Raw genomic sequence first — 57,671 nt, 5'->3', positions numbered from 1 at the left:
TGGACTTTCTTCTGAGATAAGAAATATCAGCCGGCTTGCCCGGAGCTTCTTCCGCCGCCACCTCCCTGTCTTCCCGCGCTGTTCTGGCCATTGTTGTTCCTGCGTTGATGCTGGGGCTGGAAGCGTTTTCCATTGCTTTTGCCACCACCACCCTGCCTATGGCCGCCACCACCGCCGCCGCCTGTGCGACGGGACTTTCGGGGATTATATTCGGGGGTAGGTCCAAACTGTTCGGGCACTTCGGCCTTCGGAACGGGTGATCCCAGGAGCTGCTCGATCGTATTGAATTTATTCTGCTCTTTTTCGCTGACGAAAGTATAGGCAACGCCGTCCGTTTCGGCACGGGCGGTACGGCCGATGCGATGGACGTAATCTTCGCCGTCGTTGGGCACGTCGTAGTTGACCACCAGGTCGATGTTATCGATGTCGATACCACGGCTAAGGATATCCGTTGCGACGAGGATCTGCAGGCGCCTGCTGCGGAATTCCAGCAATACTTCTTCCCGTTCCGCCTGTTCCAGGTCGGAGTGGATCTCTTTCACATTGAAGCGGGCCCGCTTCAGGTCCATGGTCAGCTGTTTCACATTATGCTTCTTGGAGCAGAAGATGAGGATGCTTTTGAAGTTGGTGGATTTCAGCAGATCCTTTACCAGGGGGATCTTCTGCGCATCGTATACGATGAAGGCCCGCTGTACAATTTTCGCGGGAGGCTTAGAGATGGCGATATTGATCTCCTCGGGCTCATGGAGGATCTTTTTGGCCAGATCGCGGATCTTGACGGGCATGGTGGCCGAGAAGAGCAGGTTTTGTCTTTTAGGGGGCAGAAAGGAGATGATCTTCATGATGTCATCGTAGAAGCCCATGTCCAGCATTCTGTCGGCTTCGTCCAGTACAAGGTATTGGAGGCCCTGCAGCCTGACATAGCCCATGTTCAGGTGGGCGATCATGCGTCCGGGGGTACAGATGACGATGTCGGCGCCACGGGAAAGCGCCTGTTTTTCATTGGTGAAGTTGCTGCCGTCTCCGCCGCCGTAGACGGCGATGGAGCTGATCTCCGTAAAGTAGGCCAGCCCTTCCAGGTTTTGTGCGATCTGTACGGCCAGTTCCCGGGTGGGAACGATGACGAGGGCATTGACCTGGTCGTCTATGCGGGAGGCGAGCAACTTATTGATGATGGGAAGCAAAAAAGCGGCGGTCTTGCCGGTGCCGGTCTGGGCGGAAGCAATGATGTCCTTACCAGCGAGGATCAGCGGGATCACCTGCTCCTGTACCGGAGTGGCATTTTCGTATCCAGAGGCATCGATGCCTTCCAGCAGGCTCTCATTCAGTCCGAATTCTTTAAAAGTCAAATTATAGAGTTAAAATGGGCAAAAATATAATAAAAGTGTGGAGCAGCCTGTTTCTAGGGAAGCAGCATTACCACAAGTAAAGTTAGCGAAAGGGAGAATGCCGGGCAAACATTTAATATTTCCGGCACGAACTTAGTAACTTGACGGCTGAATGACGATTGCCGTGGCCAGATGCTTGCCGCAAATGGACTCCATTGGAAAAGTCCACTGTGCGGCAATTTTAGTAACCACGAGTGAACCCTTTTAACATGACGGCAGAACATCAACGACTGGCGGTTAACGCCGCCAAAAAAATACCTTTGGAGCAATGGGGACCTTATTTGAGCGAAAGACAATGGGGAACGGTGAGAGAGGATTACAGCGCCTATGGCGATGCCTGGCATTATTTCCCTTATGACCAGTCGCATTTCCGCACCTACTATTGGGGAGAAGATGGATTGGCGGGGATCTCCGACTTTTTTCAAAATCTCTGTTTTGCGGTGGCTTTGTGGAATGGGAAGGACCCGGTCCTGAAGGAGCGGCTGTTCGGCCTGGGCAATAAGGAAGGTAATCACGGGGAAGATGTGAAAGAGCTGTATTATTATCTCGATAATACGCCTACGCATTATTACATGGATTACCTGTATAAATATCCACAACAGGAATTCCCTTATAAGCAGCTGCTGGAGGAGAACCGGAAGCGCTCGAAAGAGGAGCCGGAATATGAGCTCCTGGACACGGGTGTTTTTGACAAGGACGAGTATTTCGATGTCAACATCACGTATGCCAAGCAGAATGCCAGGGACATTTTCATCCGCATCCATTTACACAACAGGGGGCCGAAAGCGGCAGAGATCACGGTGTTGCCGACCTTGTGGTTCTATAACCGCTGGAATTATGACGGGCTGGAAAAAAAGCCTGTGATCACGGCAAGGGACAGGAATTCGGTCAAGGCCTCGCATAGCCGGCTGGGACCTTACTATCTGTATTTTCAGCAGCCGCAGTACTGCCTGTTCACGGAGAACGAGACCAATACGGAAAAAATGTCGGGGACGCCGAATAAGACGCCCTTTGTGAAGGATGCGTTCCATGAAGCCATCATTCATAAGAAGGACCTGGAGGCGCTGCAACAGAAACGGTCAGGAACCAAATTTGCGCCCGTGTATCATTATGAGATCGAGGCCGGGGGCTCGCGCACCATTACGCTGCGTCTCAGCAATAAGATCATTGAAAGTCCTTTTTCCAGCGGGACGACGGGCATATTTGCAGCCCGTAAGGAAGAGGCGGACGCTTTTTACGCATCCATCCTTCCGCCCAGGATCACACCGGAGATGGCGAATGTCCAGCGGCAGGCGCTGGCGGGACTGCTCTGGAGCAAACAATATTATCACTATGATGTGGAGCGGTGGTTGACGTCGAGCGATGGGATCACGCCGGTGAATGCCGGCAAGCTGCATGGCCGCAACCATGAATGGAAGCACCTGAAGAACCAGGATATCATCGCCATGCCGGACAAATGGGAATATCCGTGGTATGCCGCCTGGGACCTGGCTTTTCAAAGCATTTCCATGGCACTCGTGGATCCCGTATTTGCCAAGCACCAGCTCCTGCTGATCATGCGGGAGTGGTATATGAAGCCGGACGGCCAGATCCCGGCCTATGAATGGAATTTCAGCGATGTGAATCCGCCGGTGCAGGCCTGGGCGGCGCTGGAAGTTTACCGGATAGAAAAAGAGCGGACGGGAAAGGGAGATATCGGGTTTTTGAAGCGCATCTTCCAGAAGCTGCTCATCAATTTTACGTGGTGGATCAACCGAAAAGATGCCAACGGCAATAATATGTTCGAAGGCGGCTTTTTGGGGCTGGATAATATCGGGGTCTTCGACCGCAGTCACCACCTGGGTGGGGATATGCAGCTGGAGCAGGCGGATGGCACCAGCTGGATGGGCATGTATGCCCTGAACATGATGGACATGGCGCTGGAGATCGCGATGAAGGATGAGTCTTTCGAGGACACGGCGACCAAGTTCTTCGAGCAGTTTGTGCTGATCGCGGAGGCGTTGAACGAGCAGGGCATGTGGAATGAGGAGGATAAGTTCTTTTACGACACGCTGTCTATCGCGGGTCATCCGACGCAGCTGCGGATACAATCCATCGTGGGCTTAACCACCTTATTCGCCGTATCGATCATCGAAAAGAAGACGCTGGCGAAGCTGGTGGACTTTAAAAAGCGGATCAACTGGTTTGAAAGCTACCGGCTGAAGAACAAGCGCTACTGGCCCAACGAGGAGCATAGTGACGGCGAGCAGATCCTGCTCTCGCTGGTGCCGCAAAAGCGATTGGTGCACCTGTTGGCGCGACTGCTGAATGAGGCCGAGTTCCTTTCTTCCGGGGGGATCAGGGCGCTGTCCAAGCATCATGAGCAGCATCCCTACACGATCAATATCGGGGGCATCGACTATCATATCAAATATGATCCGGGTGACAGCACCTCGGATTTTTTTGGCGGCAACTCGAACTGGAGAGGACCGGTGTGGATACCTATTAATTACCTCATTATTCAGTCTATCCGGAGATACGGGAAGTTTTACGGCGACAACCTGCTGGTGGAGTACCCGGTGGGATCGGGAAAACAGCTGAACCTGGAGCAGGTGGCCGACGAGCTGACCCGGCGGGTGGTGAGTCTTTTCCATGCGGATGCAGCCGGCAAGCGGCCCCTGCATGGCAAATACAATTGGTTCTACCAGCGGCCGGGCAACCAGCACCTGCTGCTGTTCTATGAATATTTCCATGGCGATACCAACCATGGCCTGGGGGCCAGCCACCAGACCGGCTGGACCTCCCTGGTCGCTGAACTGATCAGTGAAATGGTGAGCCGCAACGGGACGACCTGACTGAACGGGGAAAAATGCCCTTTTTTGGAATTTATTCCTGATACTGGAAAGTTCCCGGGATGGGGAATATGTGTTTTAGTTTGATATACAAGTACTTATAAGAATGGCATTGCCTTGGTAATACTTTACCTGTCTTAAAAGTACTCGTATGAAAACAAAATATTACCTGATCGCCCTTCTTGCCCTTTCTTTCCTCACTACAGGCTCCGTCCTGGGGCAAACGAGCTACCTGATCACCTCCAACAAGAGCTGGTCGGCTGTGCTGCCCAATACATGCGCCAATTGTTCCATTGTCATCTCTTCCGGCGTGACGCTGACCATCGATCAGTCCGTCACTTGTCAGAACTGTACTTTCGAAGGCGGAAATCTTTCCATGACGGACAAGACCCTGAACATCCAGTATGCGGGTAGCGTCGTCACCACCCTCTTTAAAAATATTGCTTTTCAGATCTATGGCAACGACGGCAAAGTGATCGTCAATGCGCCTTTGTCCCTGGATGGGGCCACTTTCACTTTCAACAACGGATCTTATTTCAACACCAGCTACCAGGTGGACCTGGTAAACAGCAAGGTGAACCTGCTTGATAATGCCACCATGTATTCCACGGGGGGCGCCAGCACGCTGATGAGGTTGTCGAGCGGCAGCAAGATCGTCATTGGTGACGGCAGCCTGGCCAGCACAGCGGCTTTCACTGTCAGCGGCCCTTCGCTGAGCCTTTATGGCGCCTCTACGGTGGTGGTGGGCAATACCAATAATGCTTATTACAACTGGTCGAGCTATAGTGCGTCGCCCGCCAATAGCGTCAATGCAGCGACTCCCAAGGCATATTCCACCTCCAGCAGCACGATGAATTGCGGCGGCCCCGGGCAGCACGCCTGTTCCAGCCCGGCGCTTTACGGACCCGCCACCCTTGCAAACGGAGGTACACTGCCGGGCAATACATTGCCTGTGACCCTCACGGGATTTACTGCCCGGAGCAATGGGGACGGCACTGCCCAGCTGACGTGGGAAACGGCGATGGAACAGAACGCCAGCCGATTTGAGATCGAACGCAGCGCGGATGGTAGCAGCTGGAGCAAGATCGGCTCGGTGAACGCCAAGGGGAATAGCGCATCGGTTTCCGGCTATGGTTTCACGGATATGAGCCTTCTTTCCGGGACGAGCTACTACCGGCTGAAGATGGTGGACCTGGATGGGAGCGCCGTTTACAGTGAAGTAAAGGCCATACAGGGAACGGCGGTAAGCCATATCAGCTTTTTCCCCAACCCGGCGAAGGATTACGTGAATGTTACGCTGGGCGGCACGAGCACGGCGACTGTCAATGTCCGTCTTGTAAGCCAGACAGGTGCTGTGTTACAGGAAAAGAGCGTGGCGGGCGGTGCAGGTACAATCGTGACCTTTCCCCTGCAGCAGGTGGCATCGGGTCTGTATGTGCTGTATGTGTCTGCCGCGGATGGCACGCATGAGAGCAGCAAACTTTTAATTAATCGACAATAGGTCTCGTTTTTTATAGGATTTGTGGTTACATAATGTGTTAATAGTAGTTAATAGTTACGCGGGCCCCCATTTCTATGGGGGCTGTTTTTTTTCAGGAGATCCCGTGGAAATATGCTGTAACATGATAGACAATCATGTCAATAAACTACTCAATACAGTAAGTAATTGAAAAATTATTCCGATCGCAGGCTGTTTACGGGATTGGTCAATGCCGCCTTAATGCTTTGGTAGCTTACAGTCAGGAGGGTGATCAGCAGTGCCCCAGCGCCGGCGGACGCGAAAACCCACCAGGGCATACCGGAACGGTAAGCATAGTGCTGCAGCCACTTGTCCATGCAATAATAGGCGATGGGGATCGCTATCAAAAGGGAGATGCCGACCAGGGTGATGAAGTCTTTGCTCAGGAGACCCCACAGATTGAATACGGTTGCTCCCAGGACCTTGCGGACGCCGATCTCCTTAATGCGTTGCTCTGCCATGAAGGTGGCCATGCCAAACAAGCCGAGGCAGCTGATGAAGACGGCCAGTGATGCAAAGATGCCGGCCAGTTGGCCAATGCGCTCTTCGGTCCTGAATTTCCGGGCATATTCTTCGTCTGCAAATTTGTAGGAGAAGGGGACGGACGGGGAATAAGTTTTACAGACTGCTGCGATCTTTTGCAGCGCCTCGCGGGTGCTGACGTTCGGATTGATCCGGATGTTGACGTATGCGAATCCGCTTTCTGAGATGTAAAAGATCGTCGGCTTTACCTGCTGGAACGGGGACTCCATCACCATGTCTTTTACTACGCCGATGACATGGAAATCTTTTTTCCCGATGCCGCGGATGGTCTCCCCTATGGGGTTTTGCAGATGCATGTATCTTACGGCGGCTTCATTCAATACCAGGGCGAATGAATCGGTGAGATACTGGCTGGAGAAATCCCTTCCCGCGACGAACTGCCAGCCGACGGTGGTTCCATATCCCGTTGTCACGCGGATGTTCCCGAAATGATCCGTCATTGCCGGGTCTTTGCCTTTCCATATCAGGCCGCTGCGCCCATTTTCCACCCCTGTGGTGGGGCTGGATGATTCTGCGGCTTCTGTGACGGCGCCGGTGGACAGCAGGCCGGTGCGTACTGCATTGAACCGATCGTGCAGTTCATCATTCGACTCTTCGATAACGATCAACCCGTCCCGGCTGTACCCTACCGGCCTGTTCCGTGCAAATTGCACCTGTTTGAAAACGATGATCGTTCCGATGATCAGGACGACGGAGACGGTGAATTGGAGAACGACCAGGGCTTTGCGTGGACTGGTAGCGAGCCAGCCGGCCTTGAAAGTTCCTTTTAATACTTTCACCGCCTTGAAAGAGGACAGGTATAAGGCCGGATAGCTGCCCGCGATCGATCCTGTAAATAAAGTGAACCCAGCACAGGCCAGCCAGAAGGCGGGGCTGCCCCAAAGGATGGTCATCTTTTTGTCCGCAATTTCATTGAAGAACGGCACTACCAGCGCTGCCAATAGCAGCGAAAAGGCGAATGCCAGTATCGCCATCAGCATGGACTCGCAAAAGAACTGGCTGATCAATTGTGCTCTGAGGGAGCCCAGGGACTTCCGTATGCCTACTTCCTTCGCTCTTTTTTCACTGCGCGCTGTGCTGAGGTTCATGAAATTGATACACGCCAGCAGGAGCACGAACATCCCGATGATGCCGAATAGCCAGACATACTGGATCGCGCCACCCGTGTTGATCCCATTCCTGAAATCCGAATATAAATGCCATTTGCTCATGGGTTGCAGGATGATCGTGGGCCGGAACCTGGCCTTTTCACGGTCCACGTTATGGAGCTTACAATCCTTTATTTTTTCCGAGACCCTGGCCATGTCCTCATTACCGGCTATCTGCGCGAACATCTGGAAAGAATCATCATTCCAATCGGTGGCGGCTTTTTTGACCCAGCCTGTCGAACTAACGAAGTAATCCCAGGGGGCCATAAAGGCGAGATTGTGAAAAGTGGTGTTGAGGGGAAGATCTTCGTATACCCCCGCCACCGTAAAAGCGGCGTTGTTATCCAGCTTGATGAGCTGGCCCATGGGATCGGCCTCGCCAAACAAGGCGGTGGCAACTGACCGGGAGATCAGTATGGAAGAAGGGCCTTTGAGGCCGTTGCGGGTACCCCTGATCATATGGAGCGTTAGCATTTCAGGGCCTTCCGAGCTTATAAAATTGCCGGAAAAGGTGACCTCTTTGTCGGCCGTGATCAGCACATGGTTACTGGTCCAGGCAGTCATCACGATGTGCCGGAAATCCCGGCCATAATTCTTTCTTATTTCGGCCTCCAGTGGCAGGGGGATGGCTTCTCCCGTGCTTACATAGCCATTATAGGTCTCCTGCTGCATAACCCTCGCAATGCGGGCGTAGTTCTGATGGTATTTGTCAAAAGAGAACTCATCCCAGATCCAAAGCCCTATCAGCAGGGCTACGGTCATGCCTATTGACAGACCGGCGATGTTGATAAAGGACAAAGTTTTGTTCTTTTGCAGGTTGCGCAGGGCAGTCTTGAAATAGCTTCTGAACATGCGTTGTGTTTTGGAGTATAGCTGAATGACAGCCAGAAGGGTGCCGGGTTGTTTACGAACTACGAATCAATCAATTGAGGTTTGCTGGCTATAATAAACTGTCCGGATTCGCACACGCAGTGTTCCATATAAGAAAGGGCGGATCGTATGATCCGCCCTTTGCGTCCTGTGGTATGTGCCCTTAGTGATTCACCAGCAGCTTCAGTTGTTGCGGCTTCAGCCCGTCGAACCATTGCAGCAGGTAGATGCCATTGGGTATTGTTCCCAGCTGGTCGAGGAGGATCGCGTTAGCGCCTGCGCTCACCCGGGTTTGTTTTTGCCAGACCTGGCTGCCCTTCAGGTCGAACAGGCGCAGGCTGACGTCGGCATTGGAAGCTGCGACGAAAGTTACGGTGGCGGATGACCTGGCGGGGTTGGGGAAGACCGTCAGGGTGCTGGTCTTTCCGTTCATTTGAAGGGAGACGACCTTGCTGTATTGATTTTCGCCGGAGGCTTCTGTCTGACGAATACGATAGTAGACTGCGCCCGCGCCGGTGATGCCTTCGTTGTCATTGAACGTATATTGCTTGCCGGAAGAGGCGCCGGGCTGATAAGCTACATGTCCAATGTCCCGGAAGCTCCTGCCGTCCGTGCTTTTTTCCACGACATATTCCAGCGTATTGATCTCGTGGCTTACCTGCCAGGTGATGGTGTTGACGTCATTGTTCTGTACAGCGGCGATGTCCAGGAATTCCACGGACAATACTACACAGGAAATGGGGAAAACGGGCGTCTGGGATTGGGTGATGGTCTGGGAAAGCGTGCCGACCCCGCCGGCTGTCGCGCCATAGTTGATGGTGTTGCCATTGGTCGTTCCCGCGCTGCCGCCGGCTACGGAGCTGCTGCCGCCGAGGGTCATATTGGAATAAATGACGCCGCCACCGCCGCCGCCGCCGGGTCCATGGGAAGCGCCGCCGGTCATTTGATTGCTGCCGCCGTTGCCGCCTTTAGCGGTGACCGTGAGTGCCGTCAGGGAACCCGTCTTGCTATAGATGAGGATAGAGCCACCTGCGCCGCCGCCGCCGGAGCCATCATTCTTCACTGATATGTTGGCTGACCCGCCGTTGGCTTTGATGGTCCCCGAGCCTGTGATCGCGTTGGCTGAAAGGATGACGATGCCGCCGCCGGCCGAGCCGCTGCTGGCGAAGCCGCTGCCGGGGCTGCCCGTGCCATTGTTGGTCGTGCCGGCCCCACCGCCGCCGCCCATTATCAGGCGGGAAGGGGAGCCCTGGCCGAAAGTTGCTCCGGGTTTACCGCCCGAGGTGACGCCGGAGTTCCAGGCATTACCTCCGTTGCCGCCGAGGCCTGCGTTGCCGCCGCCTCCGCCGCCCGTGTTCTCATCATTGTTGCTGGCGGGGTTGCCATCGGTACCGCCGCCGCCGGCATTACCGGGAGCGCCTTTGCCGTAGCTGCCATTGGGATAACCTTCAAAGGAAGAGACATCCAAAAAAGTATTGTTGTTATTCAGGTATTTGGGGGTGCCGGCGATGCCTTCTCCTTTACCGCCATTGGCATTGCTGGTTGCCGGCGTGATGAAGTCCGCGTTGGAGCCTGTGCCGGAGCCGCTGAACGCGCGTCCGCCGCCGCCCCTGAAACCGAGGCCGGATGCGTCGATGGTGAAGCCCGCCATGTTGATATTATGGGTGGCATAGAGCGCGATGACGCCGCCGCTGGTACCGTTCCAGCGGGGAGCGGCGATATTGGCGGCGAGGGTTACGTCATAATATAATGGTACCCGGATCACCTGGTACGTATATTGTCCGTCGGTGCCGAAAGCCGTATTCTGAAAGCTGCTGCCAATGGCGGAGACCAGGTTGAGTGTACCGCCGGTGAGGGGTACGCTGTTGGCGGCCACGACAAATTCCATGCGGCCCGCCAGCAGGGCGCTGTTGTTCAGATAACCGCGACCGGACCCGGATCCGTCGCCATAGCTGGACGTATTGGCGGAGTTGATCTGCGACCCCTGCATCTGGATGACCAGCAGGACGTCGCCGGAGCTGATGGGGGTGACGCCATACGTCACCGAACCCAGGCTGATGGAAGTGCTGCCAGCGTTGACGTAAGTTTGATTCGCCGGGTAGAAGGTGTTGGGATAAGTGCTGATGGACTGATTGGTATTCAGCGGACAGCTTTGAGCGTCAGCGGTATTGCTATTTGCGGCAACGAGGGCCACTAGTAAAACGAGTGATGAATAATACCGGAGCTGAAAAGCCGGGTAAAGATGTTTCATCGGGATCAGATTGAAGGGTTGACGGATTCGGATTAGGTCTGCTCCATCAGTATCTAAAGAAGTACCAATTTACACTTAGCTATTAGTCAAGATTATACGTAAAAATTGTAATGGGAAGATTTCTACCAGCCGGAAGGTTTTTCCGGATTTGGGAAATTTGGGGAGTTCTAAAGCAGATGAACGCGTAAGGTCAGGCCGGCATTGTAGGCCAGGCCATATTCGCTGACCCGTCGCTGGTCGGCGGGTTTTATCAACCTTTTGAAATGGCTGGACCGGCCCTGGCTGTTGTCGAAATATCCCAGGCGCCACCGGGAGTTGAAATCGATGTCGGCGCCTGCGCTGGCGAAGAGGCCCAGCTGTACGTTATGGATGGCGACGGGGAACCAGAAAGCGCGGAGGGCCGGCTCGAAGATGAGGCCGCCTCTTCGAAGACCCAAGGGTTTGTGGTAGTGGTCCGCCAGCTGTTGGTATTCAGGGGGCATGCCTCCATTCAGCGCGATGATATCCCTGTGGAAGCCGATGCCGGCGCCTGCCAGCAGGAGAAAGTTATGTTGCTTTACCAGCGCGCCATACAGGCCGGCGAGGAGGTTGAAGGACGTGAGGTTCTTACCGGAATTGATGGTGGATACCCGGATGACATACATCAGCCGGGAGCCTGCGGGCATGGCGCCGATCTCGAAATGGAGACTGGACGGGACGTGGGGTTCCGTGGGATAGCCGTATTTGGCCAGCCAGCGATTGATGTGCGGATCGTTGGCATGGGTGAAGCTGAGGCCGCCGTTGAATAGCAATGAGAAAGTGGAGTCGGCGGGGCCCTGGGAAAAAAGAGGTCCTGTCGCTGTCAGTAAAAGGATGAGGATGCAGGGGATCACCTTCATCCACTAAAATTAGTCAAATTCAGCCGCTGCGCATAGTTTTTAACAAAAGCGGCCGGGTGTCGTGGGCTGTGAGCTACGAGCTACGAGCGGTGAGCTTTGAGGTGTTAGCGTTGGGTTAGGCGCTGTTATTCGTTCAGGGCCAATGCCTTCTTTTCCTTCAGCTCTTTTTTCGTCATATTAAAAAGAATGCTATGCCTGTTATTCACCCGCTGCACCAGATGGACGTGGGCGATAAAGTCCTCTACGATCTGGATCTTATCGCTGGGAGTGACCACCAGCAGCTGCAGGTGCAGCTGTTTGCAAAGTTCCATGAGATAGGTGGCTTTTTCCTCGTCCTGGTTGCTAAAGCTTTCGTCTACGGCGATGAAGCGGAGGCTTTTTGCATTGCGTCCTTCGCGGGTGATGCCGAACTGGTAGGCGATGGCGCTGCAAAGGATGGTGTAGGTGAGCTGGGCTTTTTCTCCGCCTGACAGCTGGCCCATTTGCCGATAGGTTTTCTTCAGCTCGTGCGTCTCCCTGAATTTTTCATCGGCCCAGAATTCGAACCAGTTGCGGACGTCCAGCACCCTGGCGCGGTGGGATTCATTTTCTTCCAGGCTGCTGATGAGCGTTTGTACATTTTGTTTGAAGTGAAGGGCTTTTTCCTCGAAGCTGTTCTGTTGCCAGTCGGCGGCCTGGGGCAGGGCATTCAGGAGTCTGTGCCGGAACTCTTTAATGGCCGTGTCGGTGACGGGGCGGATGCCCAGTTGGATATAGGTGTCCGGGAGCCGGTTGAAATTAATCCCCGACAAAGAGCCATTGAGGGTGAAGATGCTGTTCTTTATTTTTCTTTCCCAACTTTCCAGCTCTTCATTCAGGACGCCCATTTTTATCACGGCGGTGTCATGCAGGAGGCGTTCGAAATCTTTTTTGAAGCGGGGAAGATTTTCCGTCTGCAGCTTGTTCAGCCATTCCAGGTACTCTTCCGCGTATTCCCGTTCCGTGGGCAGCTGTTGGGTATCGCCGATCCAATCGGTGAAGCGCTGCATGATCTCGGGCGCGGGATTTTTTATGCGCATCATGGCGCGGTCCAGTTCGCGGCCTTCGCGCTGAACGCTGTCTTCCAGCTGGCGGGCGCTTCCTTCCGCCTCTGCCGTCAGCTGCCGGCATTTGGTGTCGATGTTGGCCAGCGTGCAGTCCGTCAATGCTCCGGCATGGTGTTGCTGGAACTGTAAGAGAAGATCTTTATCATTGTCTGTCAGCAGATCGAGGAGGGGTTTGCTGGCCAATCGTTCTTTCTCCATTTGGTCCAGGGCGCTACCGCCCAGGTGGAGCCGCCCGACCAGGGCATCTTTTTCCGCTTCGCTGCCGGTGATGGCGGTGCGGATGCTTTCCAGTTGTTTGGTCAATGCCTTGAGCTGATCGCTGCCTTTTTTCAGCTGCGCCATTTGTTCCTCTATGCCATACATATCCCGCTGGATGCGGGCGGTGTTGATGTTCTTAAAGCCGGGATGTTCCAGGATCCGTTTGACGGCAAAGACCTGTTCCTGCAGGCGGCGTCCTTTGTTCTCCGCGCGTTGATGCGCCTCTCCGGCCTGTTCCATGATGGAGACCAGCTGTGCGCGCCGGTGCTGCAGCGCGGCTTTCTTTTTTTCGTTGTTCCATCCCATTACATAGCGGCCGGGGTCATTGCGTTCCGGCCTGTCGTCCTTTTCGTGCCTGTCGCGATTCTTGATGAGGCCGTTCAGCGTGATGGCTTTCTCATAGCGTTCCAGGGCTTTTTCGCTTTCGACGCAGCTGTAATTGTAGAGCTGGATGACCTGCTGGCTTACCCAGGCGCTGAGGGGATGCTCCGGGTGGAACTCCAGCTTATGCCAAACGGTGCCTTCGTCTGCAAACTGCCGCAGGGCGACGTCTTTTACGTGATTGTATACGAGCCGTGCCCGGAGGTTGGTGTTGTTGACGAACTTATTGACCTTCTTATATTGTTTATCGGGGATGAGCAGCCGCAGGGACAAGGGGTTCAACAGTTTTTCCAATGCGGGCTGCCAGTCGGCTTCCGCGGCGGCGACCTGCATCAGCTCGCCTGCAAAAGGGAGCTCATGTTCTTCCAGCTTCAGGGCCTGGCAGATCTCCCTGCGGAGGTGGATGAGATGACCCGGAATATTATTCCTGTTCTCCAGGAGGATGTTGAGCTCGCCTTCGATGCGGGCCTTATCCTCTCCGGACTTTTTCAGCTGGTCCTGGGCGGCGAACAGGTCTTCATTGTTGTTGCGGATGTCGCCGGCCAATCTTTTATCGGCGCGTTCCGCCTCTTTCTTTATACGAAGGTAGGACGGCTCGTCCGCGGGCGTGGATTCGGGCAGATGCAATGCAGTACCCCATTCTGTAAACTGGCGAAGGGAGGACTCGGCCTCCTTATATTCTTTTCCCAGGGCTTCCAGGTCTTTTTCCAGCTGCTGCAGGCGCTGGCCGGCCTTGTTTTGCTCCAGCTGATTGCGTGTCTGCCTTTCTTCTTCCTGGAGACCGGCGATCTTTTGCCGGAGGCTTTCCAGCTCTTCCCGCAGCTGCTGGCTCTCTTTTTCGCTGCCGCGGATGGCTTCGTCCAGGAGATGATATTTTGTATAGCTGTTCCAGACCCTGATGGTTTCCAGCTCCTGCCGGATCTGCCGCAGCTGATCGGAGCTTTCGCGGAAGGCTTTGTAGTGTTTTTCCAGGGGCTGGAGGATGCGGATCTGCTCTTCTGATTTTTCGATGTTGCGCTGGGCGTCGGAGAGGGTGGAGAGATGTTTCTTCAGCTCCTGGAATTCCTGCTCCATATTCTTCGGTTCCAGCATATTGGTGCGGATGAACTCGTTGAGCTCGCCCAGGACCTTGATGCCCATGGTCTGATTGAAGAGGCTGAGCGCCTGCATGCTTTGCATGCCGAGCACTTCCACCAGGCGTTGGGCGTACCGGCTGGCGGCGTCGAACCATTCCACCTGTTTGCGGCTGCCTTTATTGTATTGCTGGTCGATGCGGCGGCGCCAGGCGCCGTTCAGGTCGAAGGGCCGGAAATCGTCCTCGATGTGAAGGGGTTTGTGCGCTACGGCAAAGACGCGTTTCATTTCCGAACCGCTGAACCAGCGGACCTGGAAGAGGGTGACATATTGTTCGGCCTCGTTGGAAAAATGCGCCAGCAGGATGCTGTAGGCCTGTTCTTTATTTTCCCGGAGGTAGAGGGTTTTGCTGGACTGGCCATCGCTGGTGTTGATGTTGCCATAGCCTCCGAGGACATAGGATTCTTCGGTGCGATCGCCTTTCTTTTCACTGCCGGAAGACTGGTTGTAGAAGCGGTGTTTCTTTTCCGGGACGATGAGCGTGAGGAGGGCATCCACGAAAGTGGTCTTGCCGCTGCCGTTGGCGCCAGTGAGGAGAGAGGTCTCACCCTGAGGGGAGATCTTCCATACATGCTCGTCAAAGGTGCCCCAGTTGAAGATCTCCATGTATTGCAATCGGAAGCCTGATTTGGCCTCGTCGGTACTAAATACGCCCAGCTGCATATTGCGTCAATTGGTTTTTAAAGTTTTCAAGGATCTCGTGGTCTACTTTTGCCTTTATGATCTTTTTGATACGGAATTTTTCTTCGTCGGAGAGATCGGCGGGCTCAACTTTTTCGATGAAGTCCAGCTCTTCGACCTTGTCTATGAGCCTGTCCAGGTCGCGGATGAATTTTACGCGGCTGGGGTTTTCCTTGAAGAAGAGCTCTGCATATTCCTTGATCTCCCGTCTTTTTTTGATCAACTCGCGGGCGCCGGCCTCCCCTACTTCGAACTCGGCCATCATGTCCCGGAGCAGGACCAGCAGGATGCTTTCGTCATATCCCAGCTGGATACGGCGGATCCAACCGGCTACGTTGTCCTCTTCGTCCAGGCGCAGCTGTTCCAGGTAGGCATAGCCGTCGTCTTTTTCCAGGACGAGGACCAGGCCCAGCTGCTGGAGGAAGCGGGTGAGCTCCACCTGGTATTGCATAAGCTGTTCCCATGCGGACTTTTCGAGATATTCCACCGGTCCTTTCAATAATTTGATGAGGACGGGGGTGTATGGTAAGATGTTTTGTTTTGCGACGGCCATTTTAAACGCTTTTGGTTACCTGCTGAACAGCAGGTAGGGTACTTCAATAAATTTGGTCTTCTCTTCGTCCAGGGGGATGAGCTCGGTGATCTCCTGCATGGATTGAACGCGGCTGGCTTTTTCGCGGAGGAAGCTGAAGTAGCTTACTACTTCGGCCACGCCGTGCTGGAGGCCGGCGGAGCCGATGATCTCCGAAAGCGTGGCCGTGGTCCTTTTGCGGAGGGCATCCTCCACGTTCTGCCAGAGTTTTTTTCGGTCGATGTGGCTGGTGTTGAGGAGCCGGTTGAACCGGAGCAGGTCTTCCACTTTTTCCCTGGCATTGGACGGTTGCTTTACGGCGCCCGCCGCCTGTTTTTCCGTGAGGTTGAGGCGGCGCTCCATATTCATTTTGATGGGGACGGGCTCGTGCAGCTGTATTCCGCAGGTAGGGGGATTGTCATCCATGAACTGGAAGACCAGCTCTTTGATGCCGCTGATCTGCTGGCGGAGGCGGCGGTGGCGGGCGATCTCTTTTTCCGTGATGATGCGGCTGAGCTTTTCGGCCATTCTATCGTTGGAATCGTAGACGCTGCGGCCTTGCTGCAGCAGGAGGGATTTGATATCCTGGACGAAGTCCGTGTCGCCGGCGATCTCCCTGTCCCGGAGGAGCTGGACGAGCTGGTCTGTCAGCTGGCGCCATTCTTCCTGACCTGCCCGGGAGACGAGGAAATCCCAGAAGGCGTAAAAGCTTTTACCCTGGTCGCTTTTGCGGAGGGCGTCATAGGCTTCGAAGGCATAGCCTACGATGGCGCCTTTATGGATCTCCGCGCGGGTGTGCTGCTCGACGATGTGCCGATGGATATATTTGAAGTTGTCTTCTACTTCCCGGAAGTCGCTCAGCAATTCATGGCTCAGGCGGGTGAACCATTCCAGTCTTTCGCGCAGCTGGGCGTTGGTATAGATCTCGGGTTTGAAACCCATTTCGATCTTTTTGATCTCCTTGTCTATTTCCGCCTTGCGGTTCTTCAGCTCTTCCAGTCTTTTGGCGGCATTGTCTTCCGTGTATTCCACCATTTCGCGGAGGGTCTGGAACAGGAAGCGGAAGCGGCTTTCGGTGCCCACGAACTGTCTTTTCTCCAGGGACTGGAGCCATTGAAAGAGCTTTTCCGTATGGGCGCTGAGCTGGTATTGGGTGACGGCTTCGGCGTCGGGGAAGTCCTGGAGGAGGCGGCGCTGTACCCAGTTGAGCAGGTATTTGCGGGCGCGGCTTTCTTCATCCTCTCCGAATTCGATGCGGGCTTCTTCGAGGTCTTCGGTCCCTTCGGAGTGATTGCGGAGCTCTTCGGCCAGGAGGCTGATGAGGCCGGGTTCCGGAAGGGAGAGCCTGTTCTCCGTCTTGAATGCCTTGAAAAGGAATGGGATCACCCAGTGCGCATTGCGCATACGGACGATCTGCACGGCGGGAGCGGATTCGAATAAATAGGATATGTCCGGTGTCGACATCTATAGCCTTCGTTAATTATTACCTCGTTAAGTGGCGTAAATTATGGATTCCGTCGAACTAATCGGTTAGGAAAAACACGGATGGGGATAAAGGCGGGAAATAGGTGGAAACTATTTTTTGGTGGATGTAGGATTGCTGATCTTGTAAAGGACGTGCTCGCACAGCCAGTTGTCGGCGGGAATGGAAGGATGGAAGAAGGTACCCTGGCGGGTCATGCCGATGCGGATCATTACTTTTTCGGAGGCCAGGTTGTGCATGGAGGTCCAGGAATAAATCTCTTCCAGTCCCCACTTTTGGAAGGCGGTGTCCAGGCAGGCTTTGGCGCCTTCTGTCGCCAGGCCTTGTTTCCAGAAGGGCGTGTCGAGCCGCCACCCTATCTCGGTGCAGGGGGTAAAGTCACTTATGAAGCCTGGAGAGGTCATGCCAATGAAACCAATAAAATCGCCTGTTGCTTTCAGCTCGGCGGCGAACAGACCGTAGCCATTTTCGACGATGCGTTTATCCATGGTAGCGATATGCGCCAGGGATTCTTCCCTGCTGAGCAGGCACGGAAAGTATTTTCTGACCAGCACGTCCTGGTTCATGCGGATAAAGGCTTCGTGGTCAGCCTTTCGCCAACGGCGCAGCAACAGGCGATCTGTCTCTATGAATGTATTTGTCAATGTTAGGATGGGTTTATGGTTAATGGCGCAAGGAACGGATCAATTGGTAACATTATTGGAGCCAGTGATGATGGGAATGGACTTCATGATCTTTTTATGTCCCAGCGGTATCTCCGCATTCAGCGTCACGTGGATGCCGAGAAAATCGGCAATAATGAGCAGGTCATCGAAGGAAGGGGACATGAAACCTTCCATGATCTTTTTCACTTCGGTATAGGATTTATTTGTTTTCCGGACGATGTCCTCGATGGTGACGTTCTTTTCTTTTGCAATGGCGCTCAGGTATTTACAAAACACCATGCGCATTCTTTTTATCCTTTCCATATACTGTAGATTAAGGTGAAAAGATATAATGGCATTAAGACAATTTCCATGCCATAAGAGATTGATATTTTAACGGTTAGTTAACTTATCGGGTGCTGACAAATTGAGGTAGATTAGCGGAACGAAAAATCGATTGCCATGGATCGCAGGTCTTTTCTACAGCAAACGGGACTTATCACAGTGGGGTGGTCACTGGCCGACAAGGCGGCGCTGGCAGCCGCGGCTATTGCTCCTGTTAACAAGCTACCGAAATGGAAAGGGTTCAACTTACTTGATTTTTATATTCCTGATCCCACGCCGTCCCGGCGGCCCACGACGGAGGAGCACTTTTCGTGGATGCGTGACTGGGGGTTTGATTTTATCCGGATACCGATCGCTTATCCGCATTATCTCAAGTTTGACCGGGGAAGGAACATTAGGCCGGAGGAGGTTTACCAGGTGGACCAGCAGAAGGTGGAGGAGATCCAGGCGTTGGTGGCCATGGGACATAAGTATGGCATGCATGTTTGCCTGAACCTGCACAGGGCGCCCGGGTATTGCATCAATGCGGGGTTTCATGAGCCGTATAATTTATGGACGGACCAGGCGGCGCAGGACGCTTTTTGCTGGCACTGGAACATGTGGGCGAAGGCATATAAAAATGTTTCCAGGAAGCAGATCAGCTTCGACCTGTTGAATGAGCCCAGCATGCGGAAGGATATGAATGATCAGCATTCGCCGTCGGGGCCTGTTCCCGGGGAGGTCTACCGGAAAGTGGCGAAGGCAGCGCTGGAGGCAATCCGTAAGGAGAACCCGGACCACCTGGTGATCGCGGACGGCAATAGCGGCGGGAATAGCGTGATACCCGAGCTGATGGAGCTGGATATTGCGCAAAGCTGCAGGGGTTATTATCCGCATGCCATCTCCCATTATAAGGCGCCCTGGGCGAATAAGGACCCCGAGCATTTGCCGGAGCCCCTGTGGCCGGGCCAGGTGGGAAATCAGTACCTGAGCCGGCCAATGCTGGAAGCGTATTACCGGCCCTGGATCGAGCTGATGCAAAAGGGCGTGGGGGTTCACTGCGGAGAGGCGGGCTGTTGGAAAAAAACGCCGCATGGGGTGTTTATCGCCTGGTTCAGCGATGTGCTGGAGATCCTTTCCGCGCACCAGATCGGGTTTGCCACGTGGAATTTCATCGGTGATTTTGGGATATTGGATTCAGGCAGGGAGGATGTAGCTTATGAGGATTGGCATGGGCATAAGCTGGATAGGGAATTGTTGGAGCTGATGAAAAAGTATTGAGTTATTTATGGTATATCGTGTTGGTAAAGGCTTAAAGATCCTCGCCTTTGTGTTTTCATGCCTGGCGTTGGCGCTGGTGTTGGATTTTGTATCCATGGCGCGGCAAAGTACGGCGACATCCGGACAAGTGGGATTGTATTGGTTCCTGGCCGTGTTCTTTATCGTGTTCTCCCTGTTGCTTGTGCTTTCTATCGTCCGGGCCCGGGTGACGATCGACGATCATTCGATCTTGGTGCGGGGTATTTTCCGGACACGGTCCATAGGACTGCGGGATATAGAAGGCTATCGCATTATCGTGGGCAATCGATTGTTGCTTGTGCACAAGACCGGGGGAAGAAGCCTGCAAATGCCATCCAACCTGGAGCGGCAGCGGGAACTGGTGCAATGGGTGAGAGCGAGGTTCGACAATTTGGGTGGGATGGAGCCTTGGCGGGAAAGAAAGGCAATCCTGGCAAACGAGGCATTCGGGGACACGGAGGATGCCCGTTGGATGAGCCTGAAAAGAGCGAAGAGCATCGCTTCGGCCGGGACTGTGAACGCCATCGCGCTGTTGTTGTGGGAGATGGTCTATCCGGAGCCGCGCGAGTGGCTGATGATCGTGCTGCTGGCAGCGCCCTGGGTGGCGGTGTACGCGATCTGGTATTCGAAAGGGTTGATCAGGCTGGCTAGCAGGAAGGACAGCGTTTATCCATCATTGATATTGCTGCTGGTGCTTCCTGTTGTCGGGGTACTGGTGGCTATTCTGCGGGATTATATGGTCTATCAATTTGCTGCAAGGGGGTGGGTGCTGGTAGGAACGGGGGGCCTGATAACTGCGGCGATCTGCATCATTGCGTGCAGGAAGGCCATTGAAAAGGAGAAAGTATTGTCCTTCATTTGCATTCTTGCAATATCCTGTGCTTATAGTTTTGGGCTTATTTTCATCACGAACTGTTATTATGACCGCAGCGTGCCGGCGCATTGGCGGGTAAGGGTATTGAGCAAACGAGTTTCCACCGACAGCAAGTTGCATTACCTGGAACTTTCCGCCTGGGGCCGGTTTGGGGAAGGGAATAGCGAAGAGGTGTCAGAGGTCCTGTACAACGGGATCAATACCGGAGATTCTGTCAATATTGATGTTGGCCAGGGGAAATGGAAGATCCCCTGGTATTGGATCAGGAAGTGAGATCAGGATGCCGGGGCGGAAACCGGGGTACATTCCACCAGATAGTGGTCGAATTTGTCCTTATATAATAACTTAACATTCCATCCTTCTTTTGCGGCAATGCGACCCATGGTGTGGCGGTCGATGAAGAGCCAGTGGAACCAGTCGCTGCGCATGCGACGGTATTCGTATTGATACAGCACTTCTCCATAATAGGGCGATCCTTTTGGGGGCTGGCCGTTGTACAGGTAAGCGACGTCGCAGGAGTCGAAGACCAGGCGGCCGCCCGGGCGGAGGAGGGTGCGTGCTTTTTTCAGGAAGGCGTGGAGGCCTTCGATGGTGCCAGCCAGGCCGATGCCATTCATCAGCAGGAGGAGGGTGTCATATTTTTTACGGGCGTCGATAGCAAAGAAGTCCTGGCAGCGGATGTGCTTCACGCCCCTGGCTTCGATGACCGTCGCGGCTTTGGGGGAGATCTCGAGGGCTGTGGCGTGCAGGCCTGTCTGCTGGAGGAAGAGGGTGTGGCTGCCGGCGCCGGCGCCGATGTCCATGACGCGACCCCGGCAATGCTGGAGGGCGATCCATTCCAGTTCCGGCATGTTGTCTGCGTTGCGGAAATAGGTTTCCACGGGCATGAGCTCTCTGGGTCCATGGTGACTATGCACCCAGAGCTTAGCGCTGGAGGTCATATGATAATAATCCGCGATGGCCTGTCCCAGGACGTCTTGCATATCGTGTATTATTCAGCGGGAGGGACCGGCTTGTCTTTCAGACCGGCGCGGCGTTTTAGTTCATTGATGGGCATGTCGAGCTGGCGCCCGATGGGGCGGCCATCCCTGTAGGTGATCACTTTCAGCATGTCTGCGTCCTTCGGCACTGTCAGGGGGTGGGCGTATTTGGGATAGAAGCTATCGGGGTTCGAGTTATCGAAGCTGTAGTAAATATCCAGGCCCGGTACCTCCGTGGACAGCCCGATGGAGAGGGAGTCGCTGGCGCTGGGGTCTTTTTTTGCCGTGAAAGCTACATCATACAGGGAGCGTGCATACTTTATCTGCTGGATGTCCATACGCTGGAAGGTGGCTTCCGTCCTGCGGACGAAGTCCGTCCAGCTCTTTTTTTCTTTGGGCGACCACAGGCATTCGGCTACGGCCAGGCTGCGGGGCCATATCATGTATTGAAGGTGGCGGGTATTGTACACCTGCTCTGTCCAGAGGTTGGCTTGTCCGCCTTTGATGAGGGAGGGGTCGACGCCGTCGGGGACGGGTTCGAAGGAGTAGGCCGTGTTGAGGCGGAGGGTAGCGTATACCGGCGGTTCGATGATGGCGTCGCCCTGCATGTAATCCAGGTATACGAAGGTGGTGGGGGACATGACTACCTGGTGGCCCTGTTTTGCGGCCTCGATACCGCCTTTGATCCCACGCCAGCTCATGACGGCCGCGTTGGGAGCCAGGCCGCCTTCCAGGATCTCGTCCCAGCCGATGACCTTTTTGCCTTTGGACTCAACGATCTTTTCTACTCTTTTCTCGAAATAGCTTTGGACCTCCTGCATATTTTTCAGGTTCTCTTTCTGCATCAGCTGCCGGATGGCATCGCTTTTTTCCCAGAAGTTCTTGGCGCATTCGTCGCCGCCCACGTGGATATAGCCGAAGGGGAAAAGGGCGGCTACTTCCGTAAACACTTTATCGAGGAAGGGATATACTTTTTCATTGGCCGGGCAGAGGGTGTTGTCGATGATCGCGGAAAAGCCGCCGGGGTACCAGTTCATGAACTTGTCGCCGGAGTTGACGCGGTATTTGTCAGCGCCTTCCGTGCAGGAGAGCTCCGGGTAGGCCGCGATGGCTGCCAGGGAGTGGCCGGGGATGTCTACTTCCGGGAGGATGTCCACGAAGCGGGCCGCGGCGTATTGGACCATCTCCTTTATATCATCCTGGGTGTAGAAGCCGCCGTAGTTGCGGGGTTCGTCGGCGGCGGGTGCGGAGAAGGTGCCGAAGCGGCCTTCGCGTTTGGCGTTCCAGGCGCCTACTTCCGTCAGCTTGGGGAGGGCCTTGATCTCGATGCGCCAGCCCTGGTCGTCCGTAAGGTGCCAGTGGAGGAGATTGTATTTATATTTCACCATTTCGTCGATGAAGTCTTTCACCTCCTGTTTGGTAAAGAAATGGCGGGAGACGTCCAGCATGAGGCCGCGCCAGCCGAAGCGGGGGTAGTCGCGGATCGTCACGAAGGGGACCTGCCAGGCGACGCCTTTGACGACGGTGCGGCTTTCGATCTCTTTCGGGAGCAGCTGCAGGAGGGTCTGTACGCCGTAGAAGAGGCCGGCCGGCTTGTTGGCCTTGATGGTGATGCCGGTGGCGGCGACGGAGAGGTCGTATCCTTCATCGCCCAATGTGGTATTGACAGACTTGTTAAGGGTCAGATGGATGGTAGCCGGCATCCCGGATTTGGCGAGTACGACTTTGTAGCCTGTGGCGGCGGTGAGGTGCGTTTGCAGATCCGTGATGGCCTGGCTCTGCTGAACGCCTGATTCGATGGCGATGGTTTTGGGCAGCGTAAAGCTACCCTGGCCTGGTGTCAGGCTGACGGGGGCGGGGATGATGGATATTCCGTTGGCCGTCGGCTGGGCAAATGCGGCAAGCAGGCCGCAGGCGGTGAAAATCGTCAGGAAAGTCTTTCTCATGAATGGTCGGCTTGATTTGAATAATGGAAAGTAGGACATAATATTATATAGAGATGCGGGGAATGGGTTTGTAATCTGCTGTCGATTATTTTTTTGAAAGATAAGTTTTTATATGGTGATTTCGATGGGCATGGCCTGCTTAGAAAAGATCTTCTATGCGGAGGGTGCGACCGTTGAAGGAGAATTCGTCGCCCGTCTTTTTGTCAAGGAGGGATTTGGCGAGGGGCGCTGCGGGGGAGAGGAAGAGAATGGTCTGGCCGGCGACGGAATGTTTGCCCAGGCCGGCGCAGATGAAAATTCCGGGAAACGGGTATCCGAAAAAATCAACCCGTTTCCCGGAAACCTCTAATAATTGTCCTTCGGACAACGAACCTCCGGTTCGTTCTGAGGACATATCCTGGCATTGGATAAAGGCGCCGGGGACGGGGTGGGTGCAGAGGGCGTCGGCGCGGACGCGGAGCAGGGCGGCATGTTCGCGTTCATGTTCTGCCTGCTGGCGGGCGTGCATTTCTTTCTGGAGCTGGCCCATGGCGCGGCCCGTCTCGTATTTGTCGCCTGCGGAGCTTTTTTCCTCCTGGTTAGCGGCCTCCTGTGCCTGGTCGGCGGCCTGGCGGGCGGCGGCGATGCGTTGGGCGATGAGGTCGAGACCGAACTGCTTGAGTTGGGACTTGAAGGCCAGTTTTTGGGTATTGTCCATATGGAAGGGCGTTGGCTTTATCAGGTGACGCTGATCTTGAGCACGAGCTTTTTCACCAGCTCCGGGGCTTTGTTATATACTTCGGGCTGGTGAATATCCGTAGGAAAGAAGATGATGAACTGACCGGGGCTCAGGCGGATATAGCTCAGGTCTTCTTCAGGGATGGAGTAGAGGGCTACGTCCTTTTCTTCATTGTAGGCGATGGAAGGTTGTTGACCATTGAGGGGGATATAGCCGAACTTTTCCGTGCCCGTGACCATGATCTGGATGTCGGCGTAGTCGCGGTGGCTTTCGGGGTCACATTCCTCGAAGGGTTTGGTCGTGTATTCATTGATGATGGCGAAGACGTTGTCGCCGTCGATGTCGTGTCTGCCCACGGGCAGGGAGGAAAGATCGGTATTCAGGGCAAAGTCGATGGCTTTGGCAAAGTTCGGATTGATGGCCTTGTACCAGAAAAGCTGGTTGTTCGTGGAGGTGATCATAGGGTAAAATTAGGGGAGAAATTGCAAATCCTACCGGGAAGATCGTTTGTGGGAAATATTTCGGGACAGGTAAGCCATTATCAGCTGATCCAGGTCGCAGAGCAAAACAGGTTTGCTGGTGGCCTGTGCGAATTTTACCACCTGCTTTGTGAACCCGGAGGTGGAAACGACGATAACGAAGTAACACGGACGACCCTCGCCGGCACCCAGGCAAGCACGCAGGTCCTTTGTCCCTATGCGCACTTTTTTCCAGCATTTGTTGCAGATGTGGAACGCTTCGCGACCGGGTGAACCGTTTTCGAGGAAAAGCGTGCCCGTGCTGATCAACTGATCGTACACAAATTCTTCCACAATGGCCGAAGGATGGTGCTTGAACATTTTTTTGATAAGGGATGCCTGGGCTTTCGTCATCTTTTTATAAAAACCCTCCAAATCCGAATTCATTTGTAATTCTAATTAATGGTTAAGAAAGTTTAGTTGTTCCGTACGTGCCCAGCATTTGTTATTAAGGTGTATCGTGAAAAAACTTGAAAAACAAATTGAACCATTGAAAACTTAATAAATGATTGCAGGAACGAGGGAAAGATACGGATAAATCGGGAAACTGCGGCCTTTTTAGACCACAAAATTTTTTATGCTAATGTGATTTAATGTAATCTCATTGAAAGAAGGAAATCAATGTTTTCTGTTAGATTTTTGGGGAAAATATCCGACGAGTGAGTAAACCCTTCAAAACCAGGCCTAAGGATAACGCAAAGCAAATAGCCAAGGAAGCTAAGCGCAGGATCAGGCTCAATTCCATCAAGAATGAATTAGAATCCGACAAGATCAGTGGCTTTAATCAAATCTTTGCCATCATCAGCGAGACACAAATGTCTATTGAACTGGAAATCTCCTTTTATGCATTCAGAAAGAAAGTGGAGGACCCGGGAGAATTTACTGTCAACGAGATGATGCGCTTTGCTTCTCTCATTGGCGTCAAGTACGATGTGATCGCTACGTTTATATTGAAGCTAAAAATGGGGAAGACAAAAAGTAAGATCTTTTAGGAATGGCCTTGTCAAGGGAATCCGGTGAGCGGGCGGAAAACTTGAGGTCGTAAATTGCGACATCAAGTTGTATGTAAGAAATGCTGGCTGCAGGATATCAGACAATTTATACCCTATCGCTTCTCAAACGGAAATAAAAAGGGGCACGGATTAATAAATCCTGCCCCCCATAATAACTTCAATTTCTTTTAAAACCTGAAAATACAATTTAAATCTATTTGTCATTTGGTTTTGCGAAACTTTCATCCATATTAAATGCAATGGAATTATTTCCGGGATTGGGTATGGGGCGTTGTGTGTAATTTTTTCCCCACTCGATCAATCTCTTTTCTTGCAGTTCTTTAAATGAGATTAAGTTTAGCATTTCTGTGGAATGCGCTTTTAGCAATTTCAATTCTTCAAAAGAGCCATCATCGATGCATTTTATGAATTTATGAATCTCCAGAATCAGGAGTCGCCGAAGGTCTGAGGCGGTGAGATTTTCCAATGGGCCTTCCATCTATGAAGTTAAAAATCACTAAAAACAATAATCATTCCATTTAAAGAAGGACCACCACCGAAATAGGGTATAACGTGTAATAATCCGGTGACCTGATTTATCGGCGCCAGGAGTCTGAACCGCACTCCAAAATCATTCTAATAGTGTAAAAAATACTATCTTTAGTTTCGTCAGTCCTCCTTGCTTTTCCCTCCAATCGAAGTTTCCCCAGGAATCAAACGGAAACTGTTTTGTATTGCCCAAATTTGTCATTCCATGGATAAAAGCAATGCCGATACGCGGTTGATATTACAGCGCCGAGCTATCAAACAAAACTATCCGGATGCAGTTCTACTGTGCCGTGTGGGCGAATCTTACGAAACCTTCGATGATGATGCGATTATCACTTCGCAGGTGCTGGGTATTGCCCTTACCGTAAAGAATAACGGAGAAGTTTCGGCAGCATTTTCCTGTCGTACGCTGGACGCCTATCTCCATAAACTGGTGAAAGCCGGATACAAAGTTGCCATCAGCGATCTGTTGGAAGACCCAAATGCTTCGAAGGAAGGTGTATGAAACCCACAAAAGGTCTTGGAAACAATACCATTCTTGGGAGATGCAGGATAGGCGATTTACTGTAATTGCTGGTTAGCACTTGTTCGGCCTAATGAAGCCTGGAACTTCGGAAGGATGGCTTTTTTTCCCTCATCGCAACGCACAATCAGCTTTTTGTAATCCGGGGTGAATATGTTCCAAATGCTCTTCCTTAGGTGAAGCGCAACCGCTGATGTTTTCCCTGTTGAATCTTTTATCAGCGTTTTTATGTTGTCGATTTTTTGTAATGTGTATGCCATTGGTCGAAGGTGGAGTTAACGGTTTAGTAATGTTTAGCAAAAAAGGACATTTCCGTAAATCAACGAATAATGGGGACTTTGAAAATCCGAAATGCGGAGTAAATAAGCCCGTCTAAGGGTCTAATTGGAGGTGCAATCGGGAAACCTGCTTTAGCGATTCTACGAAGCTATTCATAGGTAAATGCTTTAAAAGGAGAGATCAGTCCAGCATTTTGTTGTACTGCTTATTTTTCCAATATACATTTAGGAAAAACGTCAGACGATGGCTTCGAATGGATACTGTGCTGCTGTAACGCGCGAACCCTTTTGCTTTTTTAAATATTTAAGGATCAGAAATGAAAGGTTGTACATTCGGGTGCATGATCTGATTATCTTCGAAGAAGTCTGGTCTGATTGCTTTCAACTTAGAAAACTTTATTCGGAAGGAACCTGGAACAGAAAGACCAAGATCGACCTTAATTTAATCTGGTGGGAATATTGTCACGTATATTCTTGATCTTATTCCGGCAATTTCATTCACAGAATACGGGTATAGCGTTTCTTAATAGGTGCTGTCAGATGTAATGTTATTCATTCTCTCTGATTTTGTTTCATATTTGGATTAAAGTTGATTACGTCAGGAGGTATGGGCAGGGTGTAAAGCGGACTATTGGGTTGTAGCTGATACAGGACGCCATTGAGCTGTCGGAAGAGCGTGATGCTGCGTCCTTCCTTGTTAAGTCGCCGGAGATCCGTCCATCGGAGCCCCCGGAAGGGGAGCTCTTTCCTGCGTTCGTCCAGGATGGTGTCGAGGGCCTGTTGCGGCGAGGCGGCGGTGACGGGGGTAAAAGTACCGGAGGCATAGCGGTGCTGCAGCAAGGTATTGAGGTCGCCCAGGGCATCGCTAACCCGACCTGCTCTTGCGGCACATTCTGCCCTTGTAAGGAAGAGCTCATCGGTGGCCAGTCCAGTGAAGGGCCAGACGAGTTCTGCATAACCGGGTTTCATATTCGGCAGGCCGTTGGCGTTGAGCTGGTAGAACAGGGCACGACGAAGATCCTGTGGGCTGTAAGCACCATATAGCGTGGAGTCGATGATCGTATTAGGATAGGCAATGGCGGCCAGGCATTGGGTATAGCCCACGATATTGCTTTGATAGATCGTCTCCGCATTGAGCTTGCTGAAGGGGAAGCGGCCTTGCGGGTCCAGGGTATTGTAGTCGATCAGGGAGTCGTAGCATTGCAGGGCGCTGTCTGCATAGTGGCCGGCCAGGTCGTAGGCGCGCAGGCTGAGGTAAACGCGCGCGAGCAAAGCAAGGGCAGCTGGCTGGGAAGGCCGGTTGAGGTTCAGCGTTGGGATCGCGGCGGGCAGCAGGGTGCGGGCCAGCCGGAGGTCTCGGGTGATCTGCTCATAGGTGGCGGCTACGGAAGCCCGGATGGAAGGATCGGTGACGTTGGCGTGCAGGCGCAAGGGTATGCCTGGGTCGGCAGCGGCCGTAGCGCTGTCGTAGGGAGGGGCAAAGAGCTGTGCAACGTTGTAAAAAGCATAAGCCCGCAGGAACAGGGCGCTGCCTTGTTCACTCTCCCACTGCTGTCGATTGGCGGGCGTCACGGGGATCGCGGCCAGTCCTTCCAAAACAACGTTGGCGTAAAAGACCTGCTGATAAGGAATATCCCAGTCATCGACCTGCCCCTGCCCCCCATAGAGATCGGCGGCCCAGACATAGGCATTGCGTTCCCGGCTGTCGAGCGCCTGCCAGGTGTTATAGGGCAGGTAGAAGTTATCGGCAGACACCTCTCCTAAAAGGGGCGTTCCGGTCATTACCAGCGTATTGTCCAGGAGCTGCTGGTAGTCGGCAAGCGTGGAAGGCACGACCAGGGCCGTACTGGGCAATTTGTCGAGGAAAGATTTATTGCAGCCGCACAGACTGAACACTGTGAGCAAGACCAGGAATACCCAAGAGGAACAGATCTTCATACGGACTTGTTTTTATAATTCCATTTTAATACCTACGGCGATGGTGCGCGGATCGGGCATTCCGGTGAGCGCATCCGGATCGATACCCCGGCGGTTGGCCGTCCAGAGCAGGCCGATATTATTGGCATAGCCATACACCCGCAGCGTTCGTATCGGCAGCTTCGGCAGTGTCTTCCGGGTGAGGTCATAGTAGAGCTGGACATCCTGCAGCCGGATGAGGTCACCTTTTTCTACGAGCACCGTGGTGCGGCTGTAAAAGTCATCTCTCGTAGGATTGGCGGGATAGATCATCGACGGCACATCCGTATGCAGCTCATCACCCGGATACTGCCAGCGGCGTACATAGTCCGGATGGCCCTGGGACGTGCCGTAGAACAAAGGCGCATACTGGATCGAAGGGCGGGCAAAGTAATGGCCGAACTTGTACACGATGTTCACCGACAGGCCCCATTGCCTCCAGGTGAAGTCATTGCGCCAGCTGCCGAAGAAGGGCGGGTTGACAGGCCCTTGGTAAAGCAGCGTGTGGAAGTCGGCAGCGCCGATGAGAGAAGTATAGTCCTGGCTGGGATGACCGTTGAGCCAGCCCCTGGGGCTGCCGGACTGCGGATCGAGTCCCGCCCAACCCAAGGCGTACAGGGAGTAAAGCGGACGGCCGACGAGCGGGTTGATGGACTGGGTGTTCAAAAAGGTCTGGATGGTCGGGGGCTGGACCAGATAGCGCGTCACCTTGTCACGCACATAGTTGAAGAGGGCCACACTGTTCCATCCCAAAGGTCCCATGCGCAGTTGGATACGCAAGGAGAGGTCGATGCCACGGGTGACCATGTGAGCGACATTGGCGGTGTATTGCACATTGCCGGAGGTGGGGTCCAGGCTGGCCGGGCCGATCAGGTATTGGCCGGTCTTGGTATAGTATTCCAGGCTGCCCTGCACGAGGCTGTCCTTGCCGGCAAAGTCCAGCCCTGCATTGATGACATGGACCTGCTCCCAGCGCAGGTGGGGATTGGGCGGGTTGGTGATAGCGGCATAAGGAGCGCTGTAGGTGTTTAAAAAGCCATGAGTAATCCCGGCCGTGCTTAAAGGGAAGACATTGGTCGTAGTATACCCCGACACCGCCTTGTACACATTGCCGTTGTATCCATCGGTGACCCGCAACCGCAGGAGCGGTAGCCAGCCGATGCGATAAAAATCCTCGCGCGAGGCCTCCCAGGCCAGGCCTGCCGACCAGAGCGGCACAGTCTTGTGATTGATGTCTACCCCGAAGAGGTTGGATTGATCGAGCCGGGCACTGGCGGTCACCGTATAGCGCTGCCGGTACTGGTAGCCCCCATTACAGTAATAGGACCAGTAATGATCCGAAGCCGAGACGTTGTTGTCGGAGTAAGGGATAGAGGCCGGCGACCCGGAAGCGTATTGCGGATACAGCGTCTTATAGCTGCTGACCGGCAAGCCCGTCTGCGAGGCGGGGTTGTAGCCATAGGTGCGGTTGATCTTTATCCGGCTCTCCACATCCTGCAGCTCCGAACCGGCCAGCAAATGCAGGTCATGGTCGGCCCCCATCGTGGGATGGTACTCCACCTGGAGGCGCCCGTTGTGGGACTGGTAACTGCCGAGGGTCTCGTCCAGGATGCCGCCTACCGGGACCGGGTAGTTGAACTGCCCGGATGGCCCGGGTTGGGTAAACTGGTTGATCAGGTTGCGGGTGTAATAGGTCTGCAGGCTTTGCAGTTCCTGCTGATCGGAGGATCCCTGCCCGTACTGATACAAGGCGCGCAGCAGCCATCCTTTGCCCATTGTATAATGCAATCCTGCGTTGAGCCGCCAATCCGTGAGGCGGATCACATTATTAGCACTCCGCAGCTCATCCAGCGGACGGTAATGCCAATCGAGCAAACGCCCGCCGCCCACCGTATCGGCATAGTCTGTCCGCAGCTGATAGGGCACGGCCAGGGCCTTGCCGCCAGCATCCGCCAGTCGCAGATAGGGATACACCGCATAGATGCCGCCTGTATTGTTCAGGTAAGTGCTGCCGGCGGCAAAGGCAACGCTTGTGTTCAACTCCAGCTTATGGGGCACCACCAGGTAGGCCTGGCTGCCTGTGACGGTGACGCGCCGGTAGGCATTGCGCCTAAGCCCCGCCTCGTCCTGGTCCAGGCCGGCTGACAGCGCATAGCGATTGTTCGCCGTGCCGCCACTGAGTCCCAGCCAATACTGCTGGTTCACGCTTTGCCGGTACCAGTAACGCCCCAGGTCCCGGCGGGTATCCTGGCCCCGAAGCTGGCCAAGCAGGGCAGCCGTATCGCTGCCGGACAGCTGTCCTTCCCGCTGCCGCAGCAGGATCTCCACCACCGGCGAGAGCGCATAGTGGTTTTGACTGAGGATGGTGTTGTCGTACCATCCCTGGCCGAACAGGAAGGTCTCTACTCCAATATAATCGGATGAAGACAGGACCGGCCTGTAATACAGATCGGGCTTCCGGCCCACGGTGAGACTGCTGGTGAAGCTCAGCCTGGGAACCCCCTTATAAGCGCCCTGTTTGGTCTTCAGGACGATGACCCCATTGGCAGCGCGGGTACCCCAGACAGAAGCTGCCGCCGCATCTTTCAGTATCGTGACGGACTCGATATCCTCCGGGTTGATGTTGTTAATGTCGCCGCTGTAAGGAAAGTTATCGACGATGACCAGCGGATCGGGATTGCTGAAGATCGTGCCGCGGCCCCGGATCGTGACGGCCGACTGGTTGGTGCCTGCCTGCACGTTCTTATTTATCAGCAGGCTGCTGGTGACCCCGTCCATCCTGTCCAGGATATTGGCGGCCGGCCGCCGCCCGATGAGCTCCCGGCCCACCCGCGCAAAGGAGCCTGTGGCCCGCTCGGCGGGCACCTCTTCAAAGCCGTTGGAGACCACCACGCCCTGCAGCTCCCCCGTCTGCCGCGATAGCAGGACCTGCAACTCGCGGGCGCCGGAGGGGCGGTACTGCCGTGACCCGTAACCGACGCAGCTTACGACCAGCGGCCTGTCCCGCCCCAGCAACCGCAGCCGGAACCTGCCTGTCTCGCCGGTGACCGTCGCCGACACGGGATCGCCATCGGCGGCCATGATCGTGGCCCCTGCGACCGGCTCGCCGCGCTCATCGACCACCTGCCCCCATACCACGCTGCCAGGGTAGACATTGATCGTCCGGCGGATCAGCCGGAAGTAGACCGGCAGCTCCCCCAGGCAGCTGTCCATCGCCTCGGCCACCGTCGCATTGCGTACTGAAAAGCTCAGCCTGCCGGCCACCCGCACACACTCCATGTCCACAAAATACAGGTAACCCGTCCGGCGCTGGATATCCTGCAGTACCGTATCCAACGTAACATCATGCATGGAAAATGTCAGGCGTTGCGCGAAGCCCGTTATACTGAAAAATACGAAGATGATCAGCAGGAAAAGCCGTGAGATTTTCATCTGACACCATTTAATAGTTAGTTTGGTTCTAGCGATTCACGGTTATAATCAATTGTTGTTTGCCCGGGCGCGAGATCGTTACATGCATATACGGGACGACCAGCCGTGCTATGACTTCCTCCAGGGGCTCTTGCAACGACAATTTTCCCTGGAAACGATGGTCTGACACCGGGCCTATCAATTGAATATCTACATTGTAAGCCCTGGACAAATCATGGAGCAACCCGGGCAGATCAACATTCGTGAAGGTCAGCAATCCCTTTGTCCAATCAGCGGCCGAAGCCGTGTCGACCCCTCTTCTGAGGCTTAAAGCACGGCCGCTCAAATCGGCCGGATCGACGTTTGCCGCCTCCCCCGAATGCAGCGTGGCTGCCTGATCATGGTAGCTGACCCGGATGTTCCCGGAAACAACCATTGCGTGTGAACTTATTTCCTCCGGGTAATTCCGGACGTTGAACCGGGTGCCGAGCACTTCTATGAACATTTCCTTTGCCCGAACCTGGAATGGATGCGATGGCTGGGCTACCACGTCAAAAAAAGCCTCCCCGAACAATTCGACCGTGCGGTCGCCATCCGTCATATCAACGGGGTACGCCAGCGTAGATGCGGCATTGAGCCATACCGTACTACCGTCCGGAAGGGTCACTGTCTTTTGCTGGCCACGCAAAGCCGAGACGAATACCATGGTGGGAGAAGCCTTCACCCTATCACGATAGTGCTGGCGGAGACGTCGGAAATAGAGAACTTCATCCGCCGTGACGGCCAGTAGTCCGGCAATCAAAAAGTAAAAAGAAGCCTTTTTCATAGCAAGGGGGTCTAATAAGGATAAACATTTACTTAAGAAAATTACTGCCTCTCCCGGGACCGGATCAAAAAACTCCGCAAATGGGAGCTTTTCAGGGACAAACCGGCTATATGGATGTTTAAAACCAGCATTCCGGATCAGCAAAACGCTGATTGCCCTGCGTAAAAACCGCATAAAATCGTCGTACCTTAGAAGTATACCGTTCACAAAACCTTTAAACTCTTTCTTATGAACAAAGCAAAATTTGTCATTCCAGTTATTGCTATAGTAATTGGTGTCTTAACAGCGTTTGGTTCTACAACAAAGCAGGCTTGTACGGGTGTTCCCCAATACTACTTCAATGGGTCCCTCTATTCTCCGGCAGGAGTGCTGGGAAAAGATTATATCTGCCTTAATGGTACTAGTACCTGTACTTATTACACAGCGGGTAACACCTATCAACCATGCCAATCAGGTATCTATACGCCTCTTCATGCCAACTCGTCCCAAAAATGCCCCCCTAATCCTTGAAGCAGAGCGTTCACAAAACCTTTAAACTCTTTCTTATGAACAAAGCAAAGCTTGTCATTCCGGCGATTGCTATTGTAATCGGAGTTTTCACAGCATTCGCATCCACGACAAAACAGTCATGTATCAGTGAACCTCAATATTACCTGAATGGCACAATGTATTCGCCCGCTGGTGTCCTTGGCAGAGACTACATTTGTGCAAATGGCTCTGGTACTTGCACGTATATTGGGGGAACTAGCCCCTATCAGCCTTGCCAGTCGGGCATCTATACTCCCCTCCATGTCCGGTCCTCCTGAAAATGATCGATAGATCATTGTCACTAATGGTCACCTTGCATTCTGCATCATATTTGGATTAAAGTTGATGATATCCGGTGGTATGGGCAGGGTGTAGAGATTACTATTGGGTTGCAGTTGGTACAGCACGCCATTGAGCTGTCGTGTGATAGTGATGCTGCGTCCTTCCTTGTTAAGTCGCCGGAGATCCGTCCACCGGAGCCCCCGGAGGGGGAGCTCTTTTCTGCGTTCGTCCAGGATGGTGTCGAGGGCCTGTTGCGGCGAGGCGGCGGTGACGGGGGTAAAAGTACCGGAGGCATAGCGGTGCTGCAGCAAGGTATTGAGGTCGCCCAGGGCATCGCTAACCCGACCTGCTCTTGCGGCACATTCTGCCCTTGTAAGGAAGAGCTCATCGGTGGCCAGTCCAGTGAAGGGCCAGACGAGTTCTGCATAACCGGGTTTCATATTCGGCAGGCCGTTGGCGTTGAGCTGGTAGAACAGGGCACGACGAAGATCCTGTGGGCTGTAAGCACCATATAGCGTGGAGTCGATGATCGTATTAGGATAGGCAATGGCGGCCAGGCATTGGGTATAGCCCACGATATTGCTTTGATAGATCGTCTCCGCATTGAGCTTGCTGAAGGGGAAGCGGCCTTGCGGGTCCAGGGTATTGTAGTCGATCAGGGAGTCGTAGCATTGCAGGGCGCTGTCTGCATAGTGGCCGGCCAGGTCGTAGGCGCGCAGGCTGAGGTAAACGCGCGCGAGCAAAGCAAGGGCAGCTGGCTGGGAAGGCCGGTTGAGGTTCAGCGTTGGGATCGCGGCGGGCAGCAGGGTGCGGGCCAGCCGGAGGTCTCGGGTGATCTGCTCATAGGTGGCGGCTACGGAAGCCCGGATGGAAGGATCGGTGACGTTGGCGTGCAGGCGCAAGGGTATGCCTGGGTCGGCAGCGGCCGTAGCGCTGTCGTAGGGAGGGGCAAAGAGCTGTGCAACGTTGTAAAAAGCATAAGCCCGCAGGAACAGGGCGCTGCCTTGTTCACTCTCCCACTGCTGTCGATTGGCGGGCGTCACGGGGATCGCGGCCAGTCCTTCCAAAACAACGTTGGCGTAAAAGACCTGCTGATAAGGAATATCCCAGTCATCGACCTGCCCCTGCCCCCCATAGAGATCGGCGGCCCAGACATAGGCATTGCGTTCCCGGCTGTCGAGCGCCTGCCAGGTGTTATAGGGCAGGTAGAAGTTATCGGCAGACACCTCTCCTAAAAGGGGCGTTCCGGTCATTACCAGCGTATTGTCCAGGAGCTGCTGGTAGTCGGCAAGCGTGGAAGGCACGACCAGGGCCGTACTGGGCAATTTGTCGAGGAAAGATTTATTGCAGCCGCACAGACTGAACACTGTGAGCAAGACCAGGAATACCCAAGAGGAACAGATCTTCATACGGACTTGTTTTTATAATTCCATTTTAATACCTACGGCGATGGTGCGCGGATCGGGCATTCCGGTGAGCGCATCCGGATCGATACCCCGGCGGTTGGCCGTCCAGAGCAGGCCGATATTATTGGCATAGCCATACACCCGCAGCGTTCGTATCGGCAGCTTCGGCAGTGTCTTCCGGGTGAGGTCATAGTAGAGCTGGACATCCTGCAGCCGGATGAGGTCACCTTTTTCTACGAGCACCGTGGTGCGGCTGTAAAAGTCATCTCTCGTAGGATTGGCGGGATAGATCATCGACGGCACATCCGTATGCAGCTCATCACCCGGATACTGCCAGCGGCGTACATAGTCCGGATGGCCCTGGGACGTGCCGTAGAACAAAGGCGCATACTGGATCGAAGGGCGGGCAAAGTAATGGCCGAACTTGTACACGATGTTCACCGACAGGCCCCATTGCCTCCAGGTGAAGTCATTGCGCCAGCTGCCGAAGAAGGGCGGGTTGACAGGCCCTTGGTAAAGCAGCGTGTGGAAGTCGGCAGCGCCGATGAGAGAAGTATAGTCCTGGCTGGGATGACCGTTGAGCCAGCCCCTGGGGCTGCCGGACTGCGGATCGAGTCCCGCCCAACCCAAGGCGTACAGGGAGTAAAGCGGACGGCCGACGAGCGGGTTGATGGACTGGGTGTTCAAAAAGGTCTGGATGGTCGGGGGCTGGACCAGATAGCGCGTCACCTTGTCACGCACATAGTTGAAGAGGGCCACACTGTTCCATCCCAAAGGTCCCATGCGCAGTTGGATACGCAAGGAGAGGTCGATGCCACGGGTGACCATGTGAGCGACATTGGCGGTGTATTGCACATTGCCGGAGGTGGGGTCCAGGCTGGCCGGGCCGATCAGGTATTGGCCGGTCTTGGTATAGTATTCCAGGCTGCCCTGCACGAGGCTGTCCTTGCCGGCAAAGTCCAGCCCTGCATTGATGACATGGACCTGCTCCCAGCGCAGGTGGGGATTGGGCGGGTTGGTGATAGCGGCATAAGGAGCGCTGTAGGTGTTTAAAAAGCCATGAGTAATCCCGGCCGTGCTTAAAGGGAAGACATTGGTCGTAGTATACCCCGACACCGCCTTGTACACATTGCCGTTGTATCCATCGGTGACCCGCAACCGCAGGAGCGGTAGCCAGCCGATGCGATAAAAATCCTCGCGCGAGGCCTCCCAGGCCAGGCCTGCCGACCAGAGCGGCACAGTCTTGTGATTGATGTCTACCCCGAAGAGGTTGGATTGATCGAGCCGGGCACTGGCGGTCACCGTATAGCGCTGCCGGTACTGGTAGCCCCCATTACAGTAATAGGACCAGTAATGATCCGAAGCCGAGACGTTGTTGTCGGAGTAAGGGATAGAGGCCGGCGACCCGGAAGCGTATTGCGGATACAGCGTCTTATAGCTGCTGACCGGCAAGCCCGTCTGCGAGGCGGGGTTGTAGCCATAGGTGCGGTTGATCTTTATCCGGCTCTCCACATCCTGCAGCTCCGAACCGGCCAGCAAATGCAGGTCATGGTCGGCCCCCATCGTGGGATGGTACTCCACCTGGAGGCGCCCGTTGTGGGACTGGTAACTGCCGAGGGTCTCGTCCAGGATGCCGCCTACCGGGACCGGGTAGTTGAACTGCCCGGATGGCCCGGGTTGGGTAAACTGGTTGATCAGGTTGCGGGTGTAATAGGTCTGCAGGCTTTGCAGTTCCTGCTGATCGGAGGATCCCTGCCCGTACTGATACAAGGCGCGCAGCAGCCATCCTTTGCCCATTGTATAATGCAATCCTGCGTTGAGCCGCCAATCCGTGAGGCGGATCACATTATTAGCACTCCGCAGCTCATCCAGCGGACGGTAATGCCAATCGAGCAAACGCCCGCCGCCCACCGTATCGGCATAGTCTGTCCGCAGCTGATAGGGCACGGCCAGGGCCTTGCCGCCAGCATCCGCCAGTCGCAGATAGGGATACACCGCATAGATGCCGCCTGTATTGTTCAGGTAAGTGCTGCCGGCGGCAAAGGCAACGCTTGTGTTCAACTCCAGCTTATGGGGCACCACCAGGTAGGCCTGGCTGCCTGTGACGGTGACGCGCCGGTAGGCATTGCGCCTAAGCCCCGCCTCGTCCTGGTCCAGGCCGGCTGACAGCGCATAGCGATTGTTCGCCGTGCCGCCACTGAGTCCCAGCCAATACTGCTGGTTCACGCTTTGCCGGTACCAGTAACGCCCCAGGTCCCGGCGGGTATCCTGGCCCCGAAGCTGGCCAAGCAGGGCAGCCGTATCGCTGCCGGACAGCTGTCCTTCCCGCTGCCGCAGCAGGATCTCCACCACCGGCGAGAGCGCATAGTGGTTTTGACTGAGGATGGTGTTGTCGTACCATCCCTGGCCGAACAGGAAGGTCTCTACTCCAATATAATCGGATGAAGACAGGACCGGCCTGTAATACAGATCGGGCTTCCGGCCCACGGTGAGACTGCTGGTGAAGCTCAGCCTGGGAACCCCCTTATAAGCGCCCTGTTTGGTCTTCAGGACGATGACCCCATTGGCAGCGCGGGTACCCCAGACAGAAGCTGCCGCCGCATCTTTCAGTATCGTGACGGACTCGATATCCTCCGGGTTGATGTTGTTAATGTCGCCGCTGTAAGGAAAGTTATCGACGATGACCAGCGGATCGGGATTGCTGAAGATCGTGCCGCGGCCCCGGATCGTGACGGCCGACTGGTTGGTGCCTGCCTGCACGTTCTTATTTATCAGCAGGCTGCTGGTGACCCCGTCCATCCTGTCCAGGATATTGGCGGCCGGCCGCCGCCCGATGAGCTCCCGGCCCACCCGCGCAAAGGAGCCTGTGGCCCGCTCGGCGGGCACCTCTTCAAAGCCGTTGGAGACCACCACGCCCTGCAGCTCCCCCGTCTGCCGCGATAGCAGGACCTGCAACTCCCGGGCGCCGGAGACGCGGTACTGCCGTGACCCGTAACCGACGCAGCTTACGACCAGCGGCCTGTCCCGCCCCAGCAACCGCAGCCGGAACCTGCCTGTCTCGCCGGTGACCGTCGCCGACACGGGATCGCCATCGGCGGCCATGATCGTGGCCCCTGCGACCGGCTCGCCGCGCTCATCGACCACCTGCCCCCATACCACGCTGCCAGGGTAGACATTGATCGTCCGGCGGATCAGCCGGAAGTAGACCGGCAGCTCCCCCAGGCAGCTGTCCATCGCCTCGGCCACCGTCGCATTGCGTACTGAAAAGCTCAGCCTGCCGGCCACCCGCACACACTCCATGTCCACAAAATACAGGTAACCCGTCCGACGCTGGATATCCTGCAGTACCGTATCCAACATAACATCATGCATGGTGAACGTCAGGCGACTGCTCAACTGGCCATAAGCTGGACACCGAACTATCAGTAGCCCGATTGTCATAAGTGACAGCCCGAACCGCGTTATTGTTTTGTATCTTATAATATTCATAGTGAGAAAAAAACAAATCATACTGGAAATTGCCGGCGGCCTTATCATTTTGCTATTCACCTACGCCAGCCTGAGTAAGCTCTTAGCTTTCCGGCATTTTATACAAGCGCTCAATAATCAACCGCTGCCGAAGGCCTGGACGCTGCCGCTCGCGTACGGGATACTTACTGCGGAGATAACGACCATCATGATGTTAGTCATTCCATCCTCTCGAAAGTGGGGCTTTGTACTGGCCACGCTGGTCATGCTGATGTTCACTTCCTACACCTCGATCATATTGTTACATACTTTTTCATACATCCCCTGTTCCTGCGGGGGCGTGGTCGAACTCCTAAGCTGGAAGCAACACCTTGTTCTGAATGTGCTCTTCCTCGCTGTTTCTATATTGGGCAGCAGACTCTCTTTCCAAGAGCAATAGCACCAACAACATAAAATATCCGTAGGGAATTAAAACTAACCTTCTCGGGTGGGCACACCCAAGGAAAAAAAATCCCTGCAAGCAGGGATGCACTAACTCAGTACCATAACCATTAAACCTTATCCTATTAGTACACAAGTTTACGTCAAAAAAATACCGCATTATTTTCATAAACGAACGTTTATGCCGTGTACATTGCCCTTGCTGGTGTTATATGGAATCACTACTTTCGAGCTGCGGCCATTGATGCAACGTTACACCGAGACTGCCCGTGCCATTATTTTCACGAACCAAAACAAGAGGAATGAGTGAGGATCTGTCGCATCGGATAAAGAAAGGAATAATAGTTTCCCTTCAACAGCGAGGCAGCTTGTTGGAGACTTTGTGCACCGTAGCCTTCCAGGTCAATCTGCTGTCTCTCCTTGTATCAGTGTGTATTTCGGTCGGATTCCTAACGCACTTTTTCTCTTCGCAGAACGCCAGAGATGAAATGATAGCCGGGTGTTCGCTGGCTGCCTTCTGTGTAGTGGTTGTATTCAACCTATCGAGAAAATACCTGCCCGCCAATGTGCTGTTCTACGTATCCCTTCATGTGATAACCTCAGTATCGTTCCGCAACCTGCCAGGACAAACCATGGATGCAGTACTGATGTATATTTTCCTGTTGTCACTGATCGTTTTCTTATTTCAGGAAACGGCCATTCGGGTCATCTGCATGAGTATCGTGCTGTTTCGAACGATTTTCTTAGAGATCAATGCCAAGTATGTAACTGATGCGAGGGGCGTGCACCCGTTAATTTCTGACGCAATGGCCCGGATGGTATTTGATGGCACGATGGTAGGCCTTATTGTGCTGGTATTCGTCTTGTATGGCCTGAAAATTTATACCGTGGAAAGCATTCAAAAAAAGAGTGCCTTGTTCGCGCAGCATATGAGCCACGACCTAACAGTATCGTATCACTCCGTAGCATCGATGATCTCCTATTTAAAATATCTCTCGGGTGATAATAAGACGGTCAGCAGGGACATGACCCTAATCAATGAATTGGCGAATGCCTCGGGGTTCTTTTCGTACATATTAAATAACTTCCTGGAATTTTCCCGATATGAAAGAGGCAGGATTGAAACCAATCATTACGAGCAAATCGATCTGACGTCCGAATTAGAAAAAATAGTTGATCTATATAAATACATGGCGGATGAAAAAGGAATTCGCATCGCCCTGGTGCTGGACGACGAGCTGCCCGGGTTCATCTTGTCGGATAAGGTAAAAGTAACCCGCATTGTGCTCAATTTGCTGACGAACGCCATTAATAATACAGGCAGTGGTAAGACAATCACGATAGCTGTACATTGGAAGAACGGCCCATGGGAATTGTCTGTTGCCAATGAAGGAGAAGGACTACCTACAGAGGCGATAGAGCAGCTATTTCTTCCATATGGATCGAAGAAGACCAAAGATAGCAATAAAAGACTGGGCCTCGGCTTGCCGATCACCAAGCAGTTGGTAGAGGCACTGGGGGGCAATATTACGGCCAAGAGGCAAAAGAATCGAGAGACTCTTTTTACAGTAGCATTTCCCGTTGAATAGAACGATCTTTTTAAATTGGGGTTGAGGCTTGTTGATTGTGCAGCATAGCACATATGGAAAGAAGAATTTTGATGGCCGAAGATCATGCGCTCCTCCGCTGGAGCATCAAGGCTATTTGTAGCAGGGAAGGCATCCCTCATCTGGATGAAGTACAAACCTGCAGGGAATTGATGCAGGCCTTGAATTCCGTGGACTATACCCATCTTATCATGGATATTACCCTGGGAGATGGGAATGCGCTAACGTTACTACCAGGGATCTTTGAGGAATTCCTTACCTTAAAGGTGCTGGTCTATTCCAGTCAACCGGCACGTCTTTATGACGAATTTTTATGGCAACGATATGGCGTGCAATATATTTCCAAGGCAGAACAGGAAACCGAAACCATCCAAAAGCTACTTGCCTTTCTAAAAGGTACCGAAGTCAATCAACGCGAGTCTACAGACCCGGAGGTCACACCTTTCTCAGGGCTGACATTTAAAGAAAAACAGGTCCTTCAGTATTTATTGAAAGGTTGGGCGCCTGCAAGAATCGCGGGAACATTGAAAACAAAGGCTTCTACGGTTCGCGTGCAAAAAAAGAGTATACTGGAAAAGACGAAAACGAAAAATCTTCTGGAGTTAAAAGACTTAGCCAATCTACATAAGCTGTAATTCTTCGCGTAGCTAAACAATCGTTTACAAAAAAATACGAATGGCTTTTTGATCTACTTTAGCTCCTGAAGAAAAACAACGGCTGGATCCTGGCAGAAAAGAGATGTTCATCCTGCAACCTGTATCAGCCTTTCTTTTTCCGCTGTTTGATGTATTCATTGTGAATAAGGTTCAGGAGCAGTCTATCGTCAACACCGATTATCTGGGCCATATTGTAGATATCGCCGAGACGGAACAGAGCCGGGTTGTCCAGCATTCTATTGAACCTCTCCGGCGTAGTCTTAGCTTCCCGGGAAAAGGGTGTTTTATCGATAATGGCCAGCAAATCAGAAAGGGATTTCACCTCTCCTGAAAGTAGTAGTGTTTTGGCAACCAAGTACTTATTTTGAGGCATTTGCAAATAAAGCATTGATCCGTAAAAGCAAGATCAATAATGCACAAAACACTTATTATGATCATTGTTTTACTTATTTAAAGTCATTAAAACACTTATTATATTGTAAATTTTTGTTTATTTTAGCGTTCCCTTTAACGACCGATCGGTTTTTCTAAGAACGCATTCTGGAGGTCTGATGTGCGCTCTAGACGAGCTTCACCTCAATTTTTTAAAGTTTGGTTGGAATAGCAACAGTTCTGAAAAGGCCGGTGTATTTACACATGCGCTTTAAAGGATAAGGTTTAAAAAAGGCGGGGTATCTCTATACCTGGTCTATTTTCAAAGGCTCTTCGAAACAACCTGAAAATTATTGCCTGTTAGAAGGCGCAACTCTTTTTAAAGTTTGGTTGGAATACCAAGGACACAGTTCTGAAGGGACCGGTGTTTCAACACGTGCGTCCCGAAGGATAAGGTTTAAAAATAAACAGCACCATTTCCATGGTCTGTTTCTTTGACAACAATGCAATCATCAAGATAAAGTAAACTTTGTTTAGTGTCGTGTTAGCGACATTAAAGTTTGGTTGGAATAGCAAGGACACACAGTTCTGACGGGCCAGTGTTTTTACACAAGCGCCCTACAGGAAAAGGTTTAAATGAAGGCCAGGTATTTCTATATCAGGTCTATATTCAAAAGGTCCTCGATCCGGCCTTTTTTCTTGGAAACAATTCTATTCACCTTGTAATGATTAACGAAATGGATCAGGATGTGATCCCCCTTTTGAAAAAGATAGGGCTCGAAGTGAGGAACTTCCGCAAACGGGACAATCTTACGGACAAAGAACTGGAAAAGAGATTAGGTATGCCAGTTGAGAAATTAAAACGTATAGAAGAAGGGAAAGTAAACATTAGCCTTCTGGACTTGCTTGTTATCCGAAAAGAAGTCGCCTTTTCGTGGAAAATATTGAAGCAGCGATAATCGTGAAGAAAAGCCCGTGATCTTATAACCCTTTGATTATAATATTCAGGTCGGCGTCAGGTTAGTAGCACAACGTTCACAACAAACAAGGAAAATCGCTCCCTAAAGCAGGGAGCTTTTTATTAGACACTTTATAATGCGGAACGACACAGCAGTAATGGTGCATTAAAAAATATTTTAATTCATTTGTTGGCGAATTAAAAAAATTTTTCTTTACTTCGTCCTACGTATTTTTCTTTACTCGCTCGTCCTCCTATTTCAACCTCCTCTGGTTAGTTAGTCAATAGTAACCCCTTAGACGTATGGGTAATGCCCTGCGTAACATCCCTAAACCGGCTTCTCATGCAAGGACCCCGGAGCGCAATCCTATTGCTGCTCATGAGTATATCTTATTGCTGTCGTGCGCAGGATAATCCTGACAGGGCAACTGCTATCACAAATTTTCCTTCCCGATTCTTCAGCCGGATGGAGCACAAGATCGCCGGCATGGACGATCAACTTACACGTCAATCAAAAAAATACCTGGAACACATGCGCAAGCGTGAACGGCGCATGTATGAGAAATTATGTAAAAAAGATTCCGTAGCCGCAAAGGCATTATTTGCAGGGTCGATCGATCAGTATGATGTACTGTCCCGAAAGCTGGTCAGTGATACAGGGGGCAGGAGCTTGCATATCAGTGGGGAATATCAGGCTTATGCGGATTCACTGCAGGGAATGCTGAAATTCCTGAAAAATAATAGCGCTGCTGGCTCTCTTAAGCAACTACAGATACTGGAGGCTAAAATGCAGGACGCTGACCAGATCAAAGAATTTGTTCGTCAGCGGAAGCAGCAGATCTCCCAATACGTTCAACAACATAGCAATCTCTCTGGTCTACTGGGCAAGGACTACCAGGGCATGAACCAGGATGTTTATTATTATTCCCAGCAGGTACGCCAGTATAAGGAAATGCTGAACGACCCTGACAAGTTAACAAAGCAGGCGCTGGCCCTGCTGAACAAGCTGCCGTCCTTTCAGACCTTCATGAAACAGAATTCCCAACTGGCAGGGTTATTCAATTTGCCCGGAAATTATAGCAATCCGGCCAGTCTGGCTGGATTGCAGACCCGCGACCAGATAGCAGGGCTTATACAACAGCAAGTATCGGCAGCAGGGGCCGGGGGGCTTGCCTCTATCCAATCCAATATCCAATCCGCACAATCCCAACTAAGCACCTATAAAGATAAATTGACAAAACTGGGTGGCGGCAGCAGTGACGTGGATGTACCGGACTTCCAGCCCAATCATCAAAAGACAAAGACTTTCTGGAAGCGATTGGAGTATGGAACAAATTTTCAGACCACACGGAATAATTACTATTTCCCAACGGTATCGGACTTCGGGCTGTCGGCGGGCTACAAGCTCAGCGACCGCAGTATTGTCGGATTGGGCGCCAGCTACAAGCTGGGCTGGGGCAATGGGATCCAGCATATTGCTTTTTCCAGCCAGGGGGTGGGCCTCAGATCATATGTGGAGATCAAGCTGAAGGGGAGCCTTTCGGCAACAGGCGGATTTGAGTATAACTACAACAAACCATTTGCCGCCTACCAGCAGTTGCATCAGTGGGATGATTGGAAAAAAAGCGGCCTCATTGGGATCAGCAAGGCCATATCGATGAAGAGCAGGGTATTTAAGAAGACAAAGGTGCAGCTGCTTTGGGATTTTCTCAGCTATCAGCAGGTGCCGAGGACACAGGCAGTGGTGTTTAGATTAGCTTATGTTTTATAAAATATATTGTAAACATCAATGATAAGAAACAAAACACTCTTCCTAATTGGGTTTATGCTTTTAGGGATGAAGCTCTATGCCCAGAATAATTCAAATGCTCTAATGGTTCAATTCCCCAGCCCTGAAGCGACCAGCCTGGGATTGGTGGGTAATTTGCCAGTCAGTATGCATACGGGAAAAGCATCGGTCAATATTCCTGTCAATACCGGCAATGATAAAAAAATGCCTCTTATATCGCTGAGTTATAATACAGGCGGCATACAACCTGATGCGCATCCCGGATGGGTGGGAAATAACTGGACATTAAATGCAGGAGGTGTTGTGACAAGGATCATGAATTTTATACCTGATGAAACAGACGCTGTCGGGTATTATTATTCATACTCCAGTGCTACCAGTATAAATCTCCCTTATAGCTTTAGCCAGGGTGGTGTAGGTATGGGGTGCTGGAATGATCTCTGTACCCTGGCTGATGGGTGCCCTGATGAGTTTTATGTCAATGCTGACGGACTCAGTGGAAAATTTATGATCGACAATACCGGAAATTTTCATGTGATGGACGACCCCAGCATTAAAATTGAGATTGAAAGAATTAATGCCTATGACTACCCCAGAATATTAGATGTACTGGAAGGCGGCACAATTCATCCATTTGTAGGGTTTACTGTTACGAAAAACGATGGCACCAGATACAGGTTTGGATATGCAAGAGAGTTGATCGAAACATCCTGCAATGTAGTGAATAATCAACTTGTGGGCAGCGGCTATGCAACCGCCTGGTACCTTGCACAGATCATTTACCCCAATGGGGAGACGGTGAATTATACGTATACTTCCAAAGTGCAAAACAGAACGCCTTCCGGGAATACTCAAAATTACGCATATCAAATATCTCCCCTTTCCAACGGCGATTATGATCCCTGGGACGGGATTGGGGCACGGATATCCAGAACGGCTACCTTTCATGCTTACTTACAAAGCATAGAAAGCACATCCACCCGACTGGATTTCTATACGTCCACTACCAATGAATTGAAAAACGGAAGTATTGATCTGGGCAATTGGAAGCGGCTAGACTCTGTTGTGGTTTACAATAAAGCTGCTGCAGCGCGGGAAAAAAGCTTCGCATTTACATACGACACCGCAAGGAATAAAAGACTGACGCTATTGTCATTAACTGAAAAAGGTGTTAGCGGAAGCCTTCCATCGCATCAATTTGTTTATAATGAAGTAAAGTTGCCGCCCTATCAGTCGGCCCAAGTGGACCTTTGGGGGTATTATAATAATAACCAGGACTCGACCAGTATTCCCAAGGATATCTGGCCAGAGCCCAACATGCCATTCTATTATACTCCGAACAGAGAGCCCAATCCGAATACTGTCGGCGCAGGTATACTTACCGAAATTAAATATCCCACCGGCGGCAGTGTGTTGTTTGAATATGAGCCTAATGATTATTCCTTTTTTTATGACTATTCGCTGGATTCAGGCGCGTTCTATTTTCCCGTAACATGGAAATGGGATGCATTTGATACGCACTGGATCCTATACAAGTTTGGAGATCCCAACGGCAACGGTGAGGTTGTACAGTTTTTTGAACTAACGGCGCCTATGTATGCCACGATCTCAGGCATGGACATTGTAAGGACTGTGACTTTGCCTCCCGGTCATTATGATATCCCTGCTTTACAAGATTTTCTCAATATTCCTTTGAATACAGCCGATAATGTGACCTACTATATCACCGGCAAACGCCTTAGGTCGAATTCTATCGCTAAAGAGCAGGGGCCCGGCCTGAGAATAAAAAAAATCTATCATAAAAGCTCAGATTCAGCCATAGATATTATCCACGAGTATATCTATAGCAAGGACTATGCTAAACCTTCTTATAATCCCGCATTATCCAGCGGGATATTAGGTAACCGACCGAATTTTGTAGTCTTTCCTGGTGGTATTACCAGGGGCCCGATGAGATTCGGAGCTCCCCAGGGTCCTGTTGCGATGACGGAAGGCAGCCCGCTGGGATATTCCGAGGTGACGGAAATAACAAAAGATAAAAACGGGAATATTTTGGATTTTGTCACCAATAAGTACACCAATTTTGATACCCATCCCGATGACGTACCCGGCGGTTTCGGCGATGGTTATATTGCAGTCGGTCAGAAAGGGAATAGAGGTTATGAACGGGGTAAACTTGTTGAATCAGCTACGTACGACCAGGCTGGAAAAATGCTGAAAAAAGTGGTAAATACTTACACCTTTTTTACTCCTTCGGCAGTTAGCCATGGCGTTTACGGTCGCAAGAATTATGTAACCTCTCCGGATAACAACATACATGCCGATGACTTATACATGTTCGTCAACCAATATTTCAGCACATGCAAAATATCTAGTTCCACGGATACAGCATTTGATCAGTTGACCAATAATGCTGTTCAACAATATTCCAGCTATTCCTACAATCAATATAAACTGCCTTCTACAACAACTTTCCGTACCAGCAAGGGGATAGATAAGAAAAATGTTTACCGGTATCCCTTCGATATTTCATCACCAATATACGACTCCATGACCCGGCGAAATATGCTGAACTACCCGGTGGAGACCATTGCTTACCTGGATACGAATATTACCGGCAGCGTGCTTAATACTTATAAGCAGGTGATCTTTAACTCCGATACCATGTATTTGATGGACAAACAATACAAACTGGAAATAAGTTCCCCATTGAGTTCTTTCACCATGTTTAACGGGACCGGCAAAGACGCGCACTATAGCAGTACAAATATAGAAGCCACTAAATATGACAGCAAAGGGAATCTCCTGGAAGTCAAGGATCAGTCCGGCATTGTCAGCACGTATCTCTGGGGGTACAACAACCAGTACCCTGTAGCCAAAATAACAGGCAGCAATAGTACGACAGTCGGAGGTTTCATCAACCAGGCAATACTGGACAACCCTGCGACGACAGATCAGCAGATGCGTACTGAAATAAATAAAATACGAACGGGACTTTCGGGAGCAAAAGCACTGATAAGCACCTATACCTATAAACCCCTTGTTGGTATTACCAGCGAGACGGACCCGCGAGGCAAAACCAAATATTATGAGTACGATGGATTTGGCAGGCTAAATCGCATCCGCGACCAGGATCAGAATATTATCAAGACTTTCGAGTACCAATACCAGGCGTCTTCCGGATGTGGCAGTAATTGCTACATCGTCACCATGCAGACCCTTTCAGGAACCAACACCATTGGCTACCCGGTAGGGGTCTTCAATGTCCATGGCAAGTTGCTGGACACAGCATCCACCCCCTCCCGCTTTGTAACACTGTGGAACGCCGACACTGCCAATGCCAGGATCGGCACACTCTCCGCAGGCGGCGATCCTTTGCATTTCAATATGACCTTGAACAGCGGTATGACCTTGCCGGCAGGCGTGACGGGCTGCCGCTATTATAAGGTAGATATCGCAAGTAACAAGTTTGACGGGGTACGCAATCCCAACGGGGCTTATGTTGACTTTGGTGACGGAACAGGCATGCGATTGCCCGGTAACGCCACCGATGTGGCTCCTACGCTCCCTCCTAATACCACTACTTCCGTCATTGCCAGCGGTGAATACGCGGCGAGTATTCCTTATTATATTCATACATATCCGAATTCGACATTGAAGACAGTGACATTCTATCACAGTGATAGTGCCAGTACTTGCCATCTTGACAATGCTACGAATCCTGCATCCAGTATGCTCGCCCTGAAGAACCTGCGCGGCAATGTGCCTCAAAGTCTGACCATCTTTGGGAGTAGTTGTTACGCGGATAGCACCATGAATACCGTTGCAGCTATCAGCAACTGGTCAAGTATCCACTCTGTGACGTATTTCAATCTTGTCAATGGAGATCAGCTTCATCCAAATGTGAATATGTCTTATGCGCAGGACTTTATGCAATACAACCCCGGGCTCAAAAAGATCTCGACCGCATTGTCCTACTACAGGACAGGCTATAGGGATACTACTTTTAAGCTTAGCCGCCTGAAAAGCGACTGGAACACTTATTTCGCCGAACTGGAATTTCTGCAAATCAACGAGGATCACTGGAGTCATGAGGACCTTTCCGGGCTCAGGCATCTAAATTTCCTTAAGATCATAGCGACCACGCAAAATCATCTGGACGACAGTAATAGCCCCCTGATACCGCTGGACACCAATGTCATTGATAATATTTTGATCCAGGTAGCTACCGGCGCAGGGCAGAGCGTAACCAATGGTACCATCATCCTGGACGCAGGCGGAGGGACCAGAAGCAACTACAGCTATACGGCCGTGCAATTGTTGTTGTCAAAAAGCTGGACCATCACCATCAATGGCATCACCCAAACCAACCCTTAACCATTCACTCCATCATCCCATCTATATGCAATACATCAAAAAAATAATTGCGATCTTCCTCCTGGTCAGCATCTGCGGGAAATACCTGCAAGCCCAGACCTCCAGCTTCAATTTCACCGCAGCGGCCGTCTCCATCTCCGGATGGACCAACGTGTCGGGGGATCCTTCCATCGCGGTTCGTTCAGCGACTGACGCTGCTACCAGCATAACCATCAGCTCTGTATCCACTGCTAACTGGGCCGGGTACAATAATGTGGCAGCGTATAATGGAGGGGGCATGACAAACGGCACCTTTTTCCCTGCTGGCGTCATGGCCAATCACTGGTTCCAATATGATGCCTCGCTGGCAAGCTACAATGCTGCCATTCCCCAATTGATCATCAGTGGACTGAATGTAGACAGTGTATATACCGTGTCGATGACAGGCAGCTGGGGTGACCAGTATTTTAGCATGGACCCGACGCGTTATACTGTCGCGGGAGCGACCGTTTACGGCTATGCTGATGTGAATCTTCGCTATAACACTGCCAATGGAGCTGTCTTCCATAATATTGCCCCTAATTCCAGCGGCCAGATCAAGGTCTATGTCAATACGGTGTCTACTACTAATGTAGCCGGCATCAGCGGCCTGCAGATCACCCGTGGCTATACCGCGATTCCCACCCCTGTGGTGAGCCTCACCAGCCCTTCGCCTAACATCACACTGCCGGAGGACGCCAATATCACCATCTCCGCCGATGCATCGGAAACCGGCGGCACCATCAGTCATGTGGAATTCTACCGGGATTCAGTGAAGATAGGCGACGACTCCAGCGCACCTTACAGCATGGTATGGGTAGCTTCCAATCCCGGCACCTACACCTTGAAAGCGCGTGCAATCGACGGCTCGGGCAACGCCGCGACTTCCTCCATCACTGCGCAGGTGGAGTCGCTGAATGATTTCTGGTCGACCACCGGCAATATCGCCACCAATGCAGACACTTTTTTCGTGGGAACGGTGGATAGCAACGCGCTGGCAATGCGGACAAAGAACATCGAGCACATGAGGATCACCCCCGCCGGAAACGTAGGCATCGGCACCAAAACCCCATCTGCCCAACTGCACACCACAGGCACTGTCCGGCTGGCAGGGCTGACCAGTGACAGCACCCTAGAAAGAACGCTGGTCACCGACTCCTTCGGCAATCTGCGTTACCGGACAAACTTATCCGGTCGCTGGAAATATGTCAGCGGCACAGGGACGTTATACGATTCTACAGATAACATCGGCATCGGCACCAGCAATACGCAAGGCTACAAATTGGCGGTCAACGGCACGGCTATCTTTACGAAAGTGAAGGTGAAGACAGCGGGTACCTGGCCGGACTACGTGTTTGAGAAGGGATATGCCCTCCCAGGCCTGGCCGAACTGGAACAGTATCTCCGCATGCATAAGCACCTGCCGGACATCATCCCCGCAGCGGAAGCGCAACGGGATGGCATCGATGTTGCTGCCCAGCAAGCGGCCTTGTTGAAAAAAGTAGAAGAGCTAACCCTTTATTTGATCGAAGCCAACAAGCAGCTGGAAAGGCAACAGCAACAAGCGCAGACCTTACAGCAGCGGATCGATGCCCTTGAAAAACTCATCCGGTCTAAAAAATAGGCTATTACCAACTACTTTGACGTATGTGTAAGCAATATTCTAAATTAGGGATCATCATCTGGCTGACAGGAATATCATTTACTGCTGAGGCGCAGGCGCCTCCTTCCAATAAGCCTACCACGGCCACACAGGTACCCGCACCTTCCGGAACGGTAGCTACTACCCCCGCGGGCTATATGATCGGCGGGCAGTCTCCCAAAATCAATTATGTAAAGGAAAGGGTTGCCATGGGAAGGATTACGGATACTGCATCCTTTGCCGCCGCCGCTTACTTCGACGTAAAAGAAACGACCGCCTATTTTGATGGATTGGGCCGGCCGGTGCAGACTGTCAACAGACAGGCAACGCCGGGAGGCAGTCCCGGTGATGTTGTGACGCCTGTCATCTACGATGCCTTTGGCCGGGAGAGTTATAAATACCTTCCTTATGTACAGACAGACGCCAACAGCAGCGATGGCGGCTTCAAACAGGACCCGTTCAACGCGCAAAAAGGGTTTTACCAGAATGTCTATCCTTCGGAGCAGCCGGCCTATACAGGGGAGCAAGTGTTTTATTCCCAAGCCCAGTACGAGTCGTCCCCACTCAACAGGCCATTGAAAAGTATGGCGCCTGGCAACAGCTGGGCTGGAAGTGACAAAGGTGTGTCACAGCAATACCTGGTCAATACTGCTGCGGACAGCGTAGTGATCTGGAATATCACCAACGATACATTGACCCACGCAAGCAACGATATCACCAGGAATATCCCCACCTCTTCCGGATATTATCCCACCGGACAGTTATACAAGAATGTATCAGTCGATGAGCAAGGGCATGCCGTGGTGGAGTATAAGGATAAGCAAGGGCTGGTAGTGCTGAGGAAGGTACAGGTGAACACTGTGCCGACAGACTACACCGGGTACAACAGCTGGCTCAGCACTTATTATGTATATGATGACCTGAATCAATTACGGTTTGTGCTCTCTCCCAAGGCCGTGACCATCGCCTACGGCAATAGCTGGAACCTGAGCGCGGATACAACGACGATCAGCGAGCTTTGTTACCGGTATGAATACGACCAGCGCCAGCGAATGACCGCAAAAAAAGTTCCCGGTGCAGCCTGGGTATATATGATCTATGATCAAAGAGACCGCCAGGTCTTCAGCCAGGATGGCAATATGAGGGCAAGGAATCAATGGATGACGACAATGTACGATGCATTGAACCGCGTCACAACCACCGGCATGATCACTTATAGCGGGAACCCAAGCCAGTTGCAGCAGTACGTCACTACCCATACAGGCACTGGCACCAGCGGTACGGTGACCGTCAATGGAACGACCCCTTTTTCCCTCGCCCAAGACGTCAATCTGGTGGATCCCGCAGCCACTGGTGATTGGCGGGCGCTGAACTCCATCACCCTGGATAATGGCTTTGAAACGCCGACTACCGTGGACTTTACGGCTGAGATCGTCACGGGCACCACCACCGGCAATGCTTTTAGCAACACGCTGCCAGTCCTGGATAATCCCTTGCCCACAAACGCAAATTTCATTGCCCTGACGATGACTTTTTATGATGACTACAGCTATACTCCGGACAAGCATTTTACTCCCTTCTATAATTCCTTTTTAGACGCTGGCACCAACCAGCACGCAGAGCTGCTTCCTTCCACGAGCGATCAGGCAGCCGTCCAGACCATCGGCCTGGTGACGGCCACAAAAGTCCGGGTGATCGAAGACCCTAATGATCTCACCCAAGGGCAATGGCTGGCTACCGCAAATTTTTACGATGATCGCGCCCGGGTTATCCAGACCCAGACTGACAATTACAGGGGTGCAACAGATAAGGTTACCAACCGCTATAATTTTACGGGACAAATAATTTCAAGTTTCTATCATCATCAAAACCCGGCCGCCCTAACCAACAACAACACGCGTATCAAGACCAACCTCAATTACGACCACGCGGGAAGGCTGCTGGAAGTGTACAAAATCATCAACGAGACCGACTCTACCAAAAGGCTGATCGCCCGAAACGACTACGACCAGATGGGACGGCTGAAACAAAAGCACCTGGGGCAACGACCCACGGATGGCAGTTTCCTGGAGACACAGGACTACACCTACAATATCCGTGGCTGGCTAAAGGGGATCAATAAGGACTACTCGAACAACGACAATAGTCACGGCGGCAACAATCGCTGGTTTGGGATGGAGCTGAGCTACGACTGGGGGTTTGGATCTAATCAGCTTAATGGCAATATTGCGGGTACAAAATGGCGCAGCAAGGGAGACGGGCAACAGCGGGCATATGGCTTTGGCTATGATGCGGCCAGCCGTTTGATGTATGGCGACTTTAACCAGTACAGCGGCAGCGCCTGGGACAAAACGGCGGGCATCGACTTCAGTACCATCATGGGCAACGGCACCGACCCCAACACCGCCTACGATGAAAACGGCAACATAAAAGCAATGCTGCAGTCTGGATGGCAACTGGGGGGTAGCCATCCGATAGATTCCCTGAGCTACACGTATTATGCCAACAGCAACAAACTGAGGAACGTCATCGACGGCCGGAACGACGCACAGACCACGATGGGCGACTTCCGCACTTCGTCGCTCAGTCCCTATAATACAGGAAAAACCAATACGGCCATCGACTATGTATATGACATCAACGGCAACATGACCAGGGACCTCAACAAGGACATTGGCAGCCAGACGACCGATGGGATTATCTACAATCATCTTAATCTCCCCTGGCAAGTCAAGGTGCGAAGCGCAACAGGCACAAAGGGGACGATCACTTACATCTATGATGCGGCAGGCAATAAGATAAAAAAGACCACAGTCGACAGCGCCGGTAGCGCACAAACAGTCACTACCTATATTGGCCCCTTCCAATACCAGGGCAAGCGGGCAACAGGCGCGAATAACGGTGCTCCGGCAGACACTTTGCAACTAATCAGTCAGGAGGAAGGACGCATAAGGGTAGCTTCCGATACTACGGGCGGACAAGCAAAAACTTCTTTCAAATACGACTATTTCATCAAGGATCACCTGGGCAATACGCGGATGGTGCTGACAGATGAACAGCAAACCGATCGCTACCCAGCTGCCACTATGGAGCCCGGCGCTGCCGCTACGGAAAATTTATTTTACAGCAAGCTGGATAATACCCGGACAGCTTTGCCTCCAGGATACCCCACTGATACGACAACCAACCCCAACCAAAATGTGGCCAGGCTGAACGGCGGCACTACGGGACCCAAGATCGGACCGGGCATCACACTTAAGGTCATGGCAGGCGACCAGTTCAGCATCCGGGCCAGCAGCTGGTACAAGCTCAATGGTACTTCTCCCGGAACACCCGCCAATCCACTATCTGACCTACTGGCGGCGTTGATCAGTGGAGTAGGTGCTCTTCCGGGTGGGGGCCATCCTTCTTCGGCCGTGTTACAAGCCAATAGCACTCCGTTGAGCGATAATATTTCGGAATTCCTGTCAGATATGAACGCCTCTACCATTAGTACCCGTCCCCAGGCTTTTGTGAATTGGGTGCTGTTCGATGAGCAATTTAACTATGTCGCAGAAAGCAGTGGTTTTGAGCAAGTAGGGAATGACCAGGAGCTTAAAAAGCATACTAGACTAAATCTGCCTGTAACTAAGAGCGGATATGTGTATATTTATCTCAGCAATTCCACGCCGAATATAGATGTGTACTTTGATAATCTGCAAGTGACACATACGCGAGGACCACTGCTGGAAGAGACGCACTATTACCCAGGTGGACTCACCATGGCTGGTGTCTCTGATAAAGCGTTGAAGGGTGGTTATGCTGAGAATAAATATCGATACAATAAAGGCTCGGAATTGCAGAATAAGGAGTTTTCCGATGGATCGGGGCTGGAGATGTATGAAACGCGTTTCAGACAACTTGACGTACAGTTAGGCGGCAGATGGTGGCAAGCCGACCCGAAACCTAATGTATCTGAAAGCCCTTATGCTGCAATGAGGAATAATCCGATCTTGAACAATGATCCTTTGGGGGATACGATCCGGGCAAATGGCGGCTTTTGGGCGAATGTTGTTGTCGGGGTAGCACTGGCTAAACTAAGACAATCCAAAACGGCAACTAAAACAATAAACCAATTGGCGACTTCTAAAAATATTTTCACGATTAATCTAACAAATGGGAAATCAGAATTCATAAATAATGATCCCATTAAAGCATACGCGAACCAGTTAGTTTCAGCTGGTCTTAAAGATAAAAATGACAAAAGTATTCAAGGAGGATCGGGAGGAACAATTAATTGGAATCCAGTTCCTGGTGCCGAAGCTACAGCTGAAGGGAGTTTCCCGACTTTTACGAGCCGTCCAGAAATTAATCTTTCCCATGAACTGTTAGGCCATGCCGCGGATGCTGATCTGGGGAATAAGAATAATACAATAGTTAATGGACTTCCAACAGATGAGTTTCAAGCAACTCATAAAGAAAACATGATTAGATCTGAATTAGGCATTCCCCTTCGAACCTATTATGGCGGCAAAGCACAAGATCCCGATACAGGAGAATATTACTACAATGGCGGGGGGCAAAAGTTAATTAAACACAGAACTGTCAGCACATTTTATCCGGGATACGATTACTCGATTCAAAACCCTCCAATAAATAATTAATATGAAAACATATCGAAATGCCGCTGTAGTACTTTTATTATTCCTTTGTGAATTCGCGATTGGGCAAACAACTATAGCGAGTGCGGTAAAATCGATGTTCGTTGACCAAAAAAAAATCTACAAAACAAAGTCAAAGTCTATTAGGAAAGAATATAAGTTGCTGACAGAAAGTATTCCGACTGTACAAAAGTATTTATTAGCGTCGCTTCATTTTTTAGATTCTACTATTTTACCAGGCGATTTAAATGTAAATATTTTTGAAGGAAGAAACGAAACATATGGAAACATTTACGGTGTGTTATGGTGGGCTGATGAATATTATGAGTTTGCTCTTCAAGACAAAATGCGCATAGAGAAGAAGACGTACAATAATCTCTCTGATGATAACAAGAAGATAGTAGCATCTTTTTCAGACTGGCAACTGCCGATATTTAAAAATAATGAATATGATACTTCTATGAGGATTAGAGGTGACGACATTTGCCAGGTCTATTTAGCATCAAAATATAATCCTAATCTAAAACAAAAAGCTAAGTCAATAGGGTTTTATTACTAAAAGGACTTGTAGAGGCCGTTCATAGAAGAAAGTCACTATTATCCGTTTGGGTTGACGATGGCGGGGATTTCTGATAAAGCCCTTAGGAGCAACTACGCGCAAAATAAATTTAAGTACAACGGTAAGGAACTGCAGAGTCAGGAATTTTCGGATGGGACTGGACTGGAGGAATATGATTATGGTGCGAGGATGCAAGATCCGCAGTTGGGAAGATGGTGGACCCTTGATCCTAAAGCCGATCTAATGAGGCGACATTCTCCATATAATTTTGCTTTTGATAATCCTTTGAGGTTTATTGATCCGGATGGTAAAAAGCCTGAAGATATTTATATTGATAGTAAAACAGGAAAATACTTAGGACAGGATGGTGCCACAACAAATAATATTCGGGTGATTCGGGGTGGTGATTTCAATGATATAAAACAGAATTCTTCCGGAACCACTAGCTCGAGTGCGACCCAACAATTGCAATCACAGAGTAGTATTGTAACAATAAATCAAAATAAAATTACCTTCGATGTACAGAATGTAAATAATGAGACGCAACAACACGGCAAAGAAAACCAAGCAATTTTGATTTTAAAAATAGACAATTCCAAAGACATTCCAACGGCGCAAGTGACTTCTGTCAGAGGACCTGAGGGAGATGCCAAGAACACGTATTTTGATGTCAAAACAAGTAAAGACCCCGATAATCAAACCAAGACGTATGGTGGAGTAGGTAATATCTTTTTGGGTCAGATACATGGACACCCTACATTGACAGGTGGTAAAGAACAAAACACTCCGGGCACTTCAGATAAAGATGCCGAGACTGCTTATAGTTCTGGTGGAACGATCTATGCTTTAGAATCCTTTGCTGTCGGAACCAGCGTTCCTGTCGACAGGTTTACGTCAACCGGGGTCAGGACTAATAATGTCGGGTGTTCGGACAACTTTGACTTCGGCCGGGATGCGCTTAATATATTTTTGAAGAGATAAATAGTTTTTATGTATAAATGGATTCTATTTTCAGTGCTCCTATATGGGTGCGGGCCTTCTCGGGAAGATTCTATTGCTGGCTACAATCATTCTGAAATTGTGTATACTTTCCCTTTGTCAGTCACCCAATTATTAGCAAGCAAGATTAAAGAGAATAGTGATACTCTGTTTTTTGAATTGAGTCGTGACAGCGATTTTTTCACCATTGAACTTCATCAGGCTAATAAAAATTTCCCTAATTATAGGTGGCTATCTTGTTCCAACAGAAAGGTGAAAATTGGCAACTCGTTTTTTCCACTACTAATTTCCTACGATTACAGCTACGGTGTAATTGAGACCCCGGCCGAAATACTCGCAAGAGCAAGAGAAAACAAATATTTTCCCTATACAAAAATTTATAACCCCGGGGAGCCTTATTATATAAAATTTGATAACAATGGCCATGTAACGTATGCTGGGCGATAACCGAGATTATGCAAAATGATATTAAAATGAAATTTTTACTTACCAGCGTAACAGTAATATTGTCTCTTGCGGGTCATTCACAGAATAAAATGCCTTCCAATGACAGTGCAATTGTCTACGTGCTGCCATACCATGTTGATTCTGTTCTAGCCCATTCGATTGATGGCGGGAATTATTTTTTTTATTTGGGAGGCGGAGGTAAAAGTTTCTTGATCAGGTCTTTTAGAATAAATGGTGACAAATCTTTCTCAGATTGGCTGAGAAACACGAATAGATACATTTTTTTGGGACAGAAATTCTATCCAATTCTATTCGAAACGGATGAAAGATTCGGATTTATAAGTAATAAGCATTTCGATAAAGTGAAGCGAATGAATCGAAAATGGGTCTCGCCTAGATTCGCAATTTCCACTATTCAGTTTAATTATCACGATAGCATAATTAGTATTTCCAGGAAGAAATAGACCTGAAAAATGGGCTTGCGTACAACCATATCAGCTCTTTGACATAACGGAATCTCCCCTACTTCTGTCGCTGCCTTATTTTACCGAAAGTAAGTTGCAACCGAAGCTATCCTGCGTATTTGCAGCAAGCAACACCGCCAGGGAATGGCCCGGGAAAAT

Annotated in this window: 43 protein-coding genes (1 of these 43 only partly in view); 21 read left to right on the top strand and 22 right to left on the bottom strand. The window is 51.7% G+C overall.

From position 1 onward, the window contains the following. Positions 1 to 15 carry the 3' portion of a chromate efflux transporter gene (gene chrA / locus Q4E93_RS22195; RefSeq protein WP_303589018.1) on the top strand. It extends 1,245 nt beyond the left edge of the window, so 15 of the gene's 1,260 nt are visible here — the last part of the coding sequence; the start codon falls outside the window, past its left edge; it ends in the stop codon at positions 13 to 15. A gap of 11 nt (positions 16 to 26) precedes the next feature. Here chrA and Q4E93_RS22190 read toward each other — a convergent pair whose 3' ends face one another. After that, the gene (locus tag Q4E93_RS22190) at positions 27 to 1,349 is read right to left on the bottom strand and encodes a DEAD/DEAH box helicase (protein ID WP_303589016.1); all 1,323 of its coding nucleotides are present in this window, start codon (positions 1,347 to 1,349) and stop codon (positions 27 to 29) included. A 248-nt stretch (positions 1,350 to 1,597) separates the two neighbouring features. Between Q4E93_RS22190 and Q4E93_RS22185 the strand changes: the two genes are divergently transcribed. Then, complete coding sequence (locus Q4E93_RS22185) at positions 1,598 to 4,222, top strand: MGH1-like glycoside hydrolase domain-containing protein (RefSeq protein ID WP_303589014.1); 2,625 nt, start codon at positions 1,598 to 1,600, stop codon at positions 4,220 to 4,222. A gap of 148 nt (positions 4,223 to 4,370) precedes the next feature. Next, positions 4,371 to 5,720: a T9SS type A sorting domain-containing protein gene (locus Q4E93_RS22180; protein WP_303589012.1), complete on the top strand. Its 1,350-nt coding sequence runs from the start codon at positions 4,371 to 4,373 to the stop codon at positions 5,718 to 5,720. Positions 5,721 to 5,893: 173 nt separating this feature from the next. Here the strand turns inward: Q4E93_RS22180 and Q4E93_RS22175 are convergent, their stop codons facing one another. From Q4E93_RS22175 to Q4E93_RS22140, 8 genes are all read right to left on the bottom strand, one after another. Then, positions 5,894 to 8,281, bottom strand: a complete 2,388-nt coding sequence (locus Q4E93_RS22175; protein ID WP_303589010.1) for an ABC transporter permease — start codon at positions 8,279 to 8,281, stop codon at positions 5,894 to 5,896. Between the two features lie 181 nt (positions 8,282 to 8,462). Continuing rightward, positions 8,463 to 10,550 (bottom strand): T9SS type A sorting domain-containing protein, encoded by a 2,088-nt coding sequence (locus Q4E93_RS22170; RefSeq protein ID WP_303589008.1) that lies wholly within the window; start codon positions 10,548 to 10,550, stop codon positions 8,463 to 8,465. A gap of 167 nt (positions 10,551 to 10,717) precedes the next feature. Further along, positions 10,718 to 11,428 (bottom strand): hypothetical protein, encoded by a 711-nt coding sequence (locus tag Q4E93_RS22165; RefSeq protein ID WP_303589006.1) that lies wholly within the window; start codon positions 11,426 to 11,428, stop codon positions 10,718 to 10,720. Between the two features lie 125 nt (positions 11,429 to 11,553). Then, on the bottom strand, positions 11,554 to 14,949 hold the full coding sequence (locus Q4E93_RS22160; protein WP_303589004.1) for an ATP-binding protein: 3,396 nt from the start codon (positions 14,947 to 14,949) through the stop codon (positions 11,554 to 11,556). Then, positions 14,930 to 15,520, bottom strand: coding sequence for a DUF4194 domain-containing protein (locus tag Q4E93_RS22155; protein ID WP_303589002.1), 591 nt, complete (start codon positions 15,518 to 15,520; stop codon positions 14,930 to 14,932). Before Q4E93_RS22155 ends, Q4E93_RS22160 begins: the two co-directional genes overlap by 20 nt. A 15-nt stretch (positions 15,521 to 15,535) precedes the next feature. After that, positions 15,536 to 17,002 (bottom strand): DUF3375 domain-containing protein, encoded by a 1,467-nt coding sequence (locus Q4E93_RS22150; RefSeq protein ID WP_303589000.1) that lies wholly within the window; start codon positions 17,000 to 17,002, stop codon positions 15,536 to 15,538. Between the two features lie 111 nt (positions 17,003 to 17,113). Continuing rightward, a complete protein-coding gene (locus tag Q4E93_RS22145) occupies positions 17,114 to 17,665 on the bottom strand; it encodes a GNAT family N-acetyltransferase (protein ID WP_303588998.1) in 552 nt (183 codons plus the stop codon). Between the two features lie 39 nt (positions 17,666 to 17,704). Beyond that, the gene (locus Q4E93_RS22140) at positions 17,705 to 17,989 is read right to left on the bottom strand and encodes a helix-turn-helix domain-containing protein (RefSeq protein ID WP_303588996.1); all 285 of its coding nucleotides are present in this window, start codon (positions 17,987 to 17,989) and stop codon (positions 17,705 to 17,707) included. Between the two features lie 138 nt (positions 17,990 to 18,127). On the opposite strand from Q4E93_RS22140, the gene Q4E93_RS22135 reads away from it, so the two are divergent. Together Q4E93_RS22135 and Q4E93_RS22130 are read left to right on the top strand one after the other, a co-directional pair. Further along, positions 18,128 to 19,270, top strand: coding sequence for a glycoside hydrolase family 5 protein (locus tag Q4E93_RS22135; RefSeq protein ID WP_303588994.1), 1,143 nt, complete (start codon positions 18,128 to 18,130; stop codon positions 19,268 to 19,270). 7 nt (positions 19,271 to 19,277) lie between these two features. Beyond that, entirely contained in the window at positions 19,278 to 20,435 is a 1,158-nt protein-coding gene (locus tag Q4E93_RS22130) for a PH domain-containing protein (protein WP_303588992.1), read from the top strand. A gap of 2 nt (positions 20,436 to 20,437) precedes the next feature. On the opposite strand, the gene Q4E93_RS22125 is transcribed toward Q4E93_RS22130, so the two are convergent. The 5 genes from Q4E93_RS22125 to Q4E93_RS22105 all read right to left on the bottom strand — a co-directional run bounded on the left by Q4E93_RS22125 (position 20,438) and on the right by Q4E93_RS22105 (position 24,711). After that, positions 20,438 to 21,145 (bottom strand): class I SAM-dependent methyltransferase, encoded by a 708-nt coding sequence (locus Q4E93_RS22125; protein ID WP_303588990.1) that lies wholly within the window; start codon positions 21,143 to 21,145, stop codon positions 20,438 to 20,440. Between the two features lie 8 nt (positions 21,146 to 21,153). Then, a complete protein-coding gene (locus tag Q4E93_RS22120) occupies positions 21,154 to 23,088 on the bottom strand; it encodes a beta-N-acetylhexosaminidase (protein WP_303588988.1) in 1,935 nt (644 codons plus the stop codon). A 139-nt stretch (positions 23,089 to 23,227) separates the two neighbouring features. After that, positions 23,228 to 23,785 carry a hypothetical protein gene (locus Q4E93_RS22115; RefSeq protein ID WP_303588986.1) on the bottom strand — a complete coding sequence of 186 codons (558 nt, stop codon included), beginning with the start codon at positions 23,783 to 23,785 and terminating at the stop codon, positions 23,228 to 23,230. Between the two features lie 20 nt (positions 23,786 to 23,805). Continuing rightward, positions 23,806 to 24,267 (bottom strand): NanQ anomerase/TabA/YiaL family protein, encoded by a 462-nt coding sequence (locus Q4E93_RS22110; RefSeq protein ID WP_303588985.1) that lies wholly within the window; start codon positions 24,265 to 24,267, stop codon positions 23,806 to 23,808. A 30-nt stretch (positions 24,268 to 24,297) separates the two neighbouring features. Beyond that, positions 24,298 to 24,711 (bottom strand): restriction endonuclease, encoded by a 414-nt coding sequence (locus Q4E93_RS22105; RefSeq protein WP_303588984.1) that lies wholly within the window; start codon positions 24,709 to 24,711, stop codon positions 24,298 to 24,300. Positions 24,712 to 24,983: 272 nt separating this feature from the next. Between Q4E93_RS22105 and Q4E93_RS22100 the strand changes: the two genes are divergently transcribed. Further along, positions 24,984 to 25,316: a hypothetical protein gene (locus tag Q4E93_RS22100; RefSeq protein WP_303588983.1), complete on the top strand. Its 333-nt coding sequence runs from the start codon at positions 24,984 to 24,986 to the stop codon at positions 25,314 to 25,316. Positions 25,317 to 25,530: 214 nt separating this feature from the next. Here the strand turns inward: Q4E93_RS22100 and Q4E93_RS22095 are convergent, their stop codons facing one another. Further along, positions 25,531 to 25,815 (bottom strand): hypothetical protein, encoded by a 285-nt coding sequence (locus tag Q4E93_RS22095; RefSeq protein WP_303588981.1) that lies wholly within the window; start codon positions 25,813 to 25,815, stop codon positions 25,531 to 25,533. A 255-nt stretch (positions 25,816 to 26,070) separates the two neighbouring features. On the opposite strand from Q4E93_RS22095, the gene Q4E93_RS22090 reads away from it, so the two are divergent. After that, the gene (locus tag Q4E93_RS22090) at positions 26,071 to 26,370 is read left to right on the top strand and encodes a MutS N-terminal domain-containing protein (protein ID WP_303588979.1); all 300 of its coding nucleotides are present in this window, start codon (positions 26,071 to 26,073) and stop codon (positions 26,368 to 26,370) included. Positions 26,371 to 26,426: 56 nt separating this feature from the next. On the opposite strand, the gene Q4E93_RS22085 is transcribed toward Q4E93_RS22090, so the two are convergent. The 4 genes from Q4E93_RS22085 to Q4E93_RS22070 all read right to left on the bottom strand — a co-directional run bounded on the left by Q4E93_RS22085 (position 26,427) and on the right by Q4E93_RS22070 (position 32,859). Then, a complete protein-coding gene (locus Q4E93_RS22085) occupies positions 26,427 to 26,648 on the bottom strand; it encodes a hypothetical protein (RefSeq protein ID WP_303588977.1) in 222 nt (73 codons plus the stop codon). 570 nt (positions 26,649 to 27,218) lie between these two features. Then, on the bottom strand, positions 27,219 to 28,604 hold the full coding sequence (locus Q4E93_RS22080) for a RagB/SusD family nutrient uptake outer membrane protein (RefSeq protein ID WP_303588975.1): 1,386 nt from the start codon (positions 28,602 to 28,604) through the stop codon (positions 27,219 to 27,221). 12 nt (positions 28,605 to 28,616) lie between these two features. Continuing rightward, positions 28,617 to 32,054 (bottom strand): SusC/RagA family TonB-linked outer membrane protein, encoded by a 3,438-nt coding sequence (locus tag Q4E93_RS22075; protein ID WP_303588974.1) that lies wholly within the window; start codon positions 32,052 to 32,054, stop codon positions 28,617 to 28,619. 28 nt (positions 32,055 to 32,082) lie between these two features. Further along, positions 32,083 to 32,859: a FecR family protein gene (locus Q4E93_RS22070; protein ID WP_303588972.1), complete on the bottom strand. Its 777-nt coding sequence runs from the start codon at positions 32,857 to 32,859 to the stop codon at positions 32,083 to 32,085. A 228-nt stretch (positions 32,860 to 33,087) separates the two neighbouring features. On the opposite strand from Q4E93_RS22070, the gene Q4E93_RS22065 reads away from it, so the two are divergent. Together Q4E93_RS22065 and Q4E93_RS34495 are read left to right on the top strand one after the other, a co-directional pair. After that, positions 33,088 to 33,369 (top strand): DUF6520 family protein, encoded by a 282-nt coding sequence (locus Q4E93_RS22065; RefSeq protein ID WP_303588970.1) that lies wholly within the window; start codon positions 33,088 to 33,090, stop codon positions 33,367 to 33,369. A gap of 35 nt (positions 33,370 to 33,404) precedes the next feature. Then, a complete protein-coding gene (locus Q4E93_RS34495; RefSeq protein ID WP_368501896.1) occupies positions 33,405 to 33,665 on the top strand; it encodes a DUF6520 family protein in 261 nt (86 codons plus the stop codon). Positions 33,666 to 33,695: 30 nt separating this feature from the next. Here Q4E93_RS34495 and Q4E93_RS22060 read toward each other — a convergent pair whose 3' ends face one another. Together Q4E93_RS22060 and Q4E93_RS22055 are read right to left on the bottom strand one after the other, a co-directional pair. Then, complete coding sequence (locus tag Q4E93_RS22060; RefSeq protein ID WP_303588968.1) at positions 33,696 to 35,078, bottom strand: RagB/SusD family nutrient uptake outer membrane protein; 1,383 nt, start codon at positions 35,076 to 35,078, stop codon at positions 33,696 to 33,698. Positions 35,079 to 35,090: 12 nt separating this feature from the next. Next, positions 35,091 to 38,435 carry a SusC/RagA family TonB-linked outer membrane protein gene (locus tag Q4E93_RS22055; protein WP_303588966.1) on the bottom strand — a complete coding sequence of 1,115 codons (3,345 nt, stop codon included), beginning with the start codon at positions 38,433 to 38,435 and terminating at the stop codon, positions 35,091 to 35,093. A 130-nt stretch (positions 38,436 to 38,565) separates the two neighbouring features. Between Q4E93_RS22055 and Q4E93_RS22050 the strand changes: the two genes are divergently transcribed. The 4 genes from Q4E93_RS22050 to Q4E93_RS22035 all read left to right on the top strand — a co-directional run bounded on the left by Q4E93_RS22050 (position 38,566) and on the right by Q4E93_RS22035 (position 41,226). Continuing rightward, a complete protein-coding gene (locus tag Q4E93_RS22050) occupies positions 38,566 to 38,982 on the top strand; it encodes a MauE/DoxX family redox-associated membrane protein (protein ID WP_303588963.1) in 417 nt (138 codons plus the stop codon). A gap of 183 nt (positions 38,983 to 39,165) precedes the next feature. After that, entirely contained in the window at positions 39,166 to 39,294 is a 129-nt protein-coding gene (locus Q4E93_RS22045) for a hypothetical protein (protein ID WP_303588961.1), read from the top strand. Beyond that, positions 39,287 to 40,573, top strand: coding sequence for a sensor histidine kinase (locus Q4E93_RS22040; protein ID WP_303588959.1), 1,287 nt, complete (start codon positions 39,287 to 39,289; stop codon positions 40,571 to 40,573). Before Q4E93_RS22045 ends, Q4E93_RS22040 begins: the two co-directional genes overlap by 8 nt. A gap of 53 nt (positions 40,574 to 40,626) precedes the next feature. After that, on the top strand, positions 40,627 to 41,226 hold the full coding sequence (locus Q4E93_RS22035; RefSeq protein WP_303588957.1) for a response regulator: 600 nt from the start codon (positions 40,627 to 40,629) through the stop codon (positions 41,224 to 41,226). Between the two features lie 124 nt (positions 41,227 to 41,350). On the opposite strand, the gene Q4E93_RS22030 is transcribed toward Q4E93_RS22035, so the two are convergent. After that, complete coding sequence (locus Q4E93_RS22030; RefSeq protein ID WP_303588955.1) at positions 41,351 to 41,602, bottom strand: hypothetical protein; 252 nt, start codon at positions 41,600 to 41,602, stop codon at positions 41,351 to 41,353. A 577-nt stretch (positions 41,603 to 42,179) separates the two neighbouring features. On the opposite strand from Q4E93_RS22030, the gene Q4E93_RS22025 reads away from it, so the two are divergent. The 8 genes from Q4E93_RS22025 to Q4E93_RS21990 all read left to right on the top strand — a co-directional run bounded on the left by Q4E93_RS22025 (position 42,180) and on the right by Q4E93_RS21990 (position 57,048). Beyond that, positions 42,180 to 42,578, top strand: coding sequence for a helix-turn-helix domain-containing protein (locus Q4E93_RS22025; protein ID WP_303588953.1), 399 nt, complete (start codon positions 42,180 to 42,182; stop codon positions 42,576 to 42,578). Positions 42,579 to 42,920: 342 nt separating this feature from the next. Further along, on the top strand, positions 42,921 to 44,348 hold the full coding sequence (locus Q4E93_RS22020; protein ID WP_303588951.1) for a hypothetical protein: 1,428 nt from the start codon (positions 42,921 to 42,923) through the stop codon (positions 44,346 to 44,348). A gap of 102 nt (positions 44,349 to 44,450) precedes the next feature. After that, positions 44,451 to 48,743 carry an RHS repeat domain-containing protein gene (locus Q4E93_RS22015; RefSeq protein WP_303588950.1) on the top strand — a complete coding sequence of 1,431 codons (4,293 nt, stop codon included), beginning with the start codon at positions 44,451 to 44,453 and terminating at the stop codon, positions 48,741 to 48,743. A gap of 25 nt (positions 48,744 to 48,768) precedes the next feature. Then, the gene (locus Q4E93_RS22010; RefSeq protein ID WP_303588949.1) at positions 48,769 to 50,385 is read left to right on the top strand and encodes an Ig-like domain-containing protein; all 1,617 of its coding nucleotides are present in this window, start codon (positions 48,769 to 48,771) and stop codon (positions 50,383 to 50,385) included. A 23-nt stretch (positions 50,386 to 50,408) separates the two neighbouring features. Then, positions 50,409 to 55,046: a DUF6443 domain-containing protein gene (locus tag Q4E93_RS22005; RefSeq protein WP_303588947.1), complete on the top strand. Its 4,638-nt coding sequence runs from the start codon at positions 50,409 to 50,411 to the stop codon at positions 55,044 to 55,046. Between the two features lies 1 nt (position 55,047). Then, complete coding sequence (locus Q4E93_RS22000) at positions 55,048 to 55,602, top strand: hypothetical protein (RefSeq protein ID WP_303588945.1); 555 nt, start codon at positions 55,048 to 55,050, stop codon at positions 55,600 to 55,602. Positions 55,603 to 55,623: 21 nt separating this feature from the next. Next, on the top strand, positions 55,624 to 56,583 hold the full coding sequence (locus Q4E93_RS21995) for an RHS repeat-associated core domain-containing protein (RefSeq protein ID WP_303590086.1): 960 nt from the start codon (positions 55,624 to 55,626) through the stop codon (positions 56,581 to 56,583). A gap of 9 nt (positions 56,584 to 56,592) precedes the next feature. Further along, on the top strand, positions 56,593 to 57,048 hold the full coding sequence (locus tag Q4E93_RS21990; RefSeq protein WP_303588943.1) for a hypothetical protein: 456 nt from the start codon (positions 56,593 to 56,595) through the stop codon (positions 57,046 to 57,048). Positions 57,049 to 57,671: the final 623 nt, after the last annotated feature.

Origin of the sequence: Flavitalea plasmicola (assembly GCF_030546645.1) — a bacterium.
In the GTDB taxonomy this organism is placed as follows: Bacteria; Bacteroidota; Bacteroidia; order Chitinophagales; family Chitinophagaceae; genus Puia.
The sequence above is the reverse complement of the archived record's forward strand: the minus strand, read 5'-3'. Positions and strand labels throughout refer to the sequence as shown.

Coding starts and splice junctions, on each gene's coding strand:
- Q4E93_RS22180 (WP_303589012.1), top strand. CDS start 4,371: ATGAAAACAAAATATTACCTGATCGCCCTTCTTGCCCTTTCTTTCCTC.
- Q4E93_RS22120 (WP_303588988.1), bottom strand. CDS start 23,088: ATGAGAAAGACTTTCCTGACGATTTTCACCGCCTGCGGCCTGCTTGCC.
- Q4E93_RS22170 (WP_303589008.1), bottom strand. CDS start 10,550: ATGAAACATCTTTACCCGGCTTTTCAGCTCCGGTATTATTCATCACTC.
- Q4E93_RS21990 (WP_303588943.1), top strand. CDS start 56,593: ATGTATAAATGGATTCTATTTTCAGTGCTCCTATATGGGTGCGGGCCT.
- Q4E93_RS22135 (WP_303588994.1), top strand. CDS start 18,128: ATGGATCGCAGGTCTTTTCTACAGCAAACGGGACTTATCACAGTGGGG.
- Q4E93_RS22110 (WP_303588985.1), bottom strand. CDS start 24,267: ATGATCACCTCCACGAACAACCAGCTTTTCTGGTACAAGGCCATCAAT.
- Q4E93_RS22040 (WP_303588959.1), top strand. CDS start 39,287: ATGAGTGAGGATCTGTCGCATCGGATAAAGAAAGGAATAATAGTTTCC.
- Q4E93_RS22130 (WP_303588992.1), top strand. CDS start 19,278: ATGGTATATCGTGTTGGTAAAGGCTTAAAGATCCTCGCCTTTGTGTTT.
- Q4E93_RS22095 (WP_303588981.1), bottom strand. CDS start 25,815: ATGGAAGGCCCATTGGAAAATCTCACCGCCTCAGACCTTCGGCGACTC.
- Q4E93_RS22010 (WP_303588949.1), top strand. CDS start 48,769: ATGCAATACATCAAAAAAATAATTGCGATCTTCCTCCTGGTCAGCATC.
- Q4E93_RS22060 (WP_303588968.1), bottom strand. CDS start 35,078: ATGAAGATCTGTTCCTCTTGGGTATTCCTGGTCTTGCTCACAGTGTTC.
- Q4E93_RS22075 (WP_303588974.1), bottom strand. CDS start 32,054: ATGAAAATCTCACGGCTTTTCCTGCTGATCATCTTCGTATTTTTCAGT.
- Q4E93_RS34495 (WP_368501896.1), top strand. CDS start 33,405: ATGAACAAAGCAAAGCTTGTCATTCCGGCGATTGCTATTGTAATCGGA.
- Q4E93_RS22155 (WP_303589002.1), bottom strand. CDS start 15,520: ATGGCCGTCGCAAAACAAAACATCTTACCATACACCCCCGTCCTCATC.
- Q4E93_RS22020 (WP_303588951.1), top strand. CDS start 42,921: ATGCAAGGACCCCGGAGCGCAATCCTATTGCTGCTCATGAGTATATCT.
- Q4E93_RS22150 (WP_303589000.1), bottom strand. CDS start 17,002: ATGTCGACACCGGACATATCCTATTTATTCGAATCCGCTCCCGCCGTG.
- Q4E93_RS22070 (WP_303588972.1), bottom strand. CDS start 32,859: ATGAAAAAGGCTTCTTTTTACTTTTTGATTGCCGGACTACTGGCCGTC.
- Q4E93_RS22115 (WP_303588986.1), bottom strand. CDS start 23,785: ATGGACAATACCCAAAAACTGGCCTTCAAGTCCCAACTCAAGCAGTTC.
- Q4E93_RS22090 (WP_303588979.1), top strand. CDS start 26,071: ATGGATAAAAGCAATGCCGATACGCGGTTGATATTACAGCGCCGAGCT.
- Q4E93_RS22105 (WP_303588984.1), bottom strand. CDS start 24,711: ATGAATTCGGATTTGGAGGGTTTTTATAAAAAGATGACGAAAGCCCAG.
- Q4E93_RS22080 (WP_303588975.1), bottom strand. CDS start 28,604: ATGAAGATCTGTTCCTCTTGGGTATTCCTGGTCTTGCTCACAGTGTTC.
- Q4E93_RS22185 (WP_303589014.1), top strand. CDS start 1,598: ATGACGGCAGAACATCAACGACTGGCGGTTAACGCCGCCAAAAAAATA.
- Q4E93_RS22015 (WP_303588950.1), top strand. CDS start 44,451: ATGGTTCAATTCCCCAGCCCTGAAGCGACCAGCCTGGGATTGGTGGGT.
- Q4E93_RS22045 (WP_303588961.1), top strand. CDS start 39,166: ATGCCGTGTACATTGCCCTTGCTGGTGTTATATGGAATCACTACTTTC.
- Q4E93_RS22160 (WP_303589004.1), bottom strand. CDS start 14,949: ATGCAGCTGGGCGTATTTAGTACCGACGAGGCCAAATCAGGCTTCCGA.
- Q4E93_RS22140 (WP_303588996.1), bottom strand. CDS start 17,989: ATGGAAAGGATAAAAAGAATGCGCATGGTGTTTTGTAAATACCTGAGC.
- Q4E93_RS22165 (WP_303589006.1), bottom strand. CDS start 11,428: ATGAAGGTGATCCCCTGCATCCTCATCCTTTTACTGACAGCGACAGGA.
- Q4E93_RS22065 (WP_303588970.1), top strand. CDS start 33,088: ATGAACAAAGCAAAATTTGTCATTCCAGTTATTGCTATAGTAATTGGT.
- Q4E93_RS22000 (WP_303588945.1), top strand. CDS start 55,048: ATGAAAACATATCGAAATGCCGCTGTAGTACTTTTATTATTCCTTTGT.
- Q4E93_RS22035 (WP_303588957.1), top strand. CDS start 40,627: ATGGAAAGAAGAATTTTGATGGCCGAAGATCATGCGCTCCTCCGCTGG.
- Q4E93_RS22005 (WP_303588947.1), top strand. CDS start 50,409: ATGTGTAAGCAATATTCTAAATTAGGGATCATCATCTGGCTGACAGGA.
- Q4E93_RS22125 (WP_303588990.1), bottom strand. CDS start 21,145: ATGCAAGACGTCCTGGGACAGGCCATCGCGGATTATTATCATATGACC.
- Q4E93_RS22055 (WP_303588966.1), bottom strand. CDS start 38,435: ATGTTGGATACGGTACTGCAGGATATCCAGCGTCGGACGGGTTACCTG.
- Q4E93_RS22175 (WP_303589010.1), bottom strand. CDS start 8,281: ATGTTCAGAAGCTATTTCAAGACTGCCCTGCGCAACCTGCAAAAGAAC.
- Q4E93_RS22085 (WP_303588977.1), bottom strand. CDS start 26,648: ATGGCATACACATTACAAAAAATCGACAACATAAAAACGCTGATAAAA.